Below are 57,671 nucleotides of genomic sequence, written 5' to 3'. Positions count from 1 at the left end.
AAAGGTGTATCACGTAAAATGTTAGAGCGTGATGGCGCTGAATTTGCAGCAACGCCAACAACACTTGTTGCTTATGAGGCAGACAGTTATTTCACTAACCATGTACATACCGGTGGTGAAGAGTTCTTGGTGTTAGACGGTGTGTTCGCAGATGAACATGGCGACTATCCTGTTGGCACCTATAAGCGTAACCCTGTCGGTACAGAGCACGCACCAATAGTCAAAGACGGCTGCATGATCATAGTGAAACTGGGTCAGTTCCAAGACGGTGACGATCAAAATGTGGAAATAAATACGACTAATCAAGCTTTTATCCAAGATGAAGGCCGTACTGCTGTGCAATATAAAGCGCTACACACATTCAAACAAGAAACGGTACGTTTAGAACGTTGGACACATGACTCAAGTATCAGCCTAGACAATACAGGTGGTATTGAAGTGCTTGTTGTTAATGGTGAGTTTAGCCATCGAGGAGACATTTACCGACAATTTGATTGGCTGCGTTTACCTGTTGGTGAAATGTTAGATGCCACCACAACTTCAGATAATTGCATTGTTTGGATCAAAACAGGTCACCACACTTACCGCCTCTAACCTACACTTATTAAGGTATTAACATGAAATCAGAATTTGTCATTATTGGCGGTGGATTAAGCGGTTTATATACGGCTTATTTATTAGAACAGCTTGGTAAGAATTATATTTTACTCGAAGGTCGAGCGCGACTGGGTGGCCGAATATATACCGAAGACCAGTTTGATATGGGGCCTTCTTGGTTTTGGCCTGACATGCACCCACGTATTACCACGTTGATTAATGATCTACATTTACCGGTATTCCCACAGCATGATAAAGGCGCGTTCTTGTTTGATAAACACGAGAACAAACCACCGCTGCGCTATAAATCAGGTTACGCCGGTTCACCGCAATCAATGCGTGTTGCTGGTGGCATGCAAACTGTTGTTGATGGTATTAAAGCGAAGTTAATCAATGAGCGTATTATTCGCAATGCTAAGGTCACGCATGTCGCGCATACTGCGACAGAGCAAGATAGTTATTCTATCATTAAAGCCGAAATAGACGGTGAACTACAAACAATACAAGCGCGTCAGGTTATCTTTGCGATGCCATTACGCTTACTTACAAATAGCATTACGTTATCACCTGAATTACCGACGAAAGTACAGAAAAAGTTCGCATCGACTGCGACATGGATGGCAGCACATGCTAAATTTTTTGCCATTTACGACACACCCTTCTGGCGTAAAACGGGTTTGTCCGGTTCAGCCAGTAGCCAAGTGGGTCCGTTAGCAGAAATACATGATGCAAGTACAATTGATTGGGCTATCGATGATAGCAGTACCGCCGATAGTAGTAATGTGGGAGCAGGCGCGCTATTTGGTTTTGTGGGGATTGATGCACATACTCGCCAATCAGCAGGCAATGAGTTAATTAAATCGTTAGCAGTGAAGCAGCTTGTACGTATTTATGGTGAACAAGCCGCTCAACCTATTGATGTGAAGTTAGTCGACTGGAGCCAAGAAACCATGACAGCGACGGATGCCGATAAAAATGCACCCAATGCTCACCCACATTATGGGTTACGCGATGTTCAATCAGCGCTAGCGCCTATTTACCAACAAGGTTGGTACTTTGCGGGAACTGAAGCCGCAGAAGAAAACGGGGGTTATATCGAAGGCGCGCTAGAAGCGGCTGAAGCTGTAATCGCTCGTATTCCGACTTAAAAAACATTCGTATACAATACAGGTCTATTTACAGCCTTAGCTTACTTTAATAACTGACTACGTAATTGATCATGGTAATAAAATACCCGAGTCATGTCTTTCGGATACCAAGATATATTTTCCAGTAGGATCATGCTGGTATCTGATTTTGGGTAATAACTTAACGTCGAAATATAACCCAGAACATAACCGCTGTGACTCCATTCTTGCATCGCTGTTTTGTCTGATAATTGCAGACCAAAACCATAACCTAACTCACCCCAACGGTGCTTTCTGGTCGCCGCTTTAGTGACCATCTGTACATGTGATTTAGCTGATATCAGATCACTATTATGCAAACACTGATTCCATGCCACTAAATCTTCGGCGGTAGAGATGATACCAGCACTTGGCGCTGAACTAGCAGGCAGGTCCTTAGTCATCGCCACCAGCTCACCCGGTAATTTTTCATGATAACGAAGCGCATTGTTGGTATTACTTGATGGATTGGTATTGTCCATACCACAGTATGCAAACATGTCTGACGCTAACGTTTCATAGTCTTTTCCTGATGTCGTAGCGACCAATTCACCTAACAAGTTATAACCGGTATTTGAATATGCAAACACGTCACCAGGGGCTGTTTTAAGTGGTTTATTCATCGCCACAATACCAGATAAATGATTAAGCAATTGCCTAACCGTAATAACCGCGTCCCACCTTCCTTTTAAGTAGTTAAGATACTGACTAATTGGCGCATCAAGATCGACTCGGCCTTGGTCTACTTCTCTCATAACTAATGCAGCAGTCATTTGCTTACTTAATGATGCGATCACAAAGGGGGTTTGTAATGTAAATGCGGGCGCTGCCGAGTCAGAACTTGCTGACTGAGATGCTGACGTATAACTAAACGTAATGTCATTACCTTTTGCAATAACGGCCACGCCACTAAACACTCGTGGTACATCGGTACTGGTAAATACTGATTTAAATTCAGTGACTTTATTCTGTGCAGCAACGCTTACCATTGGCAACGTCATCGCTAAGCTATACGCCAATCGAGAGACAAGTACATTGGTTTTCATCATTTTATAAATCCATCTATAACGGTGTGGGGAATAATCTAAACGCATTATTTATTGGCGAGACATATAAACAAATTGGTTATCACAGTCATCTATAACAAAGCCAAAACGGGCATATAGCTCACCGACTCGATTACCTTGTAAATGACTTAGCTTACAAGGTAATTGCTTCTCTTTGGCAAGTGTAATTAGCTGTTTTAATACCTTGCTACCAATGCCTTTCCCCTGATGTTCAGGTAATAAGAAAAAGCGGCAAAAATGAATATGGTCAGCGTTTGTTTCAATCTTATAGCTGCCAACAGCGATACCATCAATACAGATCAACATAGGTTTACCAACCGCCCATTCCTCTGCATGCATTTGTTGCTGTAGTAGTTCATCCCAACCAAAAACAGCGTTAATCGGCCCATATTCCGCGGATTTTTTTAAGTTAAACGCGAAATCATAATCTTGCTCGGTAGCGAGTCTGTATTCAAGGTTCATGGATTGTCTATATTTGAAAATGGTTGAAATAATGGATAGTACCTATAAGTGATTAATATAACAAGATCAATGAGGTGAACAGCGCCGTATCCTACTCTGTATAATCAATCATCATAATAGCGAATAGCGTCTTCCCTCACTACAATTACTAGGAGGCCATCACTTGATAGGTGAAAACAGAAATGCTGATATCTATTTGCATGTGCACATACCAAAGAGATCATGTCGTCGATACCCTGCAGAGTATTGCAGCATTGCGGCTACCCGAACATGTCAACATTGAAATTATCGTGGTTGATAACGATGAGCAAGGCTATGCCGAAAAGCTCGTCAAGGCACAAGCAGCCCTCATGAACATTCCTGTTTTCTATCGCCAAGAAACGGCGAAGAATATCGCGTTAGCACGTAACTGTTCAATAGCTGATACCAAAGGTGAATGGATAGCCTTTATCGATGATGATGAAGTTGCAGATCCCGACTGGTTAGCGCAACTTTTAGCAACGGCGCAGACCTATCAAGCAGATGCCGTTTTCGGTCGTGTTAAATCAACCTACCCGAACCACACACCGCAATGGATAATCGAATCTGGTGTATTTGATAGATCTGCGGTAAGTAATGGCCAAGAAGTCACCAGTGGCGCAACGAATTCAACTTTAATCAGTCAAACCGCAATACAGAAATACCAACTCAAGTTCGATTCTAACTATGGTTTAACTGGCGGTGAGGATGCCGATTTCTTTTATCGACTATATCAGCATGGCGGTAAATTGGTGTGCTCAAGTGAAGCGTATGTCAGTGAAGAAGTGGCAAGTAATCGATTAAACATACATTATTTATTAAAAAGAGCCATCCGAATAGGTGAAACATATACACGCTATCGTATACAGCAAACACCATTAGCAAATAAACTCACTTACTTTAGTGATGTATTAATAAAACTCATTCTATTACTCTTTATCGTGTTAATTAAATTACCTTTTGGCCAATCTAAATATGCAAAACCATTATTACAATTAGTTGATAAATACGGAAAAATGAAAGCATTATTTACCACCGACACCATCAAACTGTACAATTAAAGCAACCTAATCCGATTACGTAAATAGCCTATAGTCGACCTAGCCTCTCATAAACACAAGTCATAAACACAAAAGCAAGTCACTGGTAAAATGACTCGCTTTTGGTATTAACTGCGTCGTATATTAGCGCTATGAACCTAACCTAAATTAGCCCGTTTAATATCACGAGTATCTAATGGTCTATTCTCCAGCACCATCTCGTTAAATCGCTCACGTAATTCACAACCATCTTTATGACCCTGGATTTCTACATGTTGAAATAAGATCGGGTCGCCTTTTTTAATATCGACTAATAACCTCGCTCCAACCGCTAAACCTAATGGCAATGCACTCTGTTCAACAGAGAACTCAGCGCCAGTCATTTCACCGTAATAATCATACCCACCAATACAATCAAGTTGGTCCCCCTTTTTTAGGTCTCGCTTCGCACGAGTGATAACGTCTGAAACGGGAGCCCCTAATGGACGAACAATAGATTGATGCTCCACAACGTTAACATATAGCCCGTATAAGGCTTCAATACCAGGCATGTGATAAGGTAAATACAACAGATAATTAGGACCATCACCCATTTTATAATAGGAAAGAGAGTGCAATATCTCAGGCTTGTCCGTAGTGATGACAGCAAATACCCCACCACTGGGTTCGACACCGCAGACAACTTCAATAACGCCAGTTCGATTCAAAATACCGCCATCTTTTTTTAGTTGCAACAAATCGACAATATCTTCTAGCGTTCCTTTTGCTAAGTGCATACCATGAACATCAGCAACTAAGCCTGTGGCATTAGAAACAATCGTCATTTCCATCGACATTTTAGAGCCATCTGCAAACGAGGCTATCATCGTCGGTTTTTGCCCCGACTTTTCAGCCCAAGGAAGTACAGTATCAGGATTGGCAAACGAATCGTGAAACCCTTTAAATTTACCAACTGCAACAATACCAAATCCCAATACATCCGCGTAATTATAAAGGTGCTTGATTAATCCGGGTTCATCTCCCCACATATTACTGTAGATTAGATCTTTTTCACGGAATAACTCAGCAAGAACAGGTCCAACTAATGCGTCTGTTTCAGCGCTGACAACAAAATGCTTATTCGCCGCTAACGCTGCCAGAGCAAGCTCACAGCCAAACTCAGTATCACCAGTCAATTCAATCACAATGTCCGCATCATTTTCACATAGCTCTTTAATATCATCGGCAATAATAGATAAAGGTAAGTTGGCATCTTTTAATAACGCAATAATAGGCGCTCGGGTTTTAGAGTAGATCGACACGACATCAATAAAATCAAGTAATGTGATCTGTTGTATCAACCCTTTACTGATATAACCCGCACCAGCAATGGCAACCTTAATGCTCCCATGCTCGATTTTATATGCGTCTAATAGATTTCTATTTATCATTGATTTCCCCCAACGATGGAACGGTTATGCTATTGATTTTTTCACCACATGTTGTAATTTTTCCCGCCAATCCGACGGTTTAAATATCGGTGATATTTTATGGCAATTTAAAATGCCATTCTTCGGCCGCTTGGCAATTGAAGCATATTCTTCGCTCGACACCGCTTTTAAATTTAGATATCGCCCAGTTTCAAGCGTGTAATCCTTAGCAATATCGAGCGCTAAGTTAGCCAAGTAACCTGCATACGTAGGGCAACCTAGAATTGGTCGTTAACAACACCAATTTCATCCATATTACAATTGATTGATAGTGCTCCTATTTTATGACACTCTTTTGCGAGTAAATAAGAGCCGTAGCATTGACGGCTTCTTCAGCTTTATCAACCTGAGTATAAGCGGCAGTGTTAATCACTACATCGGGTCTAAATTGCAAAGGCAACGATGAAACTTGCTCTGCATTCGTCATATCCAGTGTATCAATATCGGTAAGTAAAACGTCCATAACTGATCATCAACACGGGCTTGTATCGATTGTCTTTTCAGAGAGTAAAGGGTTACTACAAGGCCAATGTATATTTAATGCTGGGTCATTCCAAATAAGACCGCACTCATCAATGGAAGTCTTAGATACTTTCATCTACAGGTCCTCCTTAAGTAAACCGTAAAGGTATTGCCCATACTCCGTTTTCTGTAACAAGCATGCTTGATCTTCTAATTCTCCCCGTGTGATCCAGCCTTGCGAGAATGCAATTTCTTCTAAGCACGCAACTTTTAAACCCTGGTTATCTTCAATGGTTTGCACAAACATCGATGCTTTTAATAATGAGTAATGTGTTCCCGTATCAAACCAAGCAAAACCACGGCCAAAGCGTTCAACAAACAAATCTCCAACATCCAAATACATATTGGTTATATCCGTTATTTCGACTTCATCACGTGCCGACGGGGTTAATGATTTAGCCATATTAATGACTCGGTGATCATAGAAGTATAGGCCCGTAACAGCGATATTAGACTTAGGATATTCGGGTTTTTCTTCGATACTGATCGCTTTACCTTCACTATCAAACTCCACCACCCCAAATCGGCCAGGGTCCGTCACTTGATAACCAAAGATCGTTGCCCCTTCATCTCGACTCGTTGCATTTAACAATTTCCCAGTAAAGTGCTGACCATAAAAGACATTGTCTCCCAATATCAGGCAGACATTATCGTCACCAATAAAGTCTTCACCAATGATAAAAGCTTGCGCGATCCCCTCTGGCCTTAACTGCTCTGCATACTCAATGTTAAGCCCAAATGTCGAACCATCACCGAATAAATCTTTAAAGTGTGGAAGGTCCTCTGGCGTCGAAATAATTAATATATCTTTAATATTAGCCAGCATAAGTACCGAGAGTGGGTAGTAGATCATTGGCTTATCATAAATCGGTAATAGCTGCTTAGACACCGCTCTGGTGATGGGATGTAAACGCGTACCGGAGCCACCCGCTAACACAATACCTTTGTATTTTTTATCGCCCATTCGCACTTTCTCCTCGACGTATTAACTGATAATCACCGCTTAGAACACGCTGCCACCATATTGTATTATCTAAATACCCCAGTCTATCGCGAACAAATTTAATCAGATCGCGATAATACTTTCCTCAACAAAACGGCAGGGACTCTCTATTAAACGATCAAGATAAGATTCAGCACCGCCAGTCACTAATATCTTCATATTGATGCTACTCATAATTAATGCTTGAAGACCCTTGACGCTGTAACTTTCGCGCGGTAGGTATTCTTGGCTTCAATAAATACTGTAAATTATAAATACAGGCGTCTCGAATATGAAAACGTAATACGCGATTACTGAATACATCATAAATGCCACCAGCACTGCAACGTAGTCCATCAGCACCGACGACGATGTCACTTTCATAATGTACTTTATACCCAAGTTCCCAACACTTATAACAGATATCAGGATCTGCCATAAAGATGAAATAACGATTGTCAAAACCACCTATTCGTTCCCAAACTTCACGACTGATCGCCATGAAAGATCCCTGTATCCAATCCACATTAGCTGGTTTAAAATAGTCAAATTCAGCATATTCGTAATACTCAGCGATCCCTTTCAGGATTGGCCAATTTCTAAGTGAGGTTCTGCGTACCACCTGTGCGATTAAATTAGGAAAACGCCGTACCGTGTCAGGGGTCGAACCATCATCATTAAGTTGTCGAGTACCCACAATGCCGATACCTTTATCACGTTGGTATATAGCAATAATATCAGCCAGTGTCGTAACCGATTTCCATTCAATATCCGGGTTTACAAAAAACAAATAGTCACCACGGCATAAATCAGCACCTTGGTTAGAACCTCGGATATAACCATTATTGCGTTGATTAAAAATCAAGGTTACATTATCAGTGTCTTGATATTTCGACAGTATTTTTTGATTACCGCTATCCATTGAGTTATCAATAACGATCACTTCTATGTCAAAATCACCTTGCTGAATCAGTACCCTTTCGACATTATCTACAACTCGTTCAGCTTTAAAAAAATCAACAATAACAACAGAAATTAATATTTTATTAGCCATAAGAATCTTCCCTTTGCTCAACGAATAGTTTTTTATCGATAACAGAAGCAAACGTATGATTTGTTATATCTATTGCCTTGTCATACCTTGGTATTGAAATTAGCTCTGCCACACTGTATTCAGGTAATAATTCATCGGGATAAACAACTTTCATATTAGGGTTGCATAACTCTTTCGCAATTTGTAATTGGTGATCATCAGAAAACTCGCCAAATCGCGCTAATCTCGGCACAAAGACCACTTGCTTCTGAAAGGTAAGCATGTGATTGATACTGCCAACACCGCAATGACTAATCACCAAACTGCTCTCTTTTACCAAGGCATCCATTTTATCCTTCGGTATCATCGCTGCAATTTCGCCATTAGCGGGCTTTTCTTCAACTTCAAAGCCACCGGTTTGAATAAACCAGCGAACATTAGGATCTTTGTAAATATCAAGCTTGGCCATTGCCTTAATCAAGCGTGGAAAAGGATAAGTATTTGTCCCCATCGTCACTAATACCAATGGTTTTTCAGGCGGCTGTAATGGTGTGATGACCTTGTTTGATTTACCTGCTAAATCAAATGTTTTGCCTTCATATTCCACGTTATATTCTCTAGCTATCCCTTCCCACTGCGACATAAATTCATCGTATAACTTATATTTATGAATAAATTTACCGGTATTAGAGAGTTCAACAACACGAGACAGCGTATCTAAATATACAAATTTTAAAGGTAAGAACTTACACACTAGCGCAAAAGGTAAAACGAGTGGCCCCCCCGTCGTAAATACTATCCGCGGTCTTTCTTTTAAAAGCACATACACGGCATAAAAAATATTTACAAAGTGAATAAACGCATTTTTTTGTGTTGACCACATAGTATAAGTTTTCTTAATTTTATCATCGTTACCGAGTGACATCGTTGTCACTAATACAATGTCCTTAACATGGCTACAAGCGCATAATGCTTGAGTAAGGTGTCCTCCTGCCGATGCAATGACAAGCACTTTTCTATTTGGCATTTCGATACTCCAGATTAAGGCCATCAACTAAACTTTGATAATGATTAACCACCGTTTTCTTCTCGAAAATGTCGAATGCATGTGTTTCAAATGCACACTTAATACGATTTTGAAAAAATTCATGTCGTACGATCAACTCTTCGACTTTGTTCTCTAACTCATCTATATCTTGATTACAAACCTTAATGCCCACATCAATGTCATCCAAATAACCATCAATACCGGTATTGGCGTGATATAAAATAGGTAAACCAGAAAATAGCGCTTCAACAAACACCATGCCAAAAGACTCATTCTTACTCGGTAATAAAAATGCCGCATATTCTGTTAATTTTTGTTGCAGAAGCTTATTATCAATGCAGCCTTTAATCGTAACCTTCTCGCTTAACGACAACGCGTTGATTTTACTCTGCACTATTTTAATCTTGCTTTCAGACCCTGAGCCATATATATCCAGCCTAATATCTGGATATACAACACTAAGTCTAGATATAGCCACCAGTAATGGCATTATTCCTTTTCGTTCATATTGATCAAAACGAAACACGGTAACAAAGTACGCAGCTCGATTCCTCTTACTGATATCTGCTAGCTGACTCATTTCACAGGGATTAGGGAGTAAACTAGATTGAGCTGCCGATGTATTAATCGTACTTTTCAGCATTTTTTTAATTGGATTTTTCGCCCAAGAACTCACCCAAAATATATGTTCCGCCTCTTCTAAGACCTTTTTCCAACGTGATCGTAAAAAGGATTTACGTTGTAAAATACGTACATCCGTTCCCCCTCTAACGGATAGGAAATACGGAATGCCGATCTGATTCGCGATTGCAGCACCTAACGTGCCATCAATAGCCAATTTATGACCATGAATAAGCTGGTATTTGACCTGCTTCTTTTTGATAAGATTAAAAAGAAGATTACGAGCAAGAAATAAAGATAAAGTCAGCGCTAAACCAAAAGGTAACCCCCAATAATAAACCGAGTATAATTTAGGGTTATGCGGAATAACACGAACCTGCCAAGGCCATGGGGTACGATGAATAACAAATACGGTATTGGAGATGCCAGAGGTGGCGTCTAATAGTGATTTTACAGCAGGCGTGCTTTGATTATTGCGGCCATCGGGGTAATCAGAGTGTATATGTAAAATGTTCATATCATAACAACCTACCAGAACCCGCCGTAAATCAGCAGATAATCACCATTAAACAGGAATTATAGGCGTTAAATTCTAACATTGACCACTTTCTAAATGTAATAGAACATTGAAAATTACTAAGTACATAAAAATAAAGCCAAGTTTTACAGCATGTATTTTAATACAATTAGTAATACTTGGCTTAGATTAAATATTCAAGCTGTTGGGCTTATATTTTGTCGTTAACGCTTATAAACCCTGAGTACTGTTTCTTATAAACCCTGAGTACTGTTTTTATAAACCCTGAGTACTGTTTTTATAAACCCTGAGTACTGTTTTTTATAAACCCTGAGTACTCTTTTTTATAAACCCTGAGTACTCTTTTTTATAAACCCTGAGTACTCTTTTTTATAAACCCTGAGTATATTGTGCATTAGTTGCCACAGGTACTAAGCTATTTAACGCTACTTTTGACGCGTCATCGCCTGCAAGTAACGCTTCAAAGTGTTTGATTAGCTCGACTTTGTCTTGCTCTTCTTTAGAGCCTGCACCGATGTTAGTGAGATCAATAAAGAATTCATCAAACAGATGAGAGAAGTCATTTACAGCATCAAAGTTTAAGAACTGCTCGTCATTATAAATACTTGGGTAGCCGCCTTTTTGTTTATCAACCGCAAACGAAATACCTTTAACATTGGTAATTGTTGTCGCTTTTTCACATTTCAGCATGCAACCATCTTCAATCGCAGGTTTCTTACAGCCAACCGTTTGTTGGAAGAAACATTGACGACTTGTCATCATCAGAATCGGATGGTAAATACTGTAGAACATTTTAAAGTTCTTTGGACGAGTGATGTTTCTAATTTGACCACGGTTGATCTCGTTAGAAATAAACGCACCAGCACAGTTTAACTCTTCTTTTAGGGTGATTAATGCGTGTGAGTTGGTTGTGTTTAAGAACGGACCAGCAACCCACTCAATACCCATTTCAAATGCTTTATAAGCAATACCAGTGTTGTTCGTCACGATACGCTTAGGTTTCACTTCTTCAAGGATCTTCACTGACTCTAGATAATCTTTACCAATCAGTACCGCTGGGAACCAAGGAATTAAGCGTGGATTTTCTTGCAATAGTTTAATATGTTTAGGGCAGTTCTTTTTCAAGCTCTCTGGGATCTTAAAGTAGATATCAGCATCTGTTACATCAGCAAGGTGTAAATCTTTTACGTTCGCAATAAGCAGTGATAGCTTAGGTGTTTGTTCTATTTTAGGGTGCTTAGGTAATGCAGGTACATCAACGTGTTTAACCACATCACGCGAACCATTCAATAAAAACGCCGCTTGATTTTTCAGTTCCGTTAATTCTTTAAACGGTACTGTTAGATTTGCATCAAAGTTGTCAAAGTTCATTGGCGCAAGATCAAACGTTGCATTATTGAAGCTACGGAAACGTTTCTCAACAGTTTCTGGTGTGATTGAAATTTCATCTGCAATACGTAATAAAGAATCACTTTTCACTTCAAACGACGTATTACCAGCAATAATGTTTACCGTTAACGGGCTATTTTCTTTTGCAGAAAAAGCTAACGTTAAAGCAATCTTATCAATGCTTAGGTCTTTAATCTTTTCTGCTAGCTCAGCACCTAACGCATTTTTATCAGTATAAAGTTCTTGCTTAACATCATGGATTTGTACTACAGAAATAGCATCGCTTTTTTCTACCGCGTAATTCACACTGTTATCACGTGGGTTATCAGTAAACATTCTCTTGTTTAGATCGCCCTGCAAGAATGAGTTAGTGAAGCTACGGTTAAACACTTTATGCAGGTTGCCATCGTCAGCTAATAACTTGCCAGACTCAACAAAATTATTGATCTGTTTACGCCATGTATCTACAACCGTATAAACATAGTGTGCGCCTTTAATACGCCCTTCTACTTTTAATGAATCAACACCAGCATCGACCAGTTGAGGTAAGTCATAGTATGCTGAGTTATCTTTCAAGTTAAGCGGGAAGCGATGACCTTCTGCAGTCACTTCGTATTCATCACGACATGCTTGACTACAGCGACCACGGTTACCTGAGTTACCCACACTTACTGAGCTTGAGTAACATTGGCCAGAGAACGCGATACATAGTGCACCATGCACGAATACTTCAGTGAGTACATCATGGTCATGCGCAACTGTCGTTAGTTGTTTAATTTCACCAAGGTTCAGCTCACGAGATAAATTAACGCGCGTTGCACCAATTTTCTGTAAGAATAAGATCTGACCTTCGTTATGCGTTGTTAATTGAGTAGAAGCATGAATATCTAACGTTGGAAAATGCTTTTTAACAATATTGAAAACACCTAAGTCTTGCACAATGATGCCATCAATACCACTGTTAACCAGTTTATTAAGCAGGCGCACTAAGCTAACAACTTCGTGTTCTAAGATCACGACGTTAAGGGTTAAAAAGACTTCACAGCTGTGTTCGTGTGCAAGTCGTAATACGCCATTTAGCTCATCAAATGAAAGATTGGACGCACGGTTACGGGCATTGAACATATCCAAACCACAGTAGACAGCATTTGCACCAGCTACAATCGCCGCTTTAATCGCTTCTACATCACCACCCGGTGCCAATAATTCTATTTTTCTACTCATGCGAAATAACCCACTTATTGCTTTTATTGTAATTTTTTGAGGGGGCATTCTACCTGTATATGCAGGTCAATGCTATGAATTAGCCGTTATTGATCTAGATCAAGGTTTCTACATGCTCATTACAGGGCTAAATAGTGCCTATAATGTAGTAAAAATAGCGCAAGGTGAGCACTATTCATCAATACCTGAAATCGTCATAAACGCTGAGCTAGAATTAGAAAGAGAGATACGTAATTCGCATACCAGCATTTCATTAGACATTCTAGAAATGATAGAACATAGGCAATACCAAAATGAATGAAACAACGATTGATAAACGTGTAGAACAAGCTTTTTGTACCGTTAAACGACGTTATTTTATGACAGCCGATAACCAGCATATGGCAGGCAATGATGCGCCCTTCTCTATTGGCCATGCGCAAACTATCAGCCAACCAACGACCGTCAAACACATGCTGTTATGGTTAGCACCAGAAACGGGTCAGCGCATTTTGGATGTAGGTTCAGGATCTGGTTGGAGTACGGCGCTGCTGGCTAATTTAGTAGGGCCGACAGGGTCTGTATTTGCTGTTGAACGCATCCCAGCTCTAAAACGGTTTGGTGAAAAAAATTGCCAGCGTTTTGGCGGGCACAATATTGAGGTTTTCATCACACAAAACAAACTAGGTCTCGCGACACATGCGCCTTTCGACCGCATTTTAGTTAGCGCAGCGGCGACTGATAAGATCCCTGACGAATTAATCGATCAACTCGCGCCTAACGGTAAGCTTATTATCCCCGTTAACAACAGTATTTTTGAATTACAAAAAGATGCACAAGGTGAGATTGAGTATTGCCACGAACATTTTGGGTATGTTTTTGTACCCTTAATTACCGATAACGAAATCACGGTGAGTTAAGCCATTAACTTAGCTCACCGTCATCGATAAAACTGAACTGAACGCAACTAAAAGCTACTTTGAATCAGGTACTAATTGTTTTACCGCGCTAGGCAATACCGTTACGATCATGCCACGAACAGGATGCCATAATGCTGATAACAGTAATAATGCCGCCCCTATCGCAACACCAGTAATAGCAAAATTAGTACCTACGTCGCCATACATACTCATTAAGCTTGATAATGCATACAATACATATACCAGTGATGACACCATAAAGGCACGGCGGTCGATAATAATAGAAACCAGTGACATCAATAAGTACAAGGCAATAATAATCGCGATACTACTGATACTTTCATCGCCATTCAAAATACCAACACTTAAAAATATCGGGTGAATAATCAAAGGTGCTGATAATAAATGTAACCAGAATGCAGTATCAGTACGGTTAGTAACACGTTCACGGTCAGAAGAGTCCCAATACATAGCAAACAAGAAAGTTAAAATACCACAGGTAAATATCACAACCAGTATCCAATCCGTTAATACATTGATCGTTTCAGCCGTCGTAAATGTTGATATGAATGAAGACACGATAAAGCCGATCATTGCAGCAGTACCCGCTGCAATCGTAATTGGCACATTGAAGCGACGCCAGTGACAAAAAGCGGCAATAACAGACGCGCCAGTAGCAACTACCATTGCTTGCTCACCCAGAGGTGCAAATACTTCTATTGATAACTTAAACACACCACCAATAAAGGCGAGTAATAACATAATAGCAGGAAAGGCCATTTTTCTTTTCAGAACAAAGAATTCCGCAAGCGCCCACGATAACGCGGCAAAAGTAGCTAAACCTAAACGCGGATCTATCGATTTAACCACCCACAGTGATGAGAATAATAACAACGCACAAGCAATAACAATAAAAATATCGTTAAACCCACCAATTAAACGGATATTTTCTTCATCTGCAATTGTCACGCGCTTGGATAACAACTGGTCACGTCGAAACTCGTCAACGGACGACGCAGTAAAAATGCCTTTATCTACCGCATTATTAAGGTCTTCATCTGTATACATAGTGGTCCTAAAAGTGTTATTAATGATATATATTACTTATTAAAGTACTAAAGTGTATTGGCTTTGCTTATACGAGACAAGAAATGAATCAAATAATTCCAGAAAACAAGTAGTAAATACAAGTTCCAGCAATCAATTTAGCTAAAGTGTGATGCAAGGTAAAGCGCAGCATATGAATGTAGGCGTATTATCTACTTAATTTATCTAATTTTTGACGAGTATCCTCTTTCGAAAATAATAACTATGGCATGAAATCAGCGAATGTATTCATTAAGTGCCTTTCACGCACTATCACCGTGATACGCTGTTTTACAAGGAGATGTTTTGAACCCACAAGATTATTTTAATCAACTCAATGATGATTATTTAGCACTACACCGCCGTAAAGAAGATCTATTTTGGCAAACTTACATGGGCACCAGCGATGACCATGACGGTTTTGCAGCTGCAGAAGCTAAACTCAGTGCTTTTATCTCAGACCCAAGTCACATTCAAGCAACACGCAGTAACCTTGACGTACTATTACAGCTAACCGATGATGATGAGCTGGTACAAGGACTCAAAGGTTGGTTAGCCTTTTTTGATGCCAATGCAATTGAAAGCGCAGAAGGCAGAGATAAAATGGCCGCCCTCATTCGCAGTGAATCGACGTTATTTTCCAAGCGTCAAGATTACCTAATGTATTGCAATGATGAAAACGGGGATAAGCAGCAAGCATCTTTAACCGTGCTAGCCGCGAATATTCGCACCAGTAATAATGAGAGTGTTCGACAATCAGCACACCAAGCGTTATTAGACCTTGAACAATGGGTGCTAAATAACGGCTACATTGACCTTGTTAAACAACGTAATGACTTTGCTCGTCAGCAAGGCTTCCGTAACTTCTTTGATTACAAAGTCAATAAAACCGAGCAGATGACTCCAGAGCAACTGTTCACTATTTTAGATGACTTTGAATTACGTACACGTGAACAAAACCAAAGCAGTATCCAAAATTTAGCAGATACTAAAGGCGACAGCGCGGTTCAAGGCCATAACTTTAGCTTTATGTATGCTGGCGATGCGGCTCGTCAACTTGACCCTTACGTGCCATTCTCAAAATCATTACGTCGTTGGATTGAATCATTCGGTCGTCTAAATATCGATTATTCACAAGCCGACATGACCCTCGATTTATTAGACCGCCCTGGTAAATATCAAAATGGTTTCTGCCACGGTCCTATTCCGTCGTTTTATGCAGAAGATCAATGGCAAGCCGGTAAAATCAATTTCACCAGTAACGCGAAGCCTGACCAAGTCGGCAGCGGTTATGATGGCATCAATACCTTGTTCCATGAAGGAGGCCATGCGGCTCATTTTGCCAATATTAAATTAAACTCGCCGTGTTTCTCACAAGAGTTTGCACCGACATCAATGGCGTATGCAGAAACGCAATCTATGTTCTGCGATAGCTTGTTAAACGACGGTGACTGGTTAAAGCAATATGCTTATAATGCTGATGGTGAAGTAGTACCAGACGAGGTTATCCAAGCATTGATTGCAGCAACACAACCGTTTAAAGCTTATCAAGAACGCAGTATCTTAGTGGTGCCTTATTTTGAATGGGCAGTGTATAGCGCTGATGAAGACGTGTTAACACCTGAATACATAACAACGCTAGCCCGTGATACTGAGCAACGTATTCTTGGCCTAGCAGCAAGTCCACGACCATTACTCGCTGTTCCTCATTTGCTATCGCAAGAAGCCGCTTGTTCTTACCAAGGTTACCTACTTGCGCATATGGCGGTATATCAAACTCGTGCTTACTTTATCGAGAAATTTGGCTACCTAACCGATAATCCAGCAATTGGTCCGTTACTGGCTGAGCATTACTGGAAGCCGGGTAACAGCATTAGTCACGATGCAACCTTACGTAGCTTAACTGGCGAAGGTTTCTCTGCTACTTACCTTGCTGAAACCTGTAATAAAACCAGTGAGCAGGCTTGGCGACAAGAACAAGCAAAAATCGAAGCTGCTCAGAAAAGAACTCGAGTTCAACCAGCAGCATTAAACGCAAAAATCAGTATTGTTGATGGTGCAGAGACGATCGCTGACAATCATATTTCTGATGGTCAATTATGCGATAACTTTGAAACTTATATTACGCAACGTTACGGAAGTGACTGTTAGTTATACCGTGAGGTAATTAAGTATTCTATCCGTCCTCAAACAGGGCGGATAGTCATAACCTAGCATCTTGAAAATAACTAAAATGGCCCACAAACCAAAGCGCGTTTCACACCCGGCGTTAACTTATCAAGCCCATCAATCAATTTCTCACGACCAATCAATACATCGGTAATTTGTCCTGAATAGCGAACTGCTGTTTCACGCATCATGCCCATCATTGGCCAACCCCATAAAGATGAGATCAAAACACCGTCTTGAATAAAATAAGGCTGAGTCAAGAAACTACAGCTAACCACAGGTTCTACCGGACTACGGTTAGTCGCACTCCCCCCCACTAAATCAATAACAACAGAATTGTCAGGTATTAATTCTTTCACATGCTGGTTGCTGATTAAGAAATTCTTGCCTCTAAGCTCAGGTGACTGCTCAGCACCATTAATCACGATATCAACACCCTGCAACCAATAACCTATATTATCTTTGGCTGTTTGAGCGCGACCTAATACATGGATATGTTTGACACCTTGTTGATGTAATTCATCTAAAGCACCCTGCCCGACATTACCATAACCAAGGATCACCGCTTTTATATTAGCGACATCCACAGACGGTTTATATTCTTTTAACAATGACAACCCATATCTGGCACCCGCTTGACCTGTTTCGTGCAAACACTGAATACGACGTAAGCCAAATTCGAGTGGTGGATGGCTGTCTCGGTAAGCTGACATTGCTTGTTGTCCATATTCACGTTCAAATTCAGTCACATCAAAAAGATGAGTACCCGCATTGTGTAGCTGTAGCAATATGTCTTGTTGATCGTTAAAAGTCTGACTGTCAAAGAAATACAGCGCATTAGGGCCAACAGCATCGAGTTCATCATATGAAAGTGTCGGTTGAATGACCCGTAATGAACGCGGTGAACGATTTCCAGCTCGCTTGATACCTCCTCGTAATCGTTCACTCCAACCAATAACTCTGACTTGTAAATCACCGATACTTTGCGCATTGATAAAAGGGGTTAATGCGGAATTCATCGCTACACGAGCAAGGATCTTATGATCAGGTTCATACTTAGGTGACTCATGTATTTCTTCCATCGCAATAACGTTAATACGTTTACATTTCAGTAATTCAGCGCGACCTGGGTAGGAATGAAAATGAGCCATGCAGAACAACGTACAGCCTTCACTCATTTGCTCTACAGAAGCGATAGCTGGGCCTTTAAATTTAATAATTAGTGATTTATTCACATAAATTTGTTCCGCAGTTTGCATTATCGCGTTATTTGCTAAATATTCTTCATCACTAAAACCGACACCGTCGCCAGCACCAGTCTCAACATAAACTTTAATACCCGCTTGAACAAGCAGACCTACATCACTCGGTATCAAAGCAACGCGCTTCTCTAGCCCTTCTGGATTCTCAGGAGACTCAATTTCTTTAGCCAGTGCGATGGATGAATAACGTGCTGAATTATCTAACATAAATGTATATTCCCTAATACAACAAAGGAATATTAGTAGCATGAAAAATTAACGACTCAAAAGTCTCAACATCAAAAAACCACAAAAACATATTTATGCAACTTTTAACACTGCAACACAGCAGGAACAACCGAAATACTACCCCTTTAGATGTATTCGCTCTTTTAGGTATTTGATAAATAACTGCGTACGAGTATGTTCATAATCAAGGGTTGGATAATAAGCACACACAGCGCCGTGATCGACCGTTACATCAGGTAATACTCGGACCAGTTCACCCACCTCAATTAAATCTTCAAGCATCTTTTGACTGGCGAGTAAGATACCCATACCGCACTTAGCGCCATAAAATAAAGCCTCAGGGTTGGTGGTGGCAAAATTCCCCCGCAAAGTAATGCGATTACCAGTCGATAGCTTCACGTCTCGTATTGGCCTTTCGCCCCAAATGAGCATGTTATGAGATTCAAGATCATCAATGGTTTCAGGCTTACCATATTCCTCGAGATAGTCTGGTGAGGCAAAAAATTGGGCGTCATTTTTAAACAGCTCAATGGCTTTATAATTATGCGAATTTAGCTGTTCCAAATCACGGCTAATAAAAACATCGACATAAGTCTCGGGCATTTGCCCTGGTGATGTGGTCAGTAATTGTATTTTTATTTTTGGATACATCAGTAAGAAGTCATTTAAGTACTTGATGATAAATTTAGAGCCTACCGCCGTTGTCGCGCCAATCTTTAATATCCCAGTCGGCGTTTGGTTTACCGAACGCGCTTCGTCCACCAGCGACATCCACTGATCAAGTTGTAATCGTGACCGCTGGTAAAATAACTGACCAGCTTCTGTTTGATCAAGCGATCGCGTAGTTCGCTTAAGTAACTGCACACCCACTTTCTCTTCTAACCAGTTTATACGCTTGCTGATTGCAGACCCCGTGGTATTAAGCCGATAAGCAGCACCGTTAAAGCTACCTTCTTCTACCACTTTGATATAAGTACGCACACATATTATCCAGTCCATCACTACCTACCTTTTCGTAATACCGCTACTGAAGTGAACATCAAGATTACCGTTTCCGCTTTAATTATTTGTTATTTTTATGTGCTAATGAAAAGTATTTATATACATTTTCTATCATTAGCCACCGTCAACTCCCGGTCTAGTTTAGGTTTAACAAATAGATCCACAGGTAACAAGATAGTGTCCATTACAAACGAAAAAGGCATATCAAGAGCAATCAATGGTAAATCCACTAATGCAGTATGAGTTGAATATATTACGCGGCAAGGAAAGTTTTTCACCGCATCTTCAGTACCACTATACGGGTGCCCAAATGTAACATTATGAGTTTTTATAGTAGAGCAGGAAACATTAAGCAGACACATTAACAAGATTAAAACTTTATACTTCATCGGAATACCACAGAGATCAAATAGATATAGAACAGTACGTTATACGTGATTACATATACCGTAAATTCTAGTTTAGTTATTATAAATAGTACCAAATACACTATTAGTTACAAATCGATTATGATTATTAACGGATCACAAATCAAATGAAACTAAAGTGAAAACAAGAATTGTATTTATACTGACCCGTATAGATACAATGATAGAGGTTTGATTGAATGGTATTTTAGTTAAAGAAAAAGTAAAGTTTTCATGTTGCGCTATGGTGAACTTGAAATCAATCCGGTGCTCCTCAAAAAGAGGTTCTAGCAAAGCAACAAGGTTATGAAGTTGAGTCCTTTTGGTCACCTTTACCTAGAGTGTCACTCATCTTGACCAATAACCCTTCCAAATTTCCTGTTTTTGATTTAGCAGCGAGGACTATTTTTTTTACCTCTGACTTCACTAAGCGATGTTTTGTTATTTTTAATTTTGGTGTCAAAAACGTTTTAATAATTTTATTTCTTGCTGGTACAGTCACGAATTTTCCGCTGTTGGCCACATTCATGTAAAGATGTAACAAGCTATTATCAATTACATTTTTTAATTCGGTTTTGTCTGACATGTTTAAATCAAATCCCTAATAGGTGTAAGCGTACTGCTAGTGTTCATCTAATGCCCGTTAATCGTTAATTAACGCTTGAACATCTAAACATTTTCATCGCGGCCATGATTCTTAACATATCATCTCCGTCTCTATCAGAGATACTGCCGCCACCGCAATGAAGGTTGGCCCAGTGCCTATCCCTATCCAATTCATTTCTTAATAATTCTTTTTTGTCTTTTTTCTTTTGATTTTGATTTTGTATTTTCATAACCCATCCGGTTCATCGTCTAAATATAATTTTTAGACCTTTGTATTATTATTTAATGCTGAGAATTTAGTCAAATATGAAAGCTGATTTATCAAAAAGCCCCCAGTACCTACTAATGAGTATTATCGATCAGTGTAGTATACTTTTCAAGAAACATTTGCACTGAACAAAAATTAATTCATATTTTTCTAATACTCAGCTCAAAATCAACCTTAAGCAGTCAACACTGGTCGCCGGATCTAAAATAGTCTTAATACACGATTAATGTTTTGTTGTAAGACATCACTTAACGGACTCATCTAATACCATCAATCTATGCTCTCTTTCTTGCTCTTATTGCTAGCCCTAAGATACCTAAGCCGAAGATAGCTAAACTTGATGGTTCAGGTACCACTGCACCACCTACACCCAGACCAAAAGAGGCCGAATCAAGTAAGTTACCCACAGAGATGCCGCCTACAGCGTAGACAGCGGAGTATGCAAATTTAATGTCGTTACCCAAAGCAAATATCCCTGAACCTGAATTCACTTGCCAAGTATTGATACCCGCATCGAATGTATCGTTGAACAAATCTGTATCATCAGAAGTCCCAAAGGTATTATCAAGACCCAAGTCTGTAATTTGTAAACGCATCGTTTCTAAACCGCCAGTACGACTGCGATGTGCGAATTCCCAACCAATCTCTTTGGTGGCTGCTATACCTGACACTACCTGCGACAAAGTGCCTGCAATATAGGCGTTTAATTCAACAAATTGATTTCCTGTATGCGAAGGAAAACCTAAGAATCCATTTGCCCACACTTCAAATGCACTATCTGTTGTTTCCCATCCTGGCATTGCTGCAGGGGTTACCAGTTGCATCTGACCAGTAATGACAGGCTCCTCAAAGCTGCCATTAATGAGTCCCGCATTGACTGAAAAAGCAAATAAAAATGTAAATAATCCGATTAATTTTTTCATTTTATTTTCCTTATATTCATTAAAGACAAATAGCCCAGTTATATCAAAGCAAGAACCTTACCTAAAATGTTAATTTCCTTATAAACATCGAGTTAATATATTTTGTCATTACGTAAAGAATAGCGCCAATCACCTAATGTAAAAAAAGTCGACTGTAGTAGTTCATTGAGATTGGCCTGCTTAACATGAAGGGATAATTATGTGGAACCAAGATATTGCTCTCAGTTACATTAACCAAATAGGGTTATGATACTTACATCTTCTAAAAGATAAGGGAACAAAATGGCTGACGTAATTGCTTATATAATTATTATCCTAGGTAATCCATTTGCATATAGAATTGGACGCCTAATCATTTCCATTTTAAGTATTGGTAAATTGTCCATTCAACCACTACCAACTAAGTTTCCAGCCAATTTCGTACAAGCATTTGATGGAGATAGGGTTGTAGAAAACCAAGATAAACAATCCCATTCAGTATCATATGGGATTGCAATTTTAATTGGCTACATTGTAATCGTAACTATATTTGGAACCCTACTATTTTACTCTATCGATGGATTTGTAGAGACTCTCCCATCGGTATAAAACACCCGCATAGACATTACATCACTATAATGGCGTATTCGGCGATGACGCATTAGACCTTGCTCAATACGAGATCCCATATGAAGGACTTTATCCCTAAATCCAAAAAGCCTCTAGTTAAGAGGCCTTTCGAATTTTTATCTACTTGGATTTTCAAGCATCGCGTATTTTAACTTTTCATTTAAATCAACGGATGTACGTTTCTTCTTAAACATTTTAAATAAGCATGACATTATAATCCCTACCTCCAGTACTTTCGATATGAAAGTACTAAATAAAACATATAAAACATAGTTTTACTGTGTAACCATTTGTAAGGAATGGCTAAATTAGCGACGAAGGAGCAAAACCAACTGTTTTTTGTAGTGCTCCTGCATATATCTTGTCGTTGTCCGCCGATGAAGAAAATGCGGAGAATGCAATAACTGCAATAACTGCAATAACTGCAATAACTGCAATGCAGATGATTTTTTCATATAGACCTGTCAGGGACTATCTTATCTCAAAATAAAAATCACTAATAAGGGATTAACAGTTACAAAGACTTACAAATAAAACATTTTTTTTACAATTGATTTTTGTTTTAATAATTACTTATTTGCTTAGATCTTAGCACTATTCACAATGCTAATTATCCAAAGAAGCCTCCATGTTTTCCATTTCTATGCATTATTGGCTATTTTTATGATCGTAACTCCATATGTATTTTTTATTAAAAGTATTAAAACCAACAACCTCTCTTCAGCGAAGGATGTAGCAGAGTAATGCTAGTGGTATATCGGATTTGACAACAAATTAGAGGCTTAATACCACTACGCATACTATATGAGATAAGAAGCAAGAACCGTTAAAAATTAGTATTCGAAAAGATATATTAGAAAGTACAGATTCAGAAGATGAAAAGAAGGGTTAAATGACAATTTATAAAATAAATTATATCTGCTTTATCGTTATTTTTTTATATGTGGGTCAGGTATCAGCAAATACAAATAAAACTATTACATGGTACAAACCAGAATTCCCACCTTTAAGCATTGTTCATGGACCTTATTCTGGAAAAGGATATTCAGACCAGATTGAAAGTTACCTGATTAATCGAATGGAAGATTTTGACTCTCAGGTACTAATCTCACCGTTTAAACGCACGTTGCGTGATATGAAAAAGGGGTTAAATGCTTGTTCAGTTACTTTACTTAAAACTCCTGAACGTGAAAAATTTATTATTTTTAGCAAACCTGCACGACTGCTGTTACCCAACAGTCTTGTCGTACGTAAAAATGATTTACCAAAATTTAATGATTTTAAAGATAAATTAGGACGTGTATCCCTTGAAAAAATAATTCAATCTGGCGGGATGCGTCTTGGCTATTCAAATGGTCGTTCTTATACCAAACCGATCGATGCTCTTCTAGATAAATATAAAGGATCTGAGAGCATGATCGAAAGGGTCGGTAATGAAGGTCCAAAAGGCTTATTGAGAATGTTAATTAAAGGGAATATAGACGCCATGTTTGCTCAACCTGTTGAAAGTCAATTCCATGGGCGCGCCATCGGTGTATCTGATGATATAGCCCAACTGCCAATCAGTGAAATTAAAGATTATACGATCGGTTATATTGGCTGCTCTAAGACGCCTTGGGGTGAGGCTGTTATAAAAAAGATTAACACTTTGCTGGTTAAAGCGGTAAAACGCGATGACTTTAGAAGTTTCTATGAATATTTTTTGGATGACGATTCAAAAATACGTTACCGAAAATTTTATAGTGATTTTTTAAACTCAGATAAAATTAACCTACCAACATGAAATTAAGATTACGAGACCACATTTGGTTTAATCAAACGATCTACACGCTTTCCGTCACCCTCATTTTAGGACTATTCTTTGCCTCTGCAACCATTACGCTTGATCTGCTTGACGAACAAGTGAGCACTAGAAAACATGCAGAAAAAATGGTTAATGCAATGCGCTACCAAGCGGCTCAGGCCGTGTTTAATATTGATCCATTATTGGCAGAAAAGGTAGCGAAAGGTTTATCTGAATATGAGTTATTTCAACATGTGTATATTATTGATGATTTAGGTACATACCTTTATAAAATCGAACGAGCCCCCTACCAATCATATTTATCAGGGCTTTCAGAGCTGCTATTCAATTGTGACACTCCAATTGTCGTACCACTCACCTATCCGGGAAGCAAAATTGAGATAGGAAATATTGAAGTGCACTTGGATAATTACCTTGTTGCCGAAAAATTTTTTCAACGAGCTTTTCGTACTATTATCGGAAGTTTATTTCAAAATATGATTCTTAGTATCTGCTTATTGATTCTATTTTATTATACCTTGACCCGTCCATTAATGAATTTAGGTTGTCAAGTCAACGAAATAGATCCGAATAACCCAACTAAAAAATTAGTAGTTGGTAATTTGCATAGTAAAAACGAGCTGGGTGTAATCACTAGTTTGTTGAACCAGTTATTAGTACGTCTAAAAGATGTGCAAAACAAACACAAGCGTGCAGAACAAGAGCTAATTAATCAAAATGACACACTAGATTTTATGGTCAAAGAGCGTACTGTAGAATTACGAGATATGAATAATAAACTAAATTTATTGGCAACAACCGATCCTTTAACTGGTCTTTACAATAGACGCTTTCTTTTTGAAATAGGTACAAAAAGACTTCATCAAATGCAACGTGATCAACACTCTGTCGCAGTCATGATGTGCGACATCGATCACTTTAAACAGGTGAATGACAATTTTGGGCATGCTATGGGAGATAAAGTATTACAGGGCGTTGCTGAGTGTTTTTCATCGATTATCCGCAAAGATGATATTTTAGCTCGTTATGGTGGTGAGGAATTCGTTATTCTGTTAAGTGAAATATCACCTAAAGATGCTCAAGCATTGGGTGAGCGCCTATGCCGTAACCTTAACGATATGGTATTTACCCATGCAGATAAAAGCGTGAAAATATCCGTCAGCATTGGTTTATCCGTAGCCCCTATTCATTGCAATTATGACATAAATGCCTTAATTAATACCGCTGATATGGCACTTTATAAAGCTAAAGAACTTGGACGTAATCGTTTGGAAATCGCTAATTAGTCTCTGTTAGGTTCAGCTGCTGTCATGGTAAACTACCTGACATGTCTAGCAGGGACCGCATATTAACGATTTCATTTAAGATGATGAATTATATAACTTAGTAGCGTTTTCACTACCAACAATTAAAGAAAGGAGTAGAGCGTGCTTAAAGTGAGTATTATAGGGTTAGGAAGCCTTGGTGGCTTTATTGCAGCCCGATTATCATCTTTACCGGACATTCAAATCCAATGGGTCTACCGTACCTATTCTCTTAGGAAAGATAAGCAGGTTCTTCTTACTTCTAGTTCGATGTCCGAACCACTCGTTGGTTACGCCGATACCATCTCTTACAACTTGGAAGATATTTTCGGAGAAATCGTCTTTATTACTACCAAAGCGTACGATAACAGCACTTTGCTTGAGCAAACGAAAACTTGGAAACACAAAACGATTGTTCTACTTCAAAATGGTATTGGCGAAGATGAAAAATTAGCTCAAGGCCTCGCCCCAAACAACGCAATCGTCAGCGGTATCACCCACTTGAAGGCCAGCTACACTACAAGCCCTTATCAAGTGACTTTGCACAATCAATTAATAGATTGTATCTACGCCGTTTATCAAGGTCAGCCGAGTGCTTACTTAGATTATTTATTGAATAATATCTTTAATGATGTTGAGCGAGAATCAAGTAGTTACCATGTGAGGCTACCCAAATTATTGATCAGCTTTGCCGCAAACGCCGCGTCTTTCCTCTATGATTCGGATATGCGAGGCTTAGCCACTAACCCGAAATGTCGCGAGTTAATGCTAGAAATTGAGCAGGAGTTCTTGCCACTTTTCAATGCCCTTAACCTCCCTGCACCTACATTCCCCATCTCTAAGCTTATCTCACTACTTGACGCACCATTGTATGAGAATGCGTACTTCAGCATGAAAGAAGATTCCGACAACGGCAGGCAAGTAGAGTTTGAGGAGATTTTCAAAGCGTCTCAAAAACTCGCTAATCAGTACAATGTGCCGTTCATTCTAGGTCACCAAGTTTGCCAGCATATCAACAATATATTGCAAGGCGAAAACTTGTCATAGCATAGCTATTTTCGCCGCAGTCGATGTCCCCTAGTTTTTTTGTTAGCTTTCGTTCTCAGATTTATGTTTTAGCTCTATATTAAACGGGAATGCTGTGTGAAAACGACTTATTTCAATGCTGTTTCCGTAGCGATTCCATTCTATCTGTAAATTTATGATCCCACTTCCACTTACTCCAAAGTTACCATAGCTCAATACAGCCCTCAGAAAATCATTATAACCTCGATTTTTATTGGGTTCTGGCCAAAACTTGACGTAACGGTATTGTTTTACATTTCGTGAAACTTCACCTAAATCCATAGATTTCAAAATCACCGGATTTGATTTTTCATTGATACTAACAATGAACAGATATTCATTAGCTCCCCAACTTGTTGGTGATAACCCCTCAGTCCAGAAAACAAGCTCAGGTTTACCATCAAAATCTAAATCAATCCAATGAATTGCGGACTCGTTAATATTCTTTGATATATGATCTAAACGAGGGAGGACTTCTTGTTGATAATATTCTTGAAAATCAACTTTAGTGTTTAATAATTCTTCTTTACTAAGTTTAACCTTAACATAAATCTCATTTTGCAATAGCTTTATGATTTCTCTTCCATTTTCAACATCATATTCTGTACTCGCAGAAGCACCATGCGAACAAAGAACAAATATGGAAGATACCAATAGGAAAAATACTTTCTTAAACATTACCCACTCCATGAAAGTGCTGATTGATTCTACGTTTTTGAAACATAATATTTGTATAACAGGACTTTCGATTCCCCAAATTAATTTAGTCTTGTAAGTTATATACAAGACTAAATATGAAACTGATTATATTGATATTAATTTTAGGCTACAAGATAAATCTGACTGCCTTTTGGCAAGTCGAGACTGGGTTAAGTGCCGTATTGATAAGTTTATAAGGGGACCTATCAATATAATTTTAAATGGTTTATTAATCCATTGAGCCACTATAAATAGCTGTGTTATAGGAGATCATTAGAAATAATCACTTTTAAAGATTTGTAGTCGGAGGCATGCGTAAAGGTTGTGTATGCTTTTTCTGATTCTGATAGTTTAAATTGATGGCTAATTAATTTTTTAGGTTCCAGATGACCAGCCCTAATTTGTTTGATTAACATTGGGATCGTATTTGTATGAACCATTCCAGCAGTCATTGTAAAATTTCGCTTCCACATATCTTCAAGATTTATCGTTGCAGATTTACCGTGCACACCAAGTACCGCGATGTTACCGCCAGGGCAAACAAGTTTCTGGGACATGTCCCAACCAGCTGGAATGCCTATCGCTTCAATCACGACATCAACACCTACACCATCAGTAATGTCTAGAATCTGTTGAACTGCAGTACCATCCGAATTATTAATTGCATGTGTAGCACCGAGCTCAGTGGCGACTTGAAGTCTATGATCGTTTGTATCAATTGCATAAATCTCGCTTGGCGAGAAGAACTTTGATGTCATTAATGAAGAAAGGCCTACTGGACCGCACCCAATAACCGCGACTGAACATCCAGGTTTCACTTGTCCATCAAGAACGCCTACTTCATATCCTGTTGGGAATATATCACTTAATAGTACAAGAGAATCTGTATCTATATCTTTAGGAACTAGGTGTAGACTCGTGTCACCAAAAGGAATTCTGACATACTCCGCCTGACACCCATCAATCTCATTCCCTAATAACCAGCCACCATCGAAGCATTGCCCAAACTTTGAAACTTGACACATTTTGCAGCTACCGCAAGATGTAATGCATGAAATTATAACTCTATCACCCGTCTTGAATTTACTTACGAGATCCCCACATGATTCAACTATTCCAACCCCTTCGTGACCCATAATGGTACCTGGGATAAATGTAGCAACATTATTTCTCAAAATATGTAAGTCAGTGCCACAAATAGTAGTTTTTTCAACTTTAACGATCACATCACTTTGTTTTATGATTGTTGGTATTGGTCTATCTTCTAATTTAGCGCTTTCTTTTCCGTCGAACACATATGCTTTCATAATTTACCTTCACTAGATTCGTTGTTGTATACCTTCACAATATAATAACTATTTAGGCATAAACGCCGAGCCAATGTCAAACCATAAATAGTCAATACCCATTTATAAGTAAACCGGTAGTTATAGCCGTCACAGTTGTAACTTGCAGTGCCTCATTGAAATGTTCGCCGCACATTACTTTTGGTCATTGTCGGTGAACGAATTACAGAACTCAGTACACTACAACAAGCGCTAAGCCAGCGCGCTATTCATCATTTCCCATACCCGACTGCAGATGTGGATCAAATTAAGACTTACTCAATACGAGTGATAAAGTCGTATTTATCAGAGTCTGCTTTAGTCATCCAGTGCTCGCCATTAGCAGGAGCCGAGTCTAAAGTAAAGATATAAAAATCAATCCCTTTATCTCCCATCACCTTATTAAAATAGGTCGCTTGCTTACGATGACTTTCGTTGGTGTACGGGAATTCTTTGGCTGTTTTACCGTCCTCCGCCCAACTATGCACACCCACTTGCTTATTAAGCTCAATGGCTTTATTGGTATCTGAACGTTGCAAAATTCGTGGGTTACCGGCTGCGAACAGATCCGTGCCTCCAGAGAAAACTGAACCCGTTGAGGTTACGATCGTCGTCATCTTGTTGCTATTGATCATAAGTCCGGTGTACATGTTGATCCCATCATCACCACTGCCGCCGACAAAGTTGTTAAACTTCAAGGTCATTTTACTGCCTAGATTTGAATTCACGATATCAGAAAGCTGGAAATAGGTTGACGCACCAAGAGTCGAAGGCATTTCAACACCAGGGTTCGCATCACGATAAAAATAGCTAAAAGCAAAGGAAGTGGTGATCGTTACTTTGTTGCCATTTTTGGCTTCACTTAAAATAGTATTACCAATAGCGGTAACGTATTCCGACATGTCATTATTATATTCAAGGCTGACGGAGAGATTTTTATCAATCGTCGTCGTAGCAATGAATGTGGTATCATTAGAAATGGAGCGTATATTAGCATCACAATTAAACTTATCCAGAATCTTGCTTTCGGCGTAAATAATACAATTCTTATTATCCACTGCACCAGGAAGATAAAGGTCAACGTTTTTTAAACCTGAATTATCCGTAAGCCTAATTAATTTTTCAGAATCAGTAACTTCTTCAGAAAACTTAATTTTATCATACCGCACCCCATTATAAGTGAGCGCCATTGCGTGATCTTGGATATCTTGTCGCTCCCGCTTCACTTCATCAAGCTTATCCGGTGAAAATACGTAATCAGCCTTCGGTTTAACTGGCGTTGCTGGCGGGTTAACTGGCTTTGTTGGGGGGTTAACTGGCTTTGTTGGCGGCTTAACTGGAGCTGTTGAAGATGAATCTGATCCGCACCCAGAAAGGACGGTGGCAAGTAAAGCTACAGTTGTTATTTTTTTCATATTAAATCTCATTCGTTAACAAAGTTATTAGAAAGATTAAAACAAAGAATAACGGTAAACAAAATGGTTAATTTGTAAGCGTTTGTTTATTTCATCATAGCTTGTTGAGATTAAAGATAAGGTAGTCCTATAATAATATTGGCAATGTTTCAGCTAAGTTAATACCAACAACAACACCGACTATTGCTGTAATTACGCCTGATATTAAAATGATTCGAAATAAAGATGTTATTTGCATTTCACGTCCTTGTTAAGTCCTAATAATGATTAACGAACTAAATATGCAACTGATTATATTACTATTTTCATTTACCTAAAGAGAATGGTAACTCTTTAGTGGTAAACTGTGATACAACCGTGAAATAGACGAATAACACAACATAAAAACGATGCGTTAAATTGAAATTTGTTTTAGATACACATTGAAATAGATATTCACCAAGATGGTTCGAAATCATCTTGGTGATATGTGGGTTATTTAAAGGGGAAAATAGTAAGAAATACGGCTTAACATGGGTATAGAATTACTTTAATAAACATTCAGGGTCATCAAATAAGAAACTTGCTATTTCCATTAGCGTTTTTCGAGGGTTACTTGATGTAGTCCCAGTTTTTATCAAATAATTTAAGTATGCAGTAAATGATGCAGTAGAGGCTTTACTTTTATCACCGGGAGTAAAAAACAATTGACCAAACTTAAACACAGGCTTATAGCCAAATAATTTCAACCCTAGTAATTCTCGAGCAAATACACGAGGGACATTATATTTATAATCCCAAATATCTCCAATGTAACACTGGAAATAACATTTCCATTTATCTTTATCACTCATTTTATTCCTAATACTTGGATTGATGGTGATGCTAAATTCGTTATATCTAGATTCTGCAAGATGGAAATCCTGCAAACCTGTCACCCCACCTAAAATAAAGCAATCATTAAGAATAGGATTCCAATTTTTATCACTTAATACACTTCCTGTACTAACCATGGAATTGCTATTTATTAAAGGTGTCTGTTTTCGTAGTTCGCATCTTTTTTCTATAAGTCGCGAAACTAATGCGAGTTCTTCTTTTTCTTGCACACCTCCATGTGAACTAAGACCAAAGTTGAAAAGTAATGCTTCATCCTTTCTAATTTGAGTACCACCCAATAACAAGAAACCAAGTGAACTTTTCTTTGCATTTTTATATAGCCACCAAGAATTTAAAATATTATCAGATTGAGTCCAATCCCATGAAACCCATGAATGGTGTGCAATATAGCTAGGCGCGAGCTGTGTAATTTCTTCAAAGAATCGATTCAGATTATACATAGGTATTAACTCTTATATGTTATTAAACTTGTTTTGGGGACTTTTGTTACAGTTTATACAGATCTAATTGAATTAATTGTAATGAAAAGTAAGGAATGTCGTATTCTGCTGATTTCGCATCGATTATATTCTCAACTCTATTCCCGTGATCAATGAAGGTACTTGGCTTCTGACTGATAAATATACGCAACAACCGTATATTAGCTAAAATCTTTATTACCGTTACTTAAATTAGAGCAACGTTATGCGCGATATTATCTTTGTATTCGCGTAGCGCCATAAGATAATATTTCACCTCGAAATACAAGGAGCTCTACCATCAGAATAACCTAAAGTTTTCTGGCTGCTCAGATTCGGATAACGATGGAATGTACTTAGCTGCGATATACACTTATGATAGAAACGGTTCACAACGGATAAAACTATTGATATCTAAACGTAATGTTAAGGATGCTATCAGTGTTGAATTGACGGCTAATTAAGTTGTTTTTTACGTAATGATACAGTTAGCATAATAGTTGAAATTCATACTCAGATTCACTGACTTTACTAAATGATGTCTCGTGACTTACAGCAAGGTCAAAAGGATTGATGGAAGAGACAACAAAGAATGATGAAGAATTAGTGAACTGAACTTTGATGCCGGCTTCAAATTTCGCATGATTTACCGCATCTTTCGGCATATCTGATTCCAAGCCCTCATACTGTGTTGTCGCGCCCTCAGTTTGACCTAAGAGTTCCTCTTTATCGCTAGCTGACGTCGGAACTGACCAATTACATTTATTCACTATAAATATATTCTTTACGGTTTCGTTATCCATTAAACCTATCGTCACATCTGGTTTACTGTTAATCAATTCATCCGAGGTCGCGATTAGAAACACTTCAAAACTCGATGCCACATATTCATCTTTTGCTCTTATGGAAACGAGTTCTCCATTCATCAGGACGAAGGTAACAACTGTTACATAGTCATGAAACTTAAAGATGTTGATTTGCCGAACACCAATCTTCTTAATTTTCAGGAGGGTCTGTTTGGTTCCTGGGGATAACGTCAAATCCATGGTTGCTCTTTTATGCTAGCGCCTAAAGCATGGGCGCGGGCTTTTTCGCGTCCCATGCCTTTAATTGTTAGGTAGAGACTGCCTCTTCTACCCGATTATTTTCCAATTTACTACGGACCAAATCTGATAATTTCAAATAACGGTCAGCTCCATTCTTTGGTGGTCTATTCAAATGACGAAGGTTCTTGTAACTCTTCAGTATCCCAGAATTGATCGCCAGTTGAATTGACTTGTTAGGTAACGATTACCACAACACCATGATTTAATTAACACTTTGCTCGCACTCATCAAATTGGTAATTGTAACTACCACCAGAATCTAAGCAACTATCGATTTCAATAAATGCCATAATTTCATAAGCACCAAAGAAAATTAACACCCAAAAAATTAAACCTACCATTGTTACTTTAAAGCCATCTGGGTCAACATTTTTATTGAATGGTCGGTAAATTAGATAACCTAAACCTTTTATAAGTATCTCAACGATTATTTCGACAAAGAATCTAAATATGAACCTGAAAACTCCAGAAAAAACTTCACCGACAATTTCTCCGGGCATGCCGCTATTCCTTTAGTTACATAGCGCTCATTTAAGGCGCTGATAATTGTTTGCTAAAATTGTGTAGCGAAGTGAAACTGAGTAAACTGTTATCAGTCCCACTTTAAATTATTGTTATATAAATACTTAACTCAGATTTATTTTTGATGTTAAAACATGATCTTGCCATGAGCCAGCTATTTTTAAATAAGACTTTGCCAATCCTTCTTTTTGAAAGCCTAGTTTATCCAATAACTTGCCAGAGCGAATATTTGATGGGATATAATTAGCCATGACTCTATGTAAATTGAATTCAGTAAATACGTACTGTATTGATGCTTGAAGCATTTCAAACATTAAACCTTTACCTTGCTTCTTCTCAGAGATTGAGTAACCAAGATTACAAGCTTGAAAAACACCATGAACTATATTTGAAAATGTACATAAACAAATAATTTCAGATTTACTTTTATCAAAGGCAACAAGAGAAATTGAAGAGCCTAATTGAAAGTTTTTGAAGTTTAACTCAACACGTTTTTTTGTTTCTTCTAAGCCAAAATATCCTGCGATTCTTGTTGGCTCCCACGGTGATAAATGGCTACGATTATCATTTTCATATTTGACGAGTAATTCAAAATCGTCAGGATTTAAAACGGAAATAATCATGTTTTCAGTTTCTAATTCAGGAATCAATTTCAACTCCAATATCTCCTAGGCATATAACATTTGTATAACAGGACTCTCGATTCCCAAAATTCATTCACCTCAATAAAAGCAGATTAATTAATTGAAAAATAAGATTATACTTCAAATTTATTAATTACATGTTTATGGGAAAACGAGCCGTCCTGTAAATTATTTCTTTAGTCTTGTAAGTTATATACAAGACTATCTATGTAACTGATTATATTGACATTAATTTTAGACTACAAGATAAACCTGACTGCCTTTTGGCAAATCGAGACTGCGTTCACCAAAATACAAATAACACTGTATAAAATCACGCTGTCTAGCCATAAGATTTAATCTCACCCTCCCCCAGGAGGAGTTCAAATCAAATGGTGGAATAAACCTCACTTCTTGAGTTTTCCTTATAACTGGCCTAAAATAAACACTGTATATAACAACAGTGTTTATCTATGGATATAATTCCAATCTCTGCAAGTGCTGGTATCACTGGTTTTGAAAGTCCTGCAGCTGAATATAGCCAGCTTACATGTACCTTAGACAAAATTCTTATCGATCACCCGAGCTCCACTTTTATTGGTAAAGCCTGTGGTGATTCAATGGAAGGTGTTGGTATTTTTGATGGTGACTTATTGATTGTTGATAGGCATGTTACGCCCAGGCTAGCGTAATAAACCCATTGTGGTTTTGTCTAATAATGACGGGTGTATCGCTGCTGCAAACAGACAAACAAAAGAATCCGGTGGGACTGAATAATGCGTTAGACCTTGCAGAATGCCCTAACGGGTTTAGCGCGCAAAGAGTTCTCGTATTGAAGTTGAACGTACAATATGAGAACTCAGTACACGACAACAAGCCCTAAGTCAGCATGCTGGCATTAGCACGTCAACAATGGCATATTGACACTCAATCTCCGTGACAATACCCAGTATTAGCGCACCGAAAGTTAATGAGCTGACATGGAGCCGATTATTAATCCTCAAAGGTTAGAAGGAACAAAATTCGGTAGTTGTTCTTCTGTCAATGCGCTGTGGTTTGCAAAGTCCCAGACGCGGCGGACCCAACTAACATCCCATCCTGTTAGGTCTCGTGAAAATGAATGAGCTTCGTAAAACATTTGTTGCATAAGGCCGACCCTAGAGGTGTCCCAGTCGCTGATGTCTTGATTAAAGACGACTGCACGCCTAAACATGGCGTCCATCCTGTTGACACTAGAGGTGTCCCAGCTGCCAATATATTGATTAAAGACGGCATCAGTAAACATCCCACTCATAGAGCTGACACTCGAGGTATCCCAGTCGCCAATATATTGATTAAAGGCGCTAGGCATACTTTCATGACCCGAAAACATCCAACTCATGTCGGTGACACTAGAAGTATCCCAGCTGCCTATGTCTTGATTAAAGACGCCCTCAGTAAACATCCAACTCATGTCAGTGACACTCGAGGTGTCCCAGCTGCCAATGTCCTGATTAAAGGCGCTAGGCATACTTTCATGACCCGCAAACATCGAGCTCATATCGGTGACATTTGAAGTATCCCAACCGCCTATGTCTTGATTAAAGACACTAGACATACTTTTATGACCCGCAAACATCGAGCTCATATCGGTGACATTCGAAGTGTCCCAACCGCCTATGTCTTGATTAAAGACGCCCTCAAAAAACATCCCGCTCATATCAGTGACACTCGAGGTGTCCCACCTGCCAATGTCCTGATTAAAGGCGGCATAACTAAACATCCCACTCATAGAGATTACATTCGAGGTGTCCCAGTCGCCAATGTCTTGATTAAAGGCGTCGGCATCAGTAAACATCCAACTCATATCAGTGACACTCGAGGTGTCCCAGCTGCCAATATCTTGGTTAAAGGTGACGGCATCAGTAAACATCCAACTCATGTCGGTGACACTCGAGGTGTCCCAGTCCCCAATATCTTGATTAAAATCGTGGTTATTTCTAAACAGCCAGCTCATATCTGTCACACACCCCGTTTCAAAGGTGACTAGCCCATCCAGTAACAAATCTAAGGCAAGCCAGTTACGTATCGTCGCGTCGTCCACGACTAACTCTGGGGTATCTGATGGCGGATTACTGTACCAATCGTGGTCTATGTCAGTGTATGGCTTTCCTTTACAGGTTAACCTCTTAAAAGACTCACTAAACCGAACGTTATAAGCACAGTCTTTTGTTATTTTCTCCGTCGTATAAGTCACCACTTCCCCAGCTACTGCCCCGATTTTATCTGGCGTAACCTTACACAAGACATCGTCACTGGTGGAAACCTGCTGTATCAAAAAGCCTGCATTGGGCGTGACAATGAATTTCAATACTTCATTTTTTTCGACATTGCTTACGACTTTCGTACCAGCCTCTTCTGTGTTTGGTAGTATTTTAACCTTACCACTCATGTTATGGTTTATTGTAACTTTGTGCATCTTCATGAAGGTGGCGCTAATCGCGCAGTCGCTATCAATCGCGTCCGTTTGGTACTTAGTGGCAGTCATAGAGTCATAGGAGGTCTCATCGATTGGATGCACCACGCACTCACCGGATAAACTGCTCACCTTATCAATCCTAAATCCTGCATCAGGGGTCACAGTAAAATCAAACGTCTCACCTTCTGACACCTGCCCCTCATTTGGCGTGGCAGAGCCGCCCACCTCAGGCTGTACCATAATGGTATGAAGGTTATTATCCGGTACAATAATGACGTGAATCCCATCATCCTGTACATCCTGTACATCCTCAGTTCCATTACCAGAATGACATCCAGCTAACAGTCCTATCGCTAAGTAGGAGTAAAAGAAGAAAGCTATCTTCTTTGAATTTAACATCTTTATTGACCTTATTTTGTGTATTGATATTGAGGGGGTGATCAGTATCTTTGATACATACGGAACAGCACCAACGCTAACACGTAACCATAAGTGAGTAGTAGTGCGTAGTTGTTTATATTGGATTTAAATAACAGTTTTCGAAATTAAAAAATCAATCTATTGATTAATACCTGTTTCATGTGTAACAGCTCTTCTAAAGATAAAATTTTCGATATACGGCCTATTTGCCATAAAAGTCAAAACGCGTAGAAATGAGAAATGCAACATTTGGTTACATTTCTCATTGGCAGTTTAATACCTGTCGGTTACCGCTTAGAATTATTATTGGTGGGAGTCAGTTCAGTGATTGCTCACCGCCATAAATGGCGATGGTTTATATTACCATCTAAAATTAGGAAACTAACGATACAGGTTTAGATCTGCAGGTGCTGAATAATCGGTTCAAATCGTTAATGGATGAAATCATGATGGCAGTGTTTTTGGGGGAAGAAGGAAACTAAAGGGGTTCTCGCCCCTTAAGTAAGCATGCTTAAGATTATTTAACGTCGTTTTATATATAATTTACTTTTTATTAAACGCGCATCGTATTTTTTGTATTATAAAAATTAATAAAAACAACATACCAACTACAATACTTATCATACCAAGTGGTAGAAACAAACTCTCATGAAGATGGCCGTCATTATCAATAAATTGATAAAATGTACTTTCGGCTATTAGAGATAGTATCCCCAAGCTAAGTAACAACAAAGAAGCTAGCAGAGTTTTGTTAGTGAAAATATTCATTTAGGCTCCTCCATACCAAAACGCCTTGCTAAGTGGAAAATAATGGTTGGCTATAATCGCAAAGCTATGGCCAACTGTTATTTTTCCGCTTAGCAACTTGTTGAACATTAATTTTTCGCCTTACCCGCTTCTAGGATAGGCATTCCTGCTTCAGTGGGAATATAAATACGTTCACCGTTCCCATCTTGAAGTCCTTTGATCCAAATATATCGAAGATAAGCCTCGTTATTTTTTAACGACTCACCAATAATTTTATTTGCTTCCGCAGCAGCCTTCGCAAGCTCGATGTCGGCTTTACCTTCAGCTTTAGCACGAACAATTTGAGCTTCGCCTTCGGCTTGAGCTAAAGTAACTCTTGCTTTCGCTTGCATTAAAGCAGCTTGCTCTCGAGCTTTAGCTTCTTCAATTAGGATTTGCTTGCTCCATTTAGCCTCTTTTAATGAAGCTATACCATGCATTTCCATGTTATAGACTTTATATTTAGGCCAAGCCCATAAAATTAAACTTATGGTCACAACAAAAGCGACGACTAAAAATGCTAAACCACCAAATGCGATGGCATTTCTATTTGAATGCACGGATTTTCCTTAATGTTCCAACGCTCATTTAAGGGCGCTGATAATTGTTTGCTAAAATTGTGTAGCGAAGTGAAACTGAGTAAACTGTTACGAATCCGACTTTAATGCCTTGTTAGGTGTGAATTACACACTTCATATTTGAAGCAGTTTTTTTAATTCACAAGAATCTATTAAACCATTTTCATCAATATCTAGAAAGAATGGTATTTGCCAGCGTTGGGTTTTCTTGCCTGACTCAGAAAATACCTTAGTGCCAACAACCCCTCTATCTTCGCTCCACGGAGGAAATACTCTAAAGCCAGTTTTTCCTTTACTTTTTATCGAAGCTAAAATCCCTTTTTCAATTAAAAGAGAAACAGGAAAGATAAACATTCCATATTTGGATCTATGCTCAAGTCTTTCCGAAATATTCGAATGGCTCTCTACATGTATAAATAAATAATCGAGATCACTAGATGTTAATGGTATAGGTTTATTGCTATTTAAATCTTCTGTAAGGGGGCGTTGCCAAACAGCCAAAAAAGCTCCTGGCCTATCTGACGTAACCTTGCCCTTGCGATAAACAATACGTCGATCATTTAAAGAAAAATTCAATGCTTCATATTTAGAGCTTTCAGGGATGGAATCTAGCTCCACCTTTTGAGTTATTTGATAACCAGCTGTCACAAACTCTTTAATTAATAAAGACTCTAACTCATCACGATAATTTTTATTTCCCAAAAAAACACCTTTTGAAATTAATTATTAAGCTATTAACATGAAACTAGCTCTAACACCTAACGCCAACCTAAGCCGCATATAATACTGGCGTAGGTTTTTGCACTTTTTGTTGTTTACGAAAAAATGCGACAGTGTTAGCTGTCGGGCTTTAGGGTCTTGTTATATTTTGACCTTAATCTATCGGGTTCTTATTCAATCGAAAAGCAAACCTTAAAGTCAAATAAGCTGCCGGAACCTGAATGACTATAAAGGATAGTACAGCGCCTTTAATCGTGAATTCAGCGTCTCCAAGCCCTATTTTAATAATCAATAAAAATAGCCAAACACACGCAAAGAAGAAGCTAGTACCTAAAAAATGTTGAAGTAATACTCGATTCTTAGCGTTCATAAATACTCCTAGAAATATAACGCCCCGCTAATAAGTGAACCAAGTGCTGCAGGCGAATTGCGCAGCAATTGGCATGACAGCATTAGTGAATCTTAATTTAGCGGCTTGTTATATTGATGCTACAAACCTTGAGGAATTAAGCCCAACAAGTTCTGAAACGCTAGCACTAGCATTGCGTAAGTACTGCACTACTAAGTTATAGCCAACCCAATACCCAGCGTAACACGGATAGTTATTAAGATTTGCACCCAAAAACATCTGCTCAAATGGGAAACTATCACGTTCTAGATGAGGCTTCATTTTTTGATATATTGGAACCCAGTCATTATGTTGAATATCCACAAACATTGAGGAGATTTCACCACCATTTAGAACACTTTCAAAGTGACATGCTAGCCCTTCCATAACCAAGCTGTCTAAAAGGGTAATATGTTTGTGGCCATAGCTTTTTCTAAGTGCATGGTTAATTTCATGCCCAAGTACTGCAGTCAGCTCTTTTTTAACAACAGATTCAATGTCAGCTCGTTCACTGTCCAAAAACAATTCCACTCGATGAGCACTCAATGCAAATCCACCAATTCCAAAAGGAGATATTTTTTCCTTAGAAAAGGGGCTGACAGTAATATCCAAGTCATGTAGTTCAATGTGTGAACCTATTATCTCTAGAGCATCTTTTATTTGTAATTCTAGGAAGTTCTTGTACTGTCCAAGCTTCCCTGTAGCATTTAAAATACTTACGTTAACTTTCATTTGTTTCCTTACAATATAACGCCCTTGTTAACTTACAAAATACAGAGGGCTAAACTTGAGCGGAGCGAAAAGTCCGCTGTTTTTTGTCCTTGTTTAACAACTATGTTATAAGCCATTTAATCGCCCGTACCTGTAATGTTTGTATTTTTGTTTACACCACCACCGAACAATTTTGATGAACTGACAGGAACATCTTGCGAACGGTAAAATAGCCACAACCCGATTGCGGCAACAATTGGGATTAACCAAACAAGAATGATTTGAGCTACCTTTTGAAAAGTTTCTAGATCATCTCTTTTAGCTAAGTAAACCGAAGCAGCTAAATTTATTAAAGCTATAACTGCAAAAGAAATGTTCCAGTAATTAAATACCACTACAGCCCCCCGAGTCTTATAACATTTGTATAACAGGACTCTCGATTCCCAAAATTCATTCACCTCAATAAAAGTAGATTAATTAATTGAAAAGTAAGATTATACTTCAAATTTATTAATTACATGTTTATGGGAAAACGAGCCGTCCTGTAAATTATTTCTTTAGTCTTGTAAGTTATATACAAGACTAGCTATGCAGCTGATTGTATTGATATTAATTTTATACTACAAGATAAACCTGACTGCCTTTTGGCAAATCGAGACTGCGTTCACCAAAATACAAATAACACTGTATAAAATAACCCTGTTTAGCCATAAGATTTAATCTCACTCTCCCCCTGGAGGAGTTCAAATCAAATGGTGGAATAACCCCCACTTCTTGAGTTTTCCTTATAACTGGCCTAAAATGAATACTGTATATAACAACAGTGTTTATTTATGAATATAATTCCAATCTCTGCAAGTGCTGGTATCACTGGTTTTGAAAGTCCTGCAGCTGAATATAGCCAGCTTACATGTACCTTAGACGAAATTCTTATCGAGCACCCTAGCTCCACTTTCATTGGTAAAGCCTGTGGTGATTCAATGGAAGGTGTTGGTATTTTTGATGGTGATTTATTGATTGTTGATAGGCATGTTACGCCCAGGCAGCACGATATTATTGTTGCTAATTTAAATGGAGAGTTCGTTTGTAAGTTACTTGATGTTCGCCAACGTATGTTAGTGTCTGCAAATGATAAAGTTAAGCCTGTCTTCATTAACGATTTAGATTCATTTAGCATTGAAGGGGTTGTTATACGCTCTATTCGTTGCCATCACCCTAGCTACCTATTGGATGATAAGTAGTGTTTGCCCTCGTTGATGCCAATTCATTCTACTGCAGTGCAGAACAAGTGTTTCGCCCGGATTGGCGTAATAAACCCATTGTGGTTTTGTCTAATAATGACGGATGTATCGTTGCCGCAAACAGGCAAGCAAAAGAAGCCGGTGTTCCAAAGTTTAAGCCTTATTTCCAGTTCAAAAACTTATGTGAAAAAAAAGGCGTTATTACTCTCTCTTCTAACTACGAGCTTTATTCAGACCTCTCGGCAAAGATGATGCAAGTCATTGGTCGTTTTGCGCCTGAACAGCATATCTACAGTATCGATGAGTCTTTCTTGTCATTTAAACAAACTTATCCTGCAATACCTTGCCTTCGAACCCATGCCGCTAAGATTCGGCGTGCAGTATGGAAAGAATGCCGATTGCCTGTATGTGTGGGAATAGGCCCTACCCTGACTCTTGCTAAAATAGCTAATCAGGCAGCAAAGAAATTACATCACTATAATGGCGTTTGCGTACTCGACAATGACGCAGAACGATTAAAGGTACTTGCAGCGATGAGTATCAGTGATGTTTGGGGTATTGGTCGCAAGCTATCAAAAACAATGACAGTGATGGGACTCAATAGCGCATTAGACCTTGCTGAATACCCCGCGGGTTTAGCACGCAAAGAGTTCAATATTGAGGTTGAACGCACAATACGAGAACTCAATGGGCTGCCTTGTAAAAATTGGGATACAGCCAGGGCTGATAAAAAACAAATTTACTCTACACGCAGTGTCGGTGAACGCATTACAGAACTCAGCACACTACAACAAGCGCTAAGTCAGCATGCAGGCATTGCATCGCTAAAAGCACGTAAGCAACATTCATTGTGTAAAGTAATGCTGTGCTTTGCGGCAAGCTCACCGTTTGATGACAAACCCGCGAGTTACCGCGCTATTCATCACTTCCCATACCCGACTGCAGATGTGGATCAAATAACGAAAGCTGCAACCCGATTAGCAAAAGAGCTGTTTCATAAAGATGTAAGGTATTACAAGATAGGTATCGGCCTGATTGATTTAGTTGATGGTACCCATGAACAAAAAGATTTGTTCAATTCTGAGCAAAATAACGAAAACCTGATGCAAGTGTTCGATAAGCTCAATCAGAGATATGGCAATAATACCGTATTTTTAGGCGCCCAAGGCACAGAACAAAAATGGGCCATGCGACGTAAAATGCTTACACCACAATATACAACCAAATGGCAGGATATACCGAGAGTAAAGTGCTGAACGCTCTTCGTCATATCGGTAAGGAAATAATGATTGGATCTAGGCTATTTTGAATAGATAGAGTTGAAAGGAAGTAGACAAAGTCCCTTGGTGTTCACATGGCTTAGGGTTGTTGCCCTAAGCCATTACAGAGCACTAAATGAAAATTTCAAGATTAATTATGGCAGACGCACCCAAGCATCTTGCCATGACAAACCTAATCCGGGTTCATAGTACAACGCTGAATCAATGTTACACCAACCACCATTAGGGAATGGTTGACACTCATATCTGTAGCCATCACGTCCTAACACCACTGTTACACCAGATTCATATTCGCCTAAACCCTCAGGATACGAATAATCGTAGCCTCCATTACCAAGCGTTATGTCATCATTAGAATTGGGATCTACGTATCCTTTTAACCCAGCGTAATACATGACGGTATTACCATTCTCATCACCGTCATGTTTTCTGCCTACGATTATTTTTTTATCCCCTACAGAAGAAAAAGTGCTTGAACTTTCTTTTTTCGGACCCACCATCATTTGATCCGTAATTATCATTTCCATGCCGTTATAAAATGGATAAGTACATTTGTATCTGCTGTCTCCATTTTCGTCACCATTGTGCCATCGCGCTATCATTATTGAGTTAGATTGACAGCGGAAATTGGACCCAGACTCTCTCATTCTAGGACTTTCATGTGTGCCGTTAACCACGACCGGCTCCCCATTTGCCAGTAGTTTACCGCATTGATATTTCGTGTCTCCATTCTCGTCACCAGAGTGACTTCTTCCTGTCATGACCTGTCCGGATGGACAATAGAAGTAGACATTGGCACTTTCTTTAATCGATTTTGACCAGCTTAATTCTGAGAATGTTAAGTCCATAATTTCGTAACCAGCTCTATCAGTGGCCATTGCTGGAGATAGAGCACCTAAAGCGAGTATACTAACCATCATTGAGCACTTAAATAGCTTTCCCTTGTGTAACATTGATTTCATAACGTTCCTTATTGAGCATGTGTTAAAATAAGCATGATTAGAGTATAAGTAGGACTAAGATATTAAATATTTTATTTCCTTAAATAAAATACTTAACAGTTTCATACTGCTTCATTAGTTTTTCTTACACCTGAAATGTTCCAAAGATAATACTAAAGTATTTTTAGAATCAATTCATCAACTACCCGTTAATGGTTACTCATATTTAGCTAGATATTCAGCAGAGAACTCTGCAAAATTGCGACAATTAGCAATATCCAATTCTTAGTCAGAAGTAACTGAATCTCATTAGACCTGTATAAACGGCCTTTTGATGATGCCTTCATACATAATTAAATCTATGGCAAATTGATATGAGAGTATTGAAACCAATTATAGTTCTAAATTACTTTGGGGCAGAATGACTTAGCGCTATTGCTCTAAGCCACTACATTCCACTTCAATGGATGTTCGGAAACATATACAGATCACAATTAAAACAACAAACACATTAAAGTTAACATATTGATAACATTTACCTATATAGTTTAACATCTCTATTACTGGTGTTACAAAACTTATCATAGGAAAAAAAATGAATAGATTATTATGCTCTATAGCTCTCTGCTTGTCTGCGAATGTTCATGCTCATCATACTAATTCAGTTCAGCTCTCTGAACCTTCAACTGTATTTTCAGGACATAATATGAAGGACTACCAAATAATTGATCTAACCCGAGATGGTACTGACGAAATTGTTTTTACCAATGAATCTGGACAGTTAAGATACAAAACTTTCGGGTCAGAAATTCAGAGTAAAGTATTATTACCAAATGAAAGTGATAGTATTAAGCACTTCCAAGTAGTTGATATAAACGAAGATGGTATTAACGAAATTGTTTTTAGCAATGAAGGTGGACAGTTAAAATACGCCAGAGTGGGGCCAACCAGCAGTATCGTTTTATTACGGAACGATAGCATAGGCAAATTTAGTGTCGAAGATGAAGAGATACTATATTTAAATGCTAATGGTGATCTTAAAAAAGTGACTATCTCCACTTTGGAAGTAATTGAAAAGAAGAAGGACTTCATTATTGAGACGCTGCTTTCTAAAGTATGGACTGGAACAGCGAGGCAGGGGAATTATCAAGAGCAAGATATGAGGCTTCCATTTACTATCTCTGATAGCGGTGAGTTAGAGTATAAACTGAAAGTACGTAGTGATGCTGGTTGGACTGTGATTTCCACTGGCCAACTTGAATTTGACCTATATGATACAGGATACCAAGTTACTCGCAATGACAACTTTATAATTAGTTCTTTAGATGGTGGCCTGAAACTCACCATAATAGCTACTTTTTATTCTGGAGAGTATATTTTAAATTAAATTTTTCAAGGTTATCTCCCCCACTTCCTCCGTTATCTATGACGGAGGAAGAAACAGCAAAAATTTTGCTGTGATATTGCTATTCGTGTCATCGTCTTTCTGCTGAATACAGCTTTAACGTGAACGCTACAATCAATAATATGGGCTGCGGTTTTATAGGGCTGAATTACCATTTTCAAGTACGACAGCATTAATGCTAACGCGTTAACTCGGCGCTTCTTCGCCTTTGTCGATAATGAAACGTTATGAATTAACGCCTTCGATTACGCGCGTGATCGATCTTGATGGCTCTTTGTTAATACAGAAGAAACCAACCCTAGTTCAGGCCGTTATTTATTGGATATTGATGGCTCTATTTCCATTAATCATTTACAGCGTTTACCAGGTAAAAAACTAGCCATGAGTTATGGCAATACATCTGTTGAAGTACTTCTCTCGACACCGTATCGCCTAAACCCAGAATATAGGAACCTCACTTCCAAAAAAATGCACTATCAATTTGTAACTTTCAATCGTAGAACTTCTAATACCATTAGCCACCTTCACACCTAATTAAGATTCTTATCATGAACTTCTCCTTCCAAAATCAATAATAGATTGAAAAAACAAAATAAATAACTACAATTCAGTCACTTATTAATTTAATTAGTATCATACGAAGATACAGGGTCACTCTATACGGAGACTTATGAATAATTCTTGGCATAATACGTCTGACTATCTTGGAAAAGAAGAGTATTCAATGGATTTTTGGACTCTACATTCAGAAGAGCTGAAAAGTGGAGAGTTTTGGGAAAACCGGAGAAAGAACTATAAAGGTAAATCAGGTAAGAAGCTGACCTTAGCTTTAAAGAATATGCCGTTTCCAGCTTCATTCCATAAAGCAGCTGTTGCAACAAGGGGACTTATCCGAGAAAAAAGAAAAGTAAACGAACCATATGATGAGCAACTCTACTTACTTTATTGGTTAGCCGCTATAGAGTCATTCTCAATACCTTATTCCCAAAATCTCAAAGAGCCTGGACATAATGTTTTTTACTCTATACCTAGAAAGACATTACAACGTTTACAGTTTACTTATCAAACACTTGGATATAAAGATTTAAACTTACTAAATAAAACAGATATAAAGTGGCTTATTGATACTTGGGGTGAACCCACAGAACATAATACTCTACATAAAATGCACATTGACGTTTGGAAGGAATATGAAAATAAATTGAAAGCTAAGCGTAGTTCAAAACTACTAGATTTTTCTTTGAATGTACCTAAATCAACTATTAAAATTGAGAAAAAGAGTAAAATAGCAGCACTAACCGAGAAAAATAATAATTGTAAAATGTTGCTATTTCTTATTGGTGTCATTGTAATAGTAACTCTTACAATCATAGGAAAAAACTAAAATCCATTATAATTTTCTAAGAAAGCACTATGTATAATAATAGCTATAAATAAAAGATTATTTTGCACTCAATTGTGGGGGGAATGCTTCAGGGCATGTCCTAAAATCTGTGTAATTACCTACCATTAACTTAATCATATTAAGGGTAGGTAATTATGACAAGCAAGAAAGACATCTCAATAAATTACATGAATGGTCGTTCTTCCAAGACCCTGAAAACAGAAGATGGTCAATTCGAGCTTAATATCTCAAGAGAGCGCGATGGTAGCTTTAAGCCTCAACTGGTCAAGCAAAACCAAACTCACTTTATGTCCATGGATGATAAGATCCTGAATCTTTATGCCTGAGACATGAAAACCAGAGATATAGTTGATTATTTTAAAGAGCTGTACGACGCAGATATTTCTCCGTCCCTAATATCTAAAGTAACCAACACTGTAATTGATTAAGTTAACGAGTGGCAAAACAGGCCGCTAAATAGCATCTATCCTATCGTTTATTTAGATTGTAAGTCGTTAAAATACGCCAAGACAATCACGTAATTAATAAAGCCGTATTCCTCGCTTTCGCCACCAATCTTGACCGTGAAAAAAGTGGTCTGCAACAGAACGCGAATTCGCAAACGCTCAGCCATAACGAGAACTAAACCACAGTGATAAGTTCTGGCGTTTACTCTCACAAGTAATGGAGGTAAAAGCCAAGCTAAACGGCATGGCTGAATTGTATTTGAATGAGTAATCATTGCGCTTTAAGAGCCCTATTATAGTAAAAGTAAACCCGACTTCTCCAACGACTCTGTCAATTGCTGAGACTTATTACCATTAGCAAAATAAATGTGATGCGTAAAATCATCACCTTCATAGTAGATAGCATTCAACTCTGGGATAATTAGTTTAAACCTGTGCCTTTTAGTCTTGAGGCCAAAGGGTGTCTTCACGAGCTTTATCAGAGGTAAACTCACGATAGGTAACTTTGTTTGAATATCTACCTTTATACTTAACTAGGTAGCATTCAAATGAATCGCTTAATAGACATGCGAATTTGTGCAACTTTCTATTATATTCATACTGTGTTGAAGCATCTATACCAGACAATTGAGCCATGGCTTCATCGAAAGATAACCAGTGATCAAATACGGAGACCGAAACCTGTTCAATCCCCTTTAGGATACCCGTATCGTACATATGTTCTAAAGCTTCGTAAGCATCCTTATATTGAGCTTTAAGTGCTTTCTGAGTATTCAATGGCAAACTAATATAACGTCTTTGCTTCAAAATTTATCCTTTATCATAATTCCACATTAATCCTTTAAAGGCAGCACTTTATTATTTATTCGACACAATCAAAACAAACTATTTATCGTTCGTTTAAATGCCTTATTTGTTTTTCGGGCGATTGACACCTTCCCAAGTATCTTTGATCACCTGAAGTATTAGTTCATTACTAAGCGTTCTTCTATTCGGGTGCTCAACTCTAATTGCACAAATTGATGAGTAGCTTTTTGTAATATTGCCACTAAACATATGAATAATGGTGACACCGAGTGGGAATTAACACCTGAACTCACAGCATTATGTGACAAAACTTGGTCACATATTGAAGTTAGTAATAGTTAAAACACAAGGATTGTACAGGAATGAATACACAAGACTTAGCAAAGACACTTTCGGACGTTGATGCCCCTGAAACTTGGGGGCAGCACGCTAAAAATATTGACACTCAAATCAAAACAGAAGTTTTAAACCTTGCTGAAATGCTTTGGACAGAACGAATGGCCCGAACAGACAACCTCCTTCTTCACCCTGACGTTTTAGATCAATTAAAAAAACAGAACTGGAAACCAACTGATTTACAAAAACGTATGATTTGGGCAAGTGTACTTGCTTTGGCTAGTGGTCCAAATAGCAAGGAGCGCTTTAATATTATAAGAAGAGATTGCTTAAAAAGCATGGACGAGATTGGTGGGAAGATGTATACCAACGGAAAACAAATGCCTGAACAGCTAAAGAACGTATTAGAAAACAGCAATCTTCAAATGGTCCAGCTATAACTATGCTTGCAAATAACACCCACCTTTTTGCAGGTGCTGTAGCGGAAGAAAAGCTAGATGCATTACGTATGATTCCGAAAGTGTAATCTCAATAAAAGATATAATGCTTTGTCATCCGATAGCGTATCTGCAGGTTAATGGTCCCCCTCACATAGTTGGTGAAGGGGTTAACTTGTAAGATATTTAAACAGAATTAACGCCTTAATTATTGGCGATGCTTGACTTGTTATTATCTATAGTCTGAATTACTGACTCAGCCTGTATTTCTTTCACAATATCTTTTACTGATGGAGATGTAAGAGTGAAGTAAAAACTCATTGAACCAACTAAAAAGCTAATGATAGTAACAATATATGCTCGAGTATTTTGCTTTTTTAACTTTTCTTGTTCAGATTTTAGCTCAACGTATTTGCTCAAAGACCCAATAATAGGAGACAGTAAATGCTTGTCGCTTTCTTCTTTAGATTCATCTATTATTTTTGACATTCTTACTAATGAAGGTTTTACTTCATCTGGCATATCATCAAATGGTTCTTCATTTTCAATTTCTTGAACAATTTCGTTGAGACTTGCAAAGGACTCTTTTGTATCCGCTTCTCGAAATATTTTATAAACGACTTTTCTAGCCTGAAAAGCTGTTAGCTCAAACGACCTCCCAATGTTGACTACATCTTTTGATGACAACTTAATTCCAACAGATATCTTCGTATGTATGTTTTTACGCATAGCATCTGCATTTTTTCTTTTTTGGATTGCTATCCATGACATAAAAATCGCAAATACAATAATTATCAACACGTAACTTCCAGCTACAACTAACTCAAATATGCCTAATTTCATTCAAACTCCATTTTATTTTCGCGGACATAACTATTTGTATGATAGAACGGTTCAATTCCCCCAACTTATTCACCTTAGTCAAGAGTGACTAAGGTGAATAAAAAGTAAGATTAATCGCTAGTGTGACGTTGAAAAGTATCAATTCCTGTTACACGCTTGATCCTACTATATAAACTTTTACATTAATTGAACCATCAGGTGTCGATCTATTTCCTTCGAGGTCATTTTTTAGCCCTGCTGGATTGGAAATATTTAGATCAGGATCATATATAACACACCAAAGGTGATCTGCATTTTGATGCCTACGATAGTGCTCTATATCAATAATTAGTTCATCACCAACTTTACGAGCATGACTTTTGTCCCGAACCCGTTTAGTCTCAATAACCATATTATGCGCGGGAAGAAGAAAATCCATTCTTGTATTAGTGCCTGCATAGCTGGGGGTAAACTCTTCCGGTCTAACATCAGCCACCCAAGGCCTTAACATTGAATGAAGGAGATCCTGTATATCGTATTCAGAAGAAATTGATAGTGCTCTTGCATCTTTTCTTCGATGAATAAGTGGCTGCATTGCACGAGGCAATCCCTTAACTAAGACGTTAAGTAAACCTTCAATTGAAGATGGCATTACGCCTTCAGTCATATCTGATTTTATAACGCCTACTTCCTGAGGTTCAGGCTGCCCAATTGGAATGACTCGGCCACCGCGATAATACCTAAACCCATGCTCTTCTAGTACTTTAATCAAGCGATCTTTTTTTATTTTATATGCTTTAGATGGGTCAGGGGCTAGAATTCCTAAAAAGTTGGTTTCAGGTATATTTACAGAAGGTGGTGGTAAATCCATGAATTCTTCAATAAGATTTCCCAGTACTACTAGACTATCGACATTTTGATCATTTCCAGCACGTTGCAACCAAATTTTCCATTTTGTTGCATGAGCAACTTCAGGTGGCTCACCAGGAGCACCAGCCGCTTCAAATATAGCGTTCAAAGTGTCATGAGAACCCTCGAGCACTTCTGCTACCATTGCACATACTGCTAAAGGTAATCGAATATTAGACATTTAGTGGGTTATCTCCTCATATAATACAGAATAAAACAGCGCATAAGTTACGCATTACTTTACTGGTTATTTATTTTAAAATACTATCAATTATTAATATACACCTGATTTTATTAGTATTTATATTTAACACAAGAAAACAACTACTCTTTAACGGTAAAATTTGATGTATTTTAGGAATCGGCAAATAACACAGTATAAAATCATATTTTTTGATTAAAAAAACAGCGAAATAATAAAAGTAGTGTCGAAATATTAGAGGGTTAATATCGCCTGATTAAATAGGCTAATGTCACGGCTTAAAACTTATAACGGTAAGTTAACTCACAAATTAACAACCAAAGTCCCTAACCTTCATGTATAAATGTACTTTGTTACTAGCTTTACTATATGTCCCGTAACCTAGACCTAGGAAATATCCGCATTGCTAGACTTCATCATTCCCCATTTCATTTTAATAACACTCTACGTTATAGCTGTTTTTTATCCCGTACATTTGAGGTCCCCCTTTAAAAAAGGAGCCAACTCACCACCGACCAGCTCTTTGCTATCCGCGGTCGTAGTATTCTTTATTTTGTATTGATGTCTGGGATATCGATATTGATTTGTTATCCGATAGCGTATCGTCAGGTTAATTTGGGGGGTTAAGTCCCCTTTCACCAGTTAGGTCAAAGGGGACGGTTTAGCTTTAAGAGATAAAAATGGTATTAACATCTGTAATAAAATATCCAAAGTTAAACGAATCAAACAACCATATCTAAAACATCACTTTAATTATTTTGTTAACTGTAGTTACCTATGAGCCTTAGGTGTTTTCTGGCATGGGGATTAAGTTTGAGTTTTCAGAATTCATAAAAAATGTATTTCCTGATGGTGCTAGATCAGTAAAATACGCTTTTATTACTTCTACACCATAACTACATAGTTCCATTTTTAACTCAACAGTTAAGTCATCATCTATCTGAGCCTGATTTTTAATTATGTCGTCATATAACATTGATGTAAGTAGCTGGCGTACTTTAGCTAGGGATATATCTTTTATTAGATCTTCCATATCCCAAGTCTCACCATAAGCTTTCACGATATCAGTAACCTCGAAAGCAATAATAGTACTCACAGCTATAGACCTATTATCTTTAGTTACTAACGCTTGGTATTGTAGGTTGCTGGTTTGCCGAGCAGTTGGATATAACTCTATGTCTGTTAGTAATTTGTTGTAAATACAGACACCAGGCTTAATCTCAAGAACACTAGCATCTTCATGCGGTACAAATGGGGGCAACAATGACCACTCAGAACGTTTCAAAAAATATCGCCAGCAAATAACATTTGTAAACTTTACGCCACCATGAGTTCTTCTCACAACACGTAATCCAAAAATCTTAGGGATGAGCCATACGATTGGTATGAACCAGATAAGCCAGCTAGGTATCTTATCCAAAATTAGTACTAACGCAGATTCCACTGAACCTCCAAATAATTACAGTTAACGCCTTTCTAATGGGCGTAAAATACTAGGCTGAAATTAACGACGAAGGAGCGCAAGCCAAGCGTTTTACGTCCTTTTAGCAACTTGCTATATGAATTTAATTCGTCGTAAAATCAGGATGTAGTTGAACAACACTGTCAAAATGCAGCTCGAGTTTATCGAAAAGTACATCCCTTAATTTTTTAGACAAATCGTTAAGTACTGAGGTATTAATATTCGATACATTTCCAGTAAGCACACCATGTCCAAATACATGACGAATTCCTGATAATAAGTATGTCGGTGATAATGAAGTTCCATTTAAAAAAGCATGCAACTGTTGTTTATGTGTCTGATCTGTATGTTTGTTTGTGATAATAAAATCATATAAGCGACTAACATCGCTTCCAAGTAGCACCAGTTCATTGCACAGGGCGTTGCACTCACTGGAGGAGAATGTAAAAAAAGCATGATTACCACCCCGAACATTTGGATAGAGATTAATGTAAGACTCCACAACTCCCCATGCAAGTAGACAGCGCATTAGAGCTTCATACCCGCGTTCTGTTTCAGCTGTAGAACCGTTTACATTGATTCCATTGAAGTCCATCGCCAATGCATATCTTGCGGAAAAACGATTTATGTCTCCAATTATCACACCGGAATGAAATGCATACTCAGAAAAATCTCCGTTATTTCTTTCAATATCACAGAATGCTTTAAACGCACGAGGGTAAGTTCTAGCCATCAAAATTCCTTATTTTTTGTAGTTTCCCGTCAAATTCACACAAGATTTATATAGACATAATGACTCCCACAAGGTGCTAGCCTCCAACTTCGTGGGTTAGTTTTAAAAACCAGAGCCATAATATATTTGTCAAAAATATAAAACTGGAGACTAGCATGAGTAAACATAACATAGTTTTTATTGGCATGGACACACACAAATCATTTATTGAGGTCGCTTATATTGAAGATGTGCGGGGCGTCAAACCTATTCACCTAGGTAAGAATCCATCAACTAAACAATCAGTTACAAAATTGGTGCGTCGGTTCGAATCAAAATACCCACATGCAACCCTACACTTCGTTTATGAAGCCGGTCCTTGTGGTTATTGGATCTACCGTTTGATCACATCACTCGGCCATTGTTGTTATGTCATCGCGCCTTCGCTTATCCCCAAGAAACCAGGCGATAAAATAAAAACCGACAAGCGTGATGCAATGAACCTCGCTAAATTGCTTAAATCAGAAGACTTAACCGCTATTTACGTACCCGAGCCTGAAGATGAAGCGGTACGAGATTTATCTCGTGCCAGAGAAACTGCAATGAAAGATCTTAAAGATGGTAAATATCAACTTAAAGCCTTGCTGCTGCGAAATAATGTTACAGCAAAAGTGAAAGACAATTGGTCAAAACAACATTTACGCTGGTTAACCGAATTGATCTTGCCGCACCCTGCTCAACAGATTGTTTTGCAGGAATACATACAAACAATAACTGAGCGTATGAATCGATTAAAACGGCTCGATAATGAACTTGAGCATCATGTGAAAAACTGGCGCTATTACCCCGTGGTAAAAGCGATCCAAGCGATGCGAGGTGTACGCTTACTTGTAGCAACTGGTGTTGTAGCAGAGCTCGGAGATCTAACCCGTTTCGACCATCCAAGAAAGCTCATGAGTTATCTTGGACTTGTCCCCAGTGAGCACAGCAGCGGTGGCAGCCGTAAGATTGGTTCTATTACCAAATGTGGTAATAGTCGAGCAAGACGCTTACTTGTTGAAGGAGCACACACCTATCGTTTTGCCGCAAACATCTCCACAGAACTGCAACTTCGACAGGAAGACCTAGGTAAAACCATTGTAGATATCGCATGGAAAGCACAGCTTAGGCTGTGCCGCAGATATCAAACCATGTTACGTCGAGGCAAACACTATAACGTGATTGTCACGGCAATAGCGCGAGAAATGATTGCCTATATCTGGGCGATATCGCGTGAAATAGTGCTGACACCCGTAGAGCCAAAATTACGGCTATCGAGAGTGCCTGCATGATAAAAGTTGTTGAGTTAGCGTATAGAATCAAGCATCGGGTGTGGCACAATCACCGACGGCGTTAGGATGGTAGCTAATGAAAGTTAGCTGATCCACGAACATAGACTGAAGACAGGTGTCACGACGAAATAAGTAAGGTAGGCGCTGCTTGCGAAAGCAAGTAATCCACGAATATCAGCATGATAACCGACGAATATACTTGCTTCATTCTTACGTTAACTCACTTTATTTAATGAAAGTGAATTTATGGCTATATTTTTTAGCAAGGATCTCTGCGTTTTACTTGACGTGGGGAGTCATACCAACGTCTATATAACAGGGCGTCTCAGTTCCCCAAATATTTTCCCCGTAGCTAATAGCAACTAATTAAATGAAAAATAAGATAAAATACCAAGCTGACATTTAAATCTATTTTGAGAGAGAGTGTTTTCCTATTATTATTTTTAAGTTCTGTTAATTCTCAACAAAGCTAAATATACAGCTGATTCTATTATCATTTTTACTTAATGCAAAGATATTCACTACTCTTTAGTGGTAAACCGTGATTCAACTAGGGAATCTCTGAATAATGCAGCAGCAGAAAGCTTATTAGCAAACCGTCAGCCACAACGAAGAACTAAGCCTCAGTGATAAGTTCAGGCGTTTACTTAACTAAGAATCCCAAACTGGAAAGACGTAAAGCCAAGCTAGACAGCATGGCTGAATTGTATTTTAAATGTACACCCGACTTTTCCAGCGACGCTGTAAGTCGCTGAGACTTATTACCGTTAACAAAATAAATCTGATGCGTAAAGTCATCCCCTTCGTAGTAGATAGCATCTAACTCTGGGATAATTAGCTTAATCTATGCCTTTGTTTTGCGGCCAAAGGGGGTCTTCACGAGCTTTATCAGAGGTAAACTTCGATAGGTAGCGTGATTTGAATATCTACCTTTATACTTAACTAAGTAGCATTCAAATGAATCGCTTAATAGACATGCGAATTTGTGCAACTTCCTATTATATTCACACTGTGTTGAATCATCTATACCAGACAGTTGAGCCATGGCTTCATCGAAGATAACCAGTGATCAAATACGGAGACTGAAACCTGTTCAATCCCCTTTTAGTATGCCCGTATCGTACATATGATCTAAAGCTTCGTAAGTATCTTTATATTGAGCTTCAAGTGCTTTCTGAGTATTCAGTGGCAAACTGATAACACGTCTTTGCTTCAAAACCTATCCTTTATCATCATGCCGCGATAACACTTGCCAAACCTTTGGTTACAAAATCAATCATACTCTAGACCACAAATACTGAGTGTAATAAGCATCTTGTTGATTGCTTTGTTATGCGACTATTTACGTTAGATCACTAAATTCAATCATATGAATAAACTGCTTTGATACTCCAATGTCACTTACAATTTCTCGTTTTTCTAAATACTCATCCTTACCGCGATAAGATATATGCCATTGACAATGGAACTGTAAACTCTCGTGAATTTTTTTAAAATAAGGAATATCGACCTCAGACAAAGAGTGACCAAGGATGTACACATTTTTGATATGTATTAAAGAAGAGAAAAACTCACTATGACTCTCAATGACCTGCTCTGTGTTTTTAAACGAATTGATGAAATAACCATACACCTCCTCAGTACCTTGTTCGTAAGCATAGTCGTAGTTATCAGACATATATTCATGCCATCGTTCAAGGTCTTCTTCAGATAAACCCTCTGGTTGTTCCTCAGGTTTAACTTTGAACTCTTCTGGGTCAATCCCATGCCCTAATACTATTGATGCTGACAAATCATTAGCTTTTCCATGAATGTATGCAATATTTGATTGTGGAATTAAATAATGCTTCTCCAGCGTATTGCTGTAATTGAAACTCAAAAACTTTGAGTTACGTTGTAACCTTAAATGTCTGTCGATTCCATTTAATGATGTTGCTGATAAAATAAACTGTCTAAACGCTTCACATAATTCATGTGTCAAAGCTCCAACTTTACTACTAATTTCTATAGAAAAAGCATGCCAATCTCTATCACAAAAATCGTCACTCGATGTGTCAGGAAGAAAGTTATTCAAATCTTCCAATAGTCCATTTTGGTCTAAATTAGCCAAGCTTTCTTCAAAATCAGCCCACAAATCTACTTCATTCTCTAGAAAATAATATCGATTAATAAGTTCTAGAAGCTCAGAACAATGCTCTTGCAAATATGTGTGAAAATCTGAATATCTGGTTGAAAATCCATGGTAAAGATCGAAACCGTTACCAATGATGTAAAGTCTGTCCAATTCACTAACCCTTACCTAAATCGCATAACACCGCGTTAAACGGACTAAAATTGTTAGTTGCAACATGTAGAAATTTGAAAGTAACCAACCGTTTTAGTTACGTTTAAACGCCTTCCTATATGAAATCATAGCCCGACTGACAAGTTTGATTTGATTGTAATATCATAGTTTATTAGACATTCTTTGTTAATTTTAGCTTCATCCACTTTATAAACCGCAATTAGAGGATGATTCACAAGTTTATCTTGCGTAACAAGAAGAATTAAATCTTCAACTAAATGCAACATGTTAGAACATAAAACATCTAAGTCATTTAAAAGATCATGGGGACCTTTCTTAAAGCCTAATTTTTTAGTTAAATCATAAGTCCAATTAGGGGGTGAAAATTTATTTCCTGGCTTTAAAGTAAAGTTAACAACATCAATTTTTTGGCCTTTCCCAGAATGCTCGATTGCATTTCGGCATTCAGATAAAAGACGGATCCACTCTAAATCTGCTTTTAACAGTTTTGATATATTGTGTTCAGAACCGATATTAGTTTCAAACCATTTAACATGCTTATTAAAATGAGACTCACCTCTATCGCCTATTGGTAGCGGATAAAACTTTGCCAGAAACTTAAACAAAGCTATTAGAACTAATTTAGAGTTTGTGAGAAAAACTCTAACTTTTTCTTCAAGCTCAGGTATTTTAGGTAGCGGAGGAAGAACATTAGATGATTCGTTATCAAGAATGATTTGATTGCATTTGGGTATTAAGGTTGAGTAATGTGAATCTAGATCACAGACTACATTTCTGCAATTTAATAATTTAAGATTCAATTCCCATAAATCTTCTAACACGTTACTCTTAAATTTTTCAGTTTTTGTAATTACGGGTAACAGTTTTTCGGCTTGTAATATACATCTAGATATATACTCAGACTCGGTTCCAAAATCAGATATTTTTTCATATGAGTGTTTAGTATCAAGAGCACTCCAATCAGGGTCTATTGACTCAGCAGTCAGCATTCGAAATACACTCTTAGTTTTAAAAATGTAAAGTTCATCACCAATAACTATCGAATCAATAATTTTAGAGAACTCATCAATATTCTCAGGATCATTTATCGACATAGAGAATGCATCATCTCTATTAAAGTTTTTCATTATTACTCCGAGCAGAAAAAGGGGTCATATAACGCCCCGAATCAGAGGCTATAGAATAGTTGATTAAAATGGCGGCGCAGGAGCAAATCCTGCTTTTTTTTGTGAACTGGCTTGTTATGTACAGCTACCTAATTGCACCGTTCTCAATCAACTTTTCTAGTTTTACCGTTTGAAAACCATGAAAATCAAGAAAGTACATGGTATCTCTAAAGTTAAAATCTATATTACACTCAAGCCTATGTGTATTTATTATGGCACTCTTCAATGTCTCCGAAAATTCAACTTCCTTTACGCACTCAAACAAAATAATTATTGAGCGAATATTTGAATGTAAGAAATCCTGATTTTCGATTTCGTTTTTTAAATAGAACTTATAAAAATTTGCACACTTTTCTGGCGATATTTTTTTACTGAGCACAAAATTATCGATTCCACCATTTACAATATTCGCCTCTGAACCATAGATTTCATCTAGTTTTTTAAACTCACCAGAAGCCAAATACTCATTTGTTACTTGAACATCACTTATTAAACATTTCTCGATAATATTCCATTCATTTTTATATAAATCTATCCCTAGATGCTTAGAAATCACATTCGCAGACAGTACC

The 57,671-nt window shown here is 38.2% G+C and carries 57 protein-coding genes and 2 pseudogenes (2 of these 59 running past the window's edge); 18 read left to right on the top strand and 41 right to left on the bottom strand.

Annotated elements, in window-relative coordinates; all coding sequences use genetic code 11:
- Positions 1-594, top strand: partial view of a cupin domain-containing protein gene (locus HWV03_RS08850; RefSeq protein ID WP_211679369.1) — the 3' portion only. Its footprint begins 75 nt before the window's first position; the window shows 594 of its 669 coding nt (coding positions 76-669); its start codon lies off the left edge, out of view; it ends in the stop codon at positions 592-594.
- Positions 595-617: 23 nt separating this feature from the next.
- Positions 618-1,745 carry a flavin monoamine oxidase family protein gene (locus HWV03_RS08845; RefSeq protein ID WP_211679368.1) on the top strand — a complete coding sequence of 376 codons (1,128 nt, stop codon included), beginning with the start codon at positions 618-620 and terminating at the stop codon, positions 1,743-1,745.
- Between the two features lie 41 nt (positions 1,746-1,786).
- On the opposite strand, the gene HWV03_RS08840 is transcribed toward HWV03_RS08845, so the two are convergent.
- Positions 1,787-2,812: a serine hydrolase domain-containing protein gene (locus HWV03_RS08840; RefSeq protein ID WP_211679367.1), complete on the bottom strand. Its 1,026-nt coding sequence runs from the start codon at positions 2,810-2,812 to the stop codon at positions 1,787-1,789.
- A 48-nt stretch (positions 2,813-2,860) separates the two neighbouring features.
- A complete protein-coding gene (locus tag HWV03_RS08835) occupies positions 2,861-3,292 on the bottom strand; it encodes a GNAT family N-acetyltransferase (RefSeq protein ID WP_211679366.1) in 432 nt (143 codons plus the stop codon).
- 182 nt (positions 3,293-3,474) lie between these two features.
- Between HWV03_RS08835 and HWV03_RS08830 the strand changes: the two genes are divergently transcribed.
- Positions 3,475-4,371: a glycosyltransferase family 2 protein gene (locus HWV03_RS08830; RefSeq protein ID WP_255547135.1), complete on the top strand. Its 897-nt coding sequence runs from the start codon at positions 3,475-3,477 to the stop codon at positions 4,369-4,371.
- Between the two features lie 137 nt (positions 4,372-4,508).
- Here the strand turns inward: HWV03_RS08830 and HWV03_RS08825 are convergent, their stop codons facing one another.
- The 8 genes from HWV03_RS08825 to HWV03_RS08795 form a co-directional block, all read right to left on the bottom strand.
- On the bottom strand, positions 4,509-5,780 hold the full coding sequence (locus HWV03_RS08825; RefSeq protein ID WP_211679365.1) for an SAF domain-containing protein: 1,272 nt from the start codon (positions 5,778-5,780) through the stop codon (positions 4,509-4,511).
- Positions 5,781-5,804: 24 nt separating this feature from the next.
- Entirely contained in the window at positions 5,805-6,014 is a 210-nt protein-coding gene (locus HWV03_RS22565) for a sugar nucleotide-binding protein (protein ID WP_255547134.1), read from the bottom strand.
- An 82-nt stretch (positions 6,015-6,096) separates the two neighbouring features.
- Positions 6,097-6,282 (bottom strand): sugar nucleotide-binding protein, encoded by a 186-nt coding sequence (locus HWV03_RS22560; protein WP_255547133.1) that lies wholly within the window; start codon positions 6,280-6,282, stop codon positions 6,097-6,099.
- Positions 6,283-6,417: 135 nt separating this feature from the next.
- Entirely contained in the window at positions 6,418-7,305 is an 888-nt protein-coding gene (gene rfbA, locus HWV03_RS08815) for a glucose-1-phosphate thymidylyltransferase RfbA (RefSeq protein ID WP_211679364.1), read from the bottom strand.
- Positions 7,306-7,510: 205 nt separating this feature from the next.
- Positions 7,511-8,377: a glycosyltransferase gene (locus HWV03_RS08810; protein WP_211679363.1), complete on the bottom strand. Its 867-nt coding sequence runs from the start codon at positions 8,375-8,377 to the stop codon at positions 7,511-7,513.
- The gene (locus HWV03_RS08805) at positions 8,370-9,383 is read right to left on the bottom strand and encodes a glycosyltransferase (protein ID WP_211679362.1); all 1,014 of its coding nucleotides are present in this window, start codon (positions 9,381-9,383) and stop codon (positions 8,370-8,372) included. Before HWV03_RS08805 ends, HWV03_RS08810 begins: the two co-directional genes overlap by 8 nt.
- Positions 9,373-10,542, bottom strand: coding sequence for a glycosyltransferase (locus HWV03_RS08800; RefSeq protein ID WP_211679361.1), 1,170 nt, complete (start codon positions 10,540-10,542; stop codon positions 9,373-9,375). Before HWV03_RS08800 ends, HWV03_RS08805 begins: the two co-directional genes overlap by 11 nt.
- Positions 10,543-10,932: 390 nt before the next feature.
- The gene (locus tag HWV03_RS08795) at positions 10,933-13,176 is read right to left on the bottom strand and encodes a peptidase U32 family protein (protein ID WP_211679360.1); all 2,244 of its coding nucleotides are present in this window, start codon (positions 13,174-13,176) and stop codon (positions 10,933-10,935) included.
- A 112-nt stretch (positions 13,177-13,288) separates the two neighbouring features.
- Here HWV03_RS08795 and HWV03_RS08790 point away from each other — a divergent pair, with 112 nt between their 5' ends.
- Together HWV03_RS08790 and HWV03_RS08785 are read left to right on the top strand one after the other, a co-directional pair.
- Positions 13,289-13,477, top strand: coding sequence for a hypothetical protein (locus HWV03_RS08790; protein ID WP_211679359.1), 189 nt, complete (start codon positions 13,289-13,291; stop codon positions 13,475-13,477).
- The gene (locus HWV03_RS08785; protein ID WP_211679358.1) at positions 13,470-14,075 is read left to right on the top strand and encodes a protein-L-isoaspartate O-methyltransferase family protein; all 606 of its coding nucleotides are present in this window, start codon (positions 13,470-13,472) and stop codon (positions 14,073-14,075) included. Before HWV03_RS08790 ends, HWV03_RS08785 begins: the two co-directional genes overlap by 8 nt.
- Positions 14,076-14,129: 54 nt before the next feature.
- Here the strand turns inward: HWV03_RS08785 and HWV03_RS08780 are convergent, their stop codons facing one another.
- Positions 14,130-15,143 (bottom strand): hypothetical protein, encoded by a 1,014-nt coding sequence (locus HWV03_RS08780; protein ID WP_211679357.1) that lies wholly within the window; start codon positions 15,141-15,143, stop codon positions 14,130-14,132.
- 324 nt (positions 15,144-15,467) lie between these two features.
- Between HWV03_RS08780 and HWV03_RS08775 the strand changes: the two genes are divergently transcribed.
- Entirely contained in the window at positions 15,468-17,312 is a 1,845-nt protein-coding gene (locus HWV03_RS08775; RefSeq protein ID WP_211679356.1) for a M3 family metallopeptidase, read from the top strand.
- 77 nt (positions 17,313-17,389) lie between these two features.
- Here HWV03_RS08775 and HWV03_RS08770 read toward each other — a convergent pair whose 3' ends face one another.
- From HWV03_RS08770 to HWV03_RS08745, 6 genes are all read right to left on the bottom strand, one after another.
- Positions 17,390-18,799 carry an alanine dehydrogenase gene (locus tag HWV03_RS08770; protein WP_211679355.1) on the bottom strand — a complete coding sequence of 470 codons (1,410 nt, stop codon included), beginning with the start codon at positions 18,797-18,799 and terminating at the stop codon, positions 17,390-17,392.
- Between the two features lie 138 nt (positions 18,800-18,937).
- Positions 18,938-19,819, bottom strand: a complete 882-nt coding sequence (locus HWV03_RS08765) for a LysR family transcriptional regulator (RefSeq protein ID WP_255547132.1) — start codon at positions 19,817-19,819, stop codon at positions 18,938-18,940.
- A 98-nt stretch (positions 19,820-19,917) separates the two neighbouring features.
- Positions 19,918-20,211, bottom strand: a complete 294-nt coding sequence (locus HWV03_RS08760) for a YceK/YidQ family lipoprotein (RefSeq protein ID WP_211679354.1) — start codon at positions 20,209-20,211, stop codon at positions 19,918-19,920.
- 322 nt (positions 20,212-20,533) lie between these two features.
- Positions 20,534-20,815, bottom strand: coding sequence for a DUF2913 family protein (locus tag HWV03_RS08755; protein WP_211675007.1), 282 nt, complete (start codon positions 20,813-20,815; stop codon positions 20,534-20,536).
- 64 nt (positions 20,816-20,879) lie between these two features.
- Positions 20,880-21,065, bottom strand: a complete 186-nt coding sequence (locus tag HWV03_RS08750) for a hypothetical protein (protein WP_211679353.1) — start codon at positions 21,063-21,065, stop codon at positions 20,880-20,882.
- A 313-nt stretch (positions 21,066-21,378) separates the two neighbouring features.
- Entirely contained in the window at positions 21,379-22,026 is a 648-nt protein-coding gene (locus tag HWV03_RS08745; protein ID WP_211679352.1) for a PEP-CTERM sorting domain-containing protein, read from the bottom strand.
- A 282-nt stretch (positions 22,027-22,308) separates the two neighbouring features.
- Here HWV03_RS08745 and HWV03_RS08740 point away from each other — a divergent pair, with 282 nt between their 5' ends.
- The 4 genes from HWV03_RS08740 (at position 22,309) to HWV03_RS08725 (ending at position 26,790) form a co-directional block, all read left to right on the top strand.
- Positions 22,309-22,614, top strand: coding sequence for a hypothetical protein (locus HWV03_RS08740; RefSeq protein ID WP_211679351.1), 306 nt, complete (start codon positions 22,309-22,311; stop codon positions 22,612-22,614).
- 913 nt (positions 22,615-23,527) lie between these two features.
- Entirely contained in the window at positions 23,528-24,418 is an 891-nt protein-coding gene (locus tag HWV03_RS08735; RefSeq protein WP_211679350.1) for a TIGR02285 family protein, read from the top strand.
- Complete coding sequence (locus HWV03_RS08730; protein WP_211679349.1) at positions 24,415-25,725, top strand: GGDEF domain-containing protein; 1,311 nt, start codon at positions 24,415-24,417, stop codon at positions 25,723-25,725. The genes HWV03_RS08735 and HWV03_RS08730 overlap by 4 nt, the downstream gene beginning before the upstream one ends.
- Before the next feature lie 141 nt (positions 25,726-25,866).
- Positions 25,867-26,790 (top strand): ketopantoate reductase family protein, encoded by a 924-nt coding sequence (locus HWV03_RS08725; protein ID WP_211679348.1) that lies wholly within the window; start codon positions 25,867-25,869, stop codon positions 26,788-26,790.
- A gap of 42 nt (positions 26,791-26,832) precedes the next feature.
- Here the strand turns inward: HWV03_RS08725 and HWV03_RS08720 are convergent, their stop codons facing one another.
- The 7 genes from HWV03_RS08720 to HWV03_RS08690 all read right to left on the bottom strand — a co-directional run bounded on the left by HWV03_RS08720 (position 26,833) and on the right by HWV03_RS08690 (position 33,858).
- On the bottom strand, positions 26,833-27,486 hold the full coding sequence (locus tag HWV03_RS08720; protein ID WP_211679347.1) for a hypothetical protein: 654 nt from the start codon (positions 27,484-27,486) through the stop codon (positions 26,833-26,835).
- Between the two features lie 281 nt (positions 27,487-27,767).
- Entirely contained in the window at positions 27,768-28,814 is a 1,047-nt protein-coding gene (locus HWV03_RS08715; RefSeq protein WP_211679346.1) for an alcohol dehydrogenase catalytic domain-containing protein, read from the bottom strand.
- Between the two features lie 293 nt (positions 28,815-29,107).
- Entirely contained in the window at positions 29,108-30,247 is a 1,140-nt protein-coding gene (locus HWV03_RS08710; RefSeq protein ID WP_211679345.1) for a hypothetical protein, read from the bottom strand.
- Positions 30,248-30,771: 524 nt separating this feature from the next.
- Positions 30,772-31,563 (bottom strand): hypothetical protein, encoded by a 792-nt coding sequence (locus tag HWV03_RS08705; protein ID WP_211679344.1) that lies wholly within the window; start codon positions 31,561-31,563, stop codon positions 30,772-30,774.
- A gap of 506 nt (positions 31,564-32,069) precedes the next feature.
- Positions 32,070-32,627 carry a hypothetical protein gene (locus tag HWV03_RS08700; protein WP_211679343.1) on the bottom strand — a complete coding sequence of 186 codons (558 nt, stop codon included), beginning with the start codon at positions 32,625-32,627 and terminating at the stop codon, positions 32,070-32,072.
- Positions 32,628-32,889: 262 nt separating this feature from the next.
- On the bottom strand, positions 32,890-33,186 hold the full coding sequence (locus HWV03_RS08695) for a hypothetical protein (protein WP_211679342.1): 297 nt from the start codon (positions 33,184-33,186) through the stop codon (positions 32,890-32,892).
- A 126-nt stretch (positions 33,187-33,312) separates the two neighbouring features.
- On the bottom strand, positions 33,313-33,858 hold the full coding sequence (locus HWV03_RS08690; RefSeq protein WP_255547131.1) for a GNAT family N-acetyltransferase: 546 nt from the start codon (positions 33,856-33,858) through the stop codon (positions 33,313-33,315).
- 446 nt (positions 33,859-34,304) lie between these two features.
- On the opposite strand from HWV03_RS08690, the pseudogene HWV03_RS08685 reads away from it, so the two are divergent.
- Positions 34,305-34,514, top strand: a pseudogene (locus HWV03_RS08685) (LexA family protein); the annotation flags it as partial.
- Positions 34,515-34,831: 317 nt separating this feature from the next.
- On the opposite strand, the gene HWV03_RS08680 reads toward HWV03_RS08685, so the two are convergent.
- The 7 genes from HWV03_RS08680 to HWV03_RS08650 form a co-directional block, all read right to left on the bottom strand.
- Positions 34,832-36,688, bottom strand: coding sequence for a BspA family leucine-rich repeat surface protein (locus HWV03_RS08680; protein ID WP_211679341.1), 1,857 nt, complete (start codon positions 36,686-36,688; stop codon positions 34,832-34,834).
- A 564-nt stretch (positions 36,689-37,252) separates the two neighbouring features.
- Complete coding sequence (locus tag HWV03_RS08675) at positions 37,253-37,477, bottom strand: DUF3955 domain-containing protein (protein WP_211679340.1); 225 nt, start codon at positions 37,475-37,477, stop codon at positions 37,253-37,255.
- Positions 37,478-37,584: 107 nt separating this feature from the next.
- Complete coding sequence (locus HWV03_RS08670; RefSeq protein ID WP_211679339.1) at positions 37,585-38,055, bottom strand: hypothetical protein; 471 nt, start codon at positions 38,053-38,055, stop codon at positions 37,585-37,587.
- A 132-nt stretch (positions 38,056-38,187) separates the two neighbouring features.
- Positions 38,188-38,775 carry a MepB family protein gene (locus HWV03_RS08665; RefSeq protein ID WP_211679338.1) on the bottom strand — a complete coding sequence of 196 codons (588 nt, stop codon included), beginning with the start codon at positions 38,773-38,775 and terminating at the stop codon, positions 38,188-38,190.
- Positions 38,776-38,947: 172 nt separating this feature from the next.
- On the bottom strand, positions 38,948-39,163 hold the full coding sequence (locus HWV03_RS08660; RefSeq protein WP_211679337.1) for a hypothetical protein: 216 nt from the start codon (positions 39,161-39,163) through the stop codon (positions 38,948-38,950).
- A 108-nt stretch (positions 39,164-39,271) separates the two neighbouring features.
- On the bottom strand, positions 39,272-39,913 hold the full coding sequence (locus HWV03_RS08655) for a DUF2268 domain-containing putative Zn-dependent protease (protein WP_211679336.1): 642 nt from the start codon (positions 39,911-39,913) through the stop codon (positions 39,272-39,274).
- A gap of 116 nt (positions 39,914-40,029) precedes the next feature.
- Positions 40,030-40,287 carry a hypothetical protein gene (locus HWV03_RS08650; RefSeq protein ID WP_211679335.1) on the bottom strand — a complete coding sequence of 86 codons (258 nt, stop codon included), beginning with the start codon at positions 40,285-40,287 and terminating at the stop codon, positions 40,030-40,032.
- 438 nt (positions 40,288-40,725) lie between these two features.
- Here HWV03_RS08650 and HWV03_RS08645 point away from each other — a divergent pair, with 438 nt between their 5' ends.
- Both HWV03_RS08645 and HWV03_RS08640 read left to right on the top strand, forming a co-directional pair.
- The gene (locus HWV03_RS08645; RefSeq protein ID WP_211679334.1) at positions 40,726-41,133 is read left to right on the top strand and encodes a LexA family protein; all 408 of its coding nucleotides are present in this window, start codon (positions 40,726-40,728) and stop codon (positions 41,131-41,133) included.
- Positions 41,133-42,389: a Y-family DNA polymerase gene (locus HWV03_RS08640; RefSeq protein WP_211679333.1), complete on the top strand. Its 1,257-nt coding sequence runs from the start codon at positions 41,133-41,135 to the stop codon at positions 42,387-42,389. The genes HWV03_RS08645 and HWV03_RS08640 overlap by 1 nt, the downstream gene beginning before the upstream one ends.
- Before the next feature lie 158 nt (positions 42,390-42,547).
- Here the strand turns inward: HWV03_RS08640 and HWV03_RS08635 are convergent, their stop codons facing one another.
- A complete protein-coding gene (locus HWV03_RS08635; protein ID WP_211679332.1) occupies positions 42,548-43,375 on the bottom strand; it encodes a hypothetical protein in 828 nt (275 codons plus the stop codon).
- Positions 43,376-43,949: 574 nt separating this feature from the next.
- On the opposite strand from HWV03_RS08635, the gene HWV03_RS08630 reads away from it, so the two are divergent.
- The 3 genes and pseudogenes from HWV03_RS08630 to HWV03_RS22555 form a co-directional block, all read left to right on the top strand.
- Positions 43,950-44,741 (top strand): hypothetical protein, encoded by a 792-nt coding sequence (locus tag HWV03_RS08630; RefSeq protein WP_211679331.1) that lies wholly within the window; start codon positions 43,950-43,952, stop codon positions 44,739-44,741.
- 688 nt (positions 44,742-45,429) lie between these two features.
- The gene (locus HWV03_RS08620) at positions 45,430-46,143 is read left to right on the top strand and encodes a hypothetical protein (protein ID WP_211679329.1); all 714 of its coding nucleotides are present in this window, start codon (positions 45,430-45,432) and stop codon (positions 46,141-46,143) included.
- A 182-nt stretch (positions 46,144-46,325) separates the two neighbouring features.
- Positions 46,326-46,735, top strand: a pseudogene (locus HWV03_RS22555) (transposase); the annotation flags it as partial.
- A gap of 316 nt (positions 46,736-47,051) precedes the next feature.
- Here HWV03_RS22555 and HWV03_RS08610 read toward each other — a convergent pair.
- Positions 47,052-47,417 (bottom strand): hypothetical protein, encoded by a 366-nt coding sequence (locus HWV03_RS08610; RefSeq protein ID WP_211679327.1) that lies wholly within the window; start codon positions 47,415-47,417, stop codon positions 47,052-47,054.
- Between the two features lie 362 nt (positions 47,418-47,779).
- On the opposite strand from HWV03_RS08610, the gene HWV03_RS08605 reads away from it, so the two are divergent.
- Positions 47,780-48,193, top strand: a complete 414-nt coding sequence (locus HWV03_RS08605; protein WP_255547130.1) for a hypothetical protein — start codon at positions 47,780-47,782, stop codon at positions 48,191-48,193.
- 201 nt (positions 48,194-48,394) lie between these two features.
- Here the strand turns inward: HWV03_RS08605 and HWV03_RS08600 are convergent, their stop codons facing one another.
- The 4 genes from HWV03_RS08600 to HWV03_RS08585 form a co-directional block, all read right to left on the bottom strand.
- Positions 48,395-49,033, bottom strand: coding sequence for a hypothetical protein (locus HWV03_RS08600; RefSeq protein ID WP_211679326.1), 639 nt, complete (start codon positions 49,031-49,033; stop codon positions 48,395-48,397).
- 148 nt (positions 49,034-49,181) lie between these two features.
- Positions 49,182-50,102 (bottom strand): PD-(D/E)XK nuclease domain-containing protein, encoded by a 921-nt coding sequence (locus HWV03_RS08595; protein ID WP_211679325.1) that lies wholly within the window; start codon positions 50,100-50,102, stop codon positions 49,182-49,184.
- Between the two features lie 805 nt (positions 50,103-50,907).
- A complete protein-coding gene (locus HWV03_RS08590) occupies positions 50,908-51,567 on the bottom strand; it encodes an SPFH domain-containing protein (RefSeq protein ID WP_211679324.1) in 660 nt (219 codons plus the stop codon).
- A gap of 121 nt (positions 51,568-51,688) precedes the next feature.
- A complete protein-coding gene (locus HWV03_RS08585) occupies positions 51,689-52,318 on the bottom strand; it encodes a hypothetical protein (protein WP_211679323.1) in 630 nt (209 codons plus the stop codon).
- 155 nt (positions 52,319-52,473) lie between these two features.
- Between HWV03_RS08585 and HWV03_RS08580 the strand changes: the two genes are divergently transcribed.
- The gene (locus HWV03_RS08580; protein ID WP_211675068.1) at positions 52,474-53,628 is read left to right on the top strand and encodes an IS110 family transposase; all 1,155 of its coding nucleotides are present in this window, start codon (positions 52,474-52,476) and stop codon (positions 53,626-53,628) included.
- Between the two features lie 1,093 nt (positions 53,629-54,721).
- Here HWV03_RS08580 and HWV03_RS22550 read toward each other — a convergent pair.
- From HWV03_RS22550 to HWV03_RS08565, 4 genes are all read right to left on the bottom strand, one after another.
- Positions 54,722-54,844, bottom strand: coding sequence for a hypothetical protein (locus tag HWV03_RS22550; RefSeq protein WP_255547129.1), 123 nt, complete (start codon positions 54,842-54,844; stop codon positions 54,722-54,724).
- Between the two features lie 126 nt (positions 54,845-54,970).
- A complete protein-coding gene (locus HWV03_RS08575) occupies positions 54,971-55,912 on the bottom strand; it encodes a bacteriophage abortive infection AbiH family protein (protein ID WP_211679322.1) in 942 nt (313 codons plus the stop codon).
- A 125-nt stretch (positions 55,913-56,037) separates the two neighbouring features.
- Complete coding sequence (locus HWV03_RS08570; RefSeq protein WP_211679321.1) at positions 56,038-57,060, bottom strand: hypothetical protein; 1,023 nt, start codon at positions 57,058-57,060, stop codon at positions 56,038-56,040.
- A 124-nt stretch (positions 57,061-57,184) separates the two neighbouring features.
- A protein-coding gene (locus HWV03_RS08565) for a hypothetical protein (protein ID WP_211679320.1) crosses the window boundary here: on the bottom strand, positions 57,185-57,671 show its 3' portion. Its footprint extends 887 nt past the window's final position; the window shows 487 of its 1,374 coding nt (coding positions 888-1,374); its start codon lies off the right edge, out of view — the gene reads right to left on this strand; its stop codon occupies positions 57,185-57,187.

The sequence above is a fragment of the Moritella sp. 36 genome (assembly GCF_018219415.1).
Lineage (GTDB): Bacteria > Pseudomonadota > Gammaproteobacteria > Enterobacterales > Moritellaceae > Moritella.
This window is presented reverse-complemented; position numbering and strand designations above follow the sequence as displayed.

Excerpts from the sequence above, each read along its gene's own strand:
- HWV03_RS08675 (WP_211679340.1), bottom strand. The coding sequence starts at position 37,477 with ATGAATATTTTCACTAACAAAACTCTGCTAGCTTCTTTGTTGTTACTT.
- HWV03_RS08730 (WP_211679349.1), top strand. The coding sequence starts at position 24,415 with ATGAAATTAAGATTACGAGACCACATTTGGTTTAATCAAACGATCTAC.
- HWV03_RS08745 (WP_211679352.1), bottom strand. The coding sequence starts at position 22,026 with ATGAAAAAATTAATCGGATTATTTACATTTTTATTTGCTTTTTCAGTC.
- HWV03_RS08740 (WP_211679351.1), top strand. The coding sequence starts at position 22,309 with ATGGCTGACGTAATTGCTTATATAATTATTATCCTAGGTAATCCATTT.
- HWV03_RS08805 (WP_211679362.1), bottom strand. The coding sequence starts at position 9,383 with ATGCCAAATAGAAAAGTGCTTGTCATTGCATCGGCAGGAGGACACCTT.
- HWV03_RS08830 (WP_255547135.1), top strand. The coding sequence starts at position 3,475 with ATGCTGATATCTATTTGCATGTGCACATACCAAAGAGATCATGTCGTC.
- HWV03_RS08695 (WP_211679342.1), bottom strand. The coding sequence starts at position 33,186 with ATGCCCGGAGAAATTGTCGGTGAAGTTTTTTCTGGAGTTTTCAGGTTC.
- HWV03_RS08840 (WP_211679367.1), bottom strand. The coding sequence starts at position 2,812 with ATGATGAAAACCAATGTACTTGTCTCTCGATTGGCGTATAGCTTAGCG.
- HWV03_RS08595 (WP_211679325.1), bottom strand. The coding sequence starts at position 50,102 with ATGTCTAATATTCGATTACCTTTAGCAGTATGTGCAATGGTAGCAGAA.
- HWV03_RS08710 (WP_211679345.1), bottom strand. The coding sequence starts at position 30,247 with ATGAAAAAAATAACAACTGTAGCTTTACTTGCCACCGTCCTTTCTGGG.
- HWV03_RS08620 (WP_211679329.1), top strand. The coding sequence starts at position 45,430 with ATGAATAATTCTTGGCATAATACGTCTGACTATCTTGGAAAAGAAGAG.
- HWV03_RS08585 (WP_211679323.1), bottom strand. The coding sequence starts at position 52,318 with ATGGCTAGAACTTACCCTCGTGCGTTTAAAGCATTCTGTGATATTGAA.
- HWV03_RS08645 (WP_211679334.1), top strand. The coding sequence starts at position 40,726 with ATGAATATAATTCCAATCTCTGCAAGTGCTGGTATCACTGGTTTTGAA.
- HWV03_RS08635 (WP_211679332.1), bottom strand. The coding sequence starts at position 43,375 with ATGAAATCAATGTTACACAAGGGAAAGCTATTTAAGTGCTCAATGATG.
- HWV03_RS08705 (WP_211679344.1), bottom strand. The coding sequence starts at position 31,563 with ATGTATAATCTGAATCGATTCTTTGAAGAAATTACACAGCTCGCGCCT.
- HWV03_RS08765 (WP_255547132.1), bottom strand. The coding sequence starts at position 19,819 with ATGGACTGGATAATATGTGTGCGTACTTATATCAAAGTGGTAGAAGAA.
- HWV03_RS08810 (WP_211679363.1), bottom strand. The coding sequence starts at position 8,377 with ATGGCTAATAAAATATTAATTTCTGTTGTTATTGTTGATTTTTTTAAA.
- HWV03_RS08770 (WP_211679355.1), bottom strand. The coding sequence starts at position 18,799 with ATGTTAGATAATTCAGCACGTTATTCATCCATCGCACTGGCTAAAGAA.
- HWV03_RS08605 (WP_255547130.1), top strand. The coding sequence starts at position 47,780 with ATGAATACACAAGACTTAGCAAAGACACTTTCGGACGTTGATGCCCCT.
- HWV03_RS08785 (WP_211679358.1), top strand. The coding sequence starts at position 13,470 with ATGAATGAAACAACGATTGATAAACGTGTAGAACAAGCTTTTTGTACC.
- HWV03_RS08655 (WP_211679336.1), bottom strand. The coding sequence starts at position 39,913 with ATGAAAGTTAACGTAAGTATTTTAAATGCTACAGGGAAGCTTGGACAG.
- HWV03_RS08580 (WP_211675068.1), top strand. The coding sequence starts at position 52,474 with ATGAGTAAACATAACATAGTTTTTATTGGCATGGACACACACAAATCA.
- HWV03_RS08845 (WP_211679368.1), top strand. The coding sequence starts at position 618 with ATGAAATCAGAATTTGTCATTATTGGCGGTGGATTAAGCGGTTTATAT.
- HWV03_RS08750 (WP_211679353.1), bottom strand. The coding sequence starts at position 21,065 with ATGAAAATACAAAATCAAAATCAAAAGAAAAAAGACAAAAAAGAATTA.
- HWV03_RS08800 (WP_211679361.1), bottom strand. The coding sequence starts at position 10,542 with ATGAACATTTTACATATACACTCTGATTACCCCGATGGCCGCAATAAT.
- HWV03_RS08630 (WP_211679331.1), top strand. The coding sequence starts at position 43,950 with ATGAATAGATTATTATGCTCTATAGCTCTCTGCTTGTCTGCGAATGTT.
- HWV03_RS08780 (WP_211679357.1), bottom strand. The coding sequence starts at position 15,143 with ATGTATACAGATGAAGACCTTAATAATGCGGTAGATAAAGGCATTTTT.
- rfbA (WP_211679364.1), bottom strand. The coding sequence starts at position 7,305 with ATGGGCGATAAAAAATACAAAGGTATTGTGTTAGCGGGTGGCTCCGGT.
- HWV03_RS08835 (WP_211679366.1), bottom strand. The coding sequence starts at position 3,292 with ATGAACCTTGAATACAGACTCGCTACCGAGCAAGATTATGATTTCGCG.
- HWV03_RS22560 (WP_255547133.1), bottom strand. The coding sequence starts at position 6,282 with ATGGACGTTTTACTTACCGATATTGATACACTGGATATGACGAATGCA.
- HWV03_RS08680 (WP_211679341.1), bottom strand. The coding sequence starts at position 36,688 with ATGTTAAATTCAAAGAAGATAGCTTTCTTCTTTTACTCCTACTTAGCG.
- HWV03_RS08790 (WP_211679359.1), top strand. The coding sequence starts at position 13,289 with ATGCTCATTACAGGGCTAAATAGTGCCTATAATGTAGTAAAAATAGCG.
- HWV03_RS08570 (WP_211679321.1), bottom strand. The coding sequence starts at position 57,060 with ATGAAAAACTTTAATAGAGATGATGCATTCTCTATGTCGATAAATGAT.
- HWV03_RS08715 (WP_211679346.1), bottom strand. The coding sequence starts at position 28,814 with ATGAAAGCATATGTGTTCGACGGAAAAGAAAGCGCTAAATTAGAAGAT.
- HWV03_RS08755 (WP_211675007.1), bottom strand. The coding sequence starts at position 20,815 with ATGTCAGACAAAACCGAATTAAAAAATGTAATTGATAATAGCTTGTTA.
- HWV03_RS08825 (WP_211679365.1), bottom strand. The coding sequence starts at position 5,780 with ATGATAAATAGAAATCTATTAGACGCATATAAAATCGAGCATGGGAGC.
- HWV03_RS08700 (WP_211679343.1), bottom strand. The coding sequence starts at position 32,627 with ATGGATTTGACGTTATCCCCAGGAACCAAACAGACCCTCCTGAAAATT.
- HWV03_RS08660 (WP_211679337.1), bottom strand. The coding sequence starts at position 39,163 with ATGAACGCTAAGAATCGAGTATTACTTCAACATTTTTTAGGTACTAGC.
- HWV03_RS08760 (WP_211679354.1), bottom strand. The coding sequence starts at position 20,211 with ATGAAGTATAAAGTTTTAATCTTGTTAATGTGTCTGCTTAATGTTTCC.
- HWV03_RS08735 (WP_211679350.1), top strand. The coding sequence starts at position 23,528 with ATGACAATTTATAAAATAAATTATATCTGCTTTATCGTTATTTTTTTA.
- HWV03_RS08795 (WP_211679360.1), bottom strand. The coding sequence starts at position 13,176 with ATGAGTAGAAAAATAGAATTATTGGCACCGGGTGGTGATGTAGAAGCG.
- HWV03_RS08600 (WP_211679326.1), bottom strand. The coding sequence starts at position 49,033 with ATGAAATTAGGCATATTTGAGTTAGTTGTAGCTGGAAGTTACGTGTTG.
- HWV03_RS08720 (WP_211679347.1), bottom strand. The coding sequence starts at position 27,486 with ATGTTTAAGAAAGTATTTTTCCTATTGGTATCTTCCATATTTGTTCTT.